Here is a 57,671-nt window from a genome sequence, read left to right on the forward strand (position 1 = left end):
ACAATATTCTAGCAATCGATAGATATTATCATAAATTGGAGACTAGATGAGCATCAAAATCAGAGTTTATGCTATTACAATACTATTATTGCTACAAGCTCCAGTATCACTGGCTTGGAATATCGAAAACGTATTTCAAGGAATGAGTGTTAATGTCACCAGATCTGGATCATATCAAGATCAAGCGGCTGGATATTATGCAGCTGGTGGATTGTCTGCTCGAACAAGCCAAACATCCTTTCAGCCATTTGCTATAACTCCACCATCTTTAAACATGAGCTGTAGCGGTATTGACGCCTATCTTGGTAGCTTCTCTGTTATTTCTGGAGAAGAATTAGTTCAACTAATGAAAAACATTGGTTCTCAAGCTAAAGTTTATGCATTTTCATTAGGATTAAAAACATTTGCTCCACAGATTGAGAACGCTCTCAAGGACTTGCGTAATCTAGCAATGGAGATGAATCAATTTGCCAAAGGAGATTGTGAATTAACAAAAGCATTATTTGCTACAGCTTTACCAAGAAACTGGGCTATGAGAGAAGCTGTTTGCCGTGATATACAGTCACAAAGTGGATTTGATTATTTTGCTGCTAGTAAAAAATGTCGTAATGATTTAGCTCAAAAACAAGCTCTGCGACAAGCACAAAATAAGGATTCAGAGCTAATGCTAGAATGATTATAACATCTTCACTAAAGCAGCAGCAAAGGTTGGAATACCATCAGATATGCATGATTCAATCATGTCTATGACTGGCACTATCGTGGTTACAAACAATAATGTACACTTTTATGACTCATTAGCTCAGGATGAAAAAAGTTGGATTAGTCATTTAAAAGGCGGAGAATCAGCCTCGATTTACAGTTGTGATAATGTCAGTTGCTTGCATCCAAGCTTGCAATGAAATATCACAATATTGCCAGAGAAATCTTATGCAGGTAAAGCTAAACAACAATTGACTAATCTAAAAATTAAGTTTGATAAGAATTCTGAATTCATTGACTCTGAAATAGCCTTTTTATCTTCGATTGGAGATATATTTCCGATTTATGATTATATTACATTAGAAGCTATTTCTGGAGTCACAATTTTAGATAGCTCATCAGAATTAATAGCTAGCTATACATTAGTTCAGCATTTGAAGGAAGTAATCACCGAAATACGTAGAGCCGTTACTTCACTAGGTGCTAAGCAAGTTTCGAATGAACATTTAGAAAGATATTTGAAGGAATTGAATCGAGTTCAACTGTTTGCAAATGAGAAATGGACTAGCCTACAAACAGATGCAAATCGAATAGATAAAAGGGCTAGATTAATAGAGCAGCATTTAATAGCGAAGGAGAAAAGTTAATGGATTACGTAATATACACATTTGGTGGTGGAGACTTATTGTGGCATGTGTTTAACGGCATAGGTAGAGTCTTTGCTTCAAATAGCGAATACTTTACTCCAGTAGGACACTTAGCCTTGACTATTGGTGGCATATGGGCTGCTACTAGGGCTATTTTTAGAGGAAATATCGGCATCTTTGCTATGGAATGGTTTTTTCCATCGATATTTATTTTTACGCTATTATTTGCTCCCAAATCTACTGTTTGGCTGAAGGATGAGGTATCAATGAGTGCGCCAGTAAAAGTTGATAATATTCCGATAGGTATTGCAATGTTTGCTTCTCTTTCATCGCAAACGAGTTACTTTGTGTCCAAAATGTTGGAAAATCATCTTTTACCGGCTTATGAAGGACTATCAAGCAGAAAAACTGGTATTATGTTTGGAGCAAAGGCTGTAGCTAAGATTCGAGATGTGCAAATACATGATCCAGTAACTTTAACTAATACTAAGGAATTTCTTAGACAATGCTTTATGAAGCCTTACATCATAGGTAATATCTTAGGCAAAAAAGCTGCTGCTCAACAAACTAATGATATCATAGGATTTATCGAGCAGAATATACCTAATAATTTCGGTATTTATTATCGCGAACCGAGTAATTTAGCCATTAGTTTCAAGAGCTGTAGACAAGCTACTCCATTGATTAAAGCAGCAATTCATAAAGAATTAAATGAAGGGCTTTTAACAAACTTTGCAGCTGCGATTGGAGTTCAATCTGATCAATCACACATGTTAAGTCAAAGACTAAAAGTTATGACTGGAGATACACTAAAATATCTACAAAGAGAGCAACAAGACATTCATGAATGGATGAAGCAAGCTATGCTTCTCAATGCTAATCGTGAGTCATATGATGACTGGCGTGAGAAGTTTTCATTATCACGAATTTATCCTAATCTGGTGAGTATGCATGCAATCAGAGGGCTCTTTCAAAAATCATTTTCGTATCTAGTCGCTGGGGAAATGGCTGCTCACATGATGCCTATTTTACAATCTGTTTTTTTTGCATTAGTAGTTTCAATGATCTTTATTGTATTTCCAATGGGCTTACTGCCTGGTGGTTACAACATACTCAAAACATGGATTCTATTAATAATATGGGTCAGCAGCTGGCCAGTATTTTTTACAATAATCCATTGTCTAGGAATGATCAGCTTATCCAGTAAATCTGGAGCTTTCGGTAGTGATTATGGTCTGAATATGCTATCGCAAGGAAGCTTTGCAGAGATGATTTTATATAGCTATGCGACGTTTCAAATGCTTGCATCATCAATACCAATGCTTTCTTGGTCAGTGATAAAAGCTTGCGCTCATGCTACAGCTAACTTAGCCAGCCAGTTCTCTCCTATACAAGTTGCTAGCAGCTTAGGAAGTAATATAGTCGACAATAACTTGAGTATGGATAATTACAGCATAGGCAATAGAACTATTTCTCAACAAAACCTAGCTCCTTCATTACATATGGCTGCTATTATCAATGATGGTAGTATAAAAGTCACTACAACGGATGATAGTCGACAAATTATAAATAAAAACGTAGATTTATTATTAGATAACTACCGCTCTTCTGCACTGCTACAATCTGGATATCAAAACCAGTTTGTGCGTTCACAGAGCAATCTTGATTCACTGACAAAAAAAGAGTCCAATCTTATTTCAACAGGAAACTCCATGGCCATAGACATAGGCAGAATGTTAACTCATGATGAAGCTCTGTCTATAGGCCTAACTGAGAGTGAATACCAAGCTCTGCAGGAGGTTGGTTCTAGTAGCATTGCTACTACTGATCATACAGGTACTAGCCACAGTAAAAGTAGTAGTATTCATGTAGAAGCAGGAGCTGGTATGCTAATAGTCAAGGGTGGGGTTTCTGGAAAAAACGACAAAAGTCATGAACAAGGCAACTCAGCAAGCCATCAACAATCATATAATGAAGCATTATCAAAAATTCATAGTGCAGTTAAAGAAGGAAGATTTAGTACTACAAATAGTGAGTTACAGTCATTAAGTAAGAATCTTAGTACTAATCTATCTGAGCAACAATCTGTTGGGCAAGAAATAGCTAAAACTAAACAAGAAATGGAGCAACTTAGTTATAGCATGAATTATGTATCTCAAAACTCTATCACTATTGATCGTAACATCAATGAACTTGTATTAAATGAAATTATTGCTCAAAATCCTGAAATAAGAAGCAAGGAGCAAGCAGCTAGATGGATAATAAACCACTCGGCTGAAGCAGAAAAAATTGCTTTTGAAGTTGCTCAAATCAACAATGAAGTACCTAAAGATTTGAATAATCATATTAATGATAGTAACTTTTCGACTAAAGAAGATCTACAAAATACTTTTGAGAAAAATGTTGAACAATTACAAGCTGAGGCTAGTAACATTCATAATAACAGCAATGTAGTGCATGTACAAAATATAGAACAAACTTTTGCTGATAATGAAAAAGTAGAGAATCTTGATCAAGTTTCTGATAGTATTAAGAATAAGACTAAAGAAATACAGAAGAAATTTGATAATACGTCTAATTAAGCAGTTATTTTGACAGGTAAGGACGCAATAAAAGCAGGTCAAGATGTATTAGAAGCAGTAAAAAATTTAAAAGGTAATAAATAATTAGTAATTAATATGAAAAACGTGTGTAAAAGATTAACCATTATTTTATCATTAATATTGTTAAATACAGTTGTTACAGCAGAACAAAACAATCAACTTACACAACAGGATTTAATTCATGATAAAGCTATTCTAGCAGAAGAATATTTTAATATCGGAAGTTCTTTTTTAATGCTAAAAAAATATCATGAAGCGATAGAAAATTTTGATATTGCTATTAAGTATGATCCAAGTTATGCGTCAGCATATAATAGCAAAGGAATGGCTTTAGATGATCTGGGAAAGCTATCAGAAGCTATAGAAAATTTCGATTTAGCTATTAAATACAATCCTAGTTTTGCAGGAGCCTATAATAACAAGGCTGTATCCTATGGAAAGTTAGGAAAAGATAAAGAAGCTATAATATTTTATGATCTAGCAATTAAATATAAACCTAATTTTGCAAAAGCCTATAATAATAAAGGAGGTTCTTTGAATGACTTAGGGCAGTATGAAGAAGCAATTGAAAACTTTGATATTGCTATTAAGTATAATTCTAGTTATCCAGAAGCTTATTATAACAAAGGCATAGCTTTAATGAATTTAGGCCAATTTCCAGAAGCTATCGAAAACTATAATCTTGCTATAAAGTACAGGCTAGATTATGCAGAAGCATACCTTAATAAAGGAATACCGCAAATATTTTTAGGACAATTTCCAGAAGCAATAGAAAGTTTCGATTTGGCAATTAAGTATGATCATAATAATGTAAATGCATACTATAATAAAGGATATGTGTTAGGTTTATTAGATAAAGATGCAGAAGCAATAGAAAATTGTAACATAGCAATTAAATATGATAAAAACTGTGTAGAAGCATATCGTGTAAAAGGAACGATTTTTGCCAAATTAGGCAAACATCAAGAAGCAATTAAAAACTATGATATAGCTATAAAATCTAAACCTAATTTTGCTGAAGGATATTTAGAAAAAGGAATTTCATTAGTAAAATTAGAAGAGTATGCAAAGGCTAAAGAGAATTTTAATTTAGCTATTAAATATATGCCTAATCTTATATCTGGTGGAGAAGCAATACTTAAAACAGCAAAAAAATTAGAAAATTTCGCTTTAGCAAATGAACTCGAGCAAAAACTACAGATATTGAAAAAATACTCTTGAGATAGATGAATTTTCAGAATCAAGGAAATTTCACCAGGGGCTCGCAGTTATTTGCCCATAAGTTAAGAATGTTTGGGCAAGGTAGTACCAACGTTTTTATAATTGGATTAGGATTATCGATATTCTGGATTATATGTCGATTATATCAAAAAGTTTTTCTGAGCAGCTTGTATTATTTTGCAATTGAAAGATATGTGCAGCTTAAGCTAGCAATTGGTGAGCATTTTTATGATATCGATCAAATAGGCATTAAGTTTTATAGTTTAAGGTTTAAAAAATGGATGCACCTCAATGCTCAAGACTTTTTGCATGAGTTTTATACAAGCCAACATGGATTTAAAATACAGCAATTATTGGAATTCTTAATTAATTCAGCATTGTTAGAAGGATTAATTGTTTTTGCTATTGGTGTGATAATCTCAATTGTTTTCTTTACAGCTCAAGGTAAAAAAACGATTATTAAGGCCAAAATTAGAGGTGCTGATTTTGTAGGATACAAATGCTTAGCCAAAATGCTAAAAAGAGCTAAAAAGGCCTCTAAAATCCGTTTTGGAGGCTTACCATTAGTAAAGAATAGTGAAAGATTACACATTCTGATTACTGGAACAACAGGTACCGGTAAAACTAATATGCTTAACGAACTGCTACCACAAATTCGATTACATAAGGATCGAGCAATAATTGTAGACACAACTGGAACTTTTATTGATAGATTTTTTGACTCTAAATGTGATAAACTGCTTAATCCTTTTGAAAAAAATAGTGAACAATGGTTGCCTTGGAATGATTGTTTTGAAGCAGCTGATTTTCATGATATAGCGAGTAGTTTTAGTAATTATACTCCTAAACTTGATGACTTTTTTGCTAAAAATGCTGAATTAGTCTTGTCTGAAGCATTGAAGCTATATAAGGATGATAAAGATATCATAAAACTAATTCATACAATCATTTACTCTGATAATAGACAATTTGCAAAAGCTTTTAGAAACACAGCTGTATCAGGTATTATAAGCGAAAGCGCGCTCGAAACTTCTGCAGGAATTCAATCTACTCTTGGAAAGAATATTACTTCGCTACAATATTTAAAGCCTGGAGGTAGTTTTAGCATCAAGGAATGGTTTAGTAGTAACTCAAATGAAACTGGCTGGCTATTTATCACAGCTAACCCAAATCAAAGAGCTACTTTATGCCCACTTATTTCAGCTTGGATAAGCATAGCTATCAAGGCTTTGATGTGTAGAAATCCTAATCATGATAACAAAAACATGTGGTTTATACTTGATGAACTTCCAGCTCTACAAAAAGTTTCGTCTTTACCAGTTGCTTTGGCTGAAAGTAGAAAGTATGGAGGCTGCTTTGTTGCTGGATTGCAGAACATTCATCAATTAGAAGCAATATATGGGGCTGCTGAATGTGATTCTATGCTGGATTTGTTTAATAGTAAATTTATTTTTCGAGTTAGCGATCAGGTTACAGCTTATAAGTCAGCATTAACACTAGGTGAACAAGAAATTATTGAAACTCAAGAGAACTTGTCATATGGATCAAATACTATGCGAGATGGAGTAAATATGAATAATGTTGAGCGTAAAAAGATTTTAGTTATTCCATCTGAAATTATGAACCTACCAGACCTTACATGTTATGTAAAGCTTGCCGGTAACTTTCCCATCACAAAACTAACTATGCAGCTACAAAACTTAAATACAGCTTTTGTTTGTGAATATAAATTGCTCAAAAAACTTAAGTTAGTAGAGTATTAATTCGAAAAATTAATACTCTATGTTATTTTTTAAATTAACCACTTCTTCTTTTGACAATCCGGTATTTTCAGAAATAAATTCAACTGAAAAGCCAGCTTTTAATAAGTTCATTGCAAGCTCTTGTGCGGCTTCAGCTCTGCCTTCAGCTCTGCCTTCAGCTCTGCCTTTAGCTATGCCTTTAGCTATGCCTTCATCAATATATTGCGCAGCAATTGTTCCCATAATCCTTTTTCTATCCTCAATTGATAAATTTTCATCCAGTAATTGTTTTAACCTAGGTTGCTCATTTTTACTAACCTTACTTATAGTATAATGCAATAACGCTTTTATGTAAAGAAAGCCATTTTCTTTATCTTTTTGTGCTATTTCTTGTAGTGTATCAAAAAATTTTGCCCATAACTCTATTATATCTGGTTGATTATGAATATACTTCATAAAATGAACTAGTGCAGCAGTTGCTTTTCTTTTTATTTCACTATCTGGCATTGCTTGCCAATCGATTAATAAGTATTCAGAGCCCATCAATTTTTTAGCTAATTTAGGATCATCAAACAGTTCCCATAAAGTTCTTGGAGCATTAAATCTTTCAGATCCGTGATATACTACAATTGGTACAACAATTGGTAATTTACCACGTTCTTTTGTACGCTTTTTTAGTCCTTTTTTATGCCTTTTTAATATTGATAATGTGTATTGCCATAATTTGAACGCGATCCAATAATCAGATCTTAATTCTGCTTCAATAAGTACATATATAAATGCATCATTATTATTTTTTGTTTTAACTGAAAATAGCACGTCACACATACTACGGCGTAAATTAGCTTCAACAAACGATTCTTGTTCAACTTTTATAGTACTTAAATCTAGTATGTTTTTAACTTCATTTGGTAAAAAATCATTTGTAAAATCCAGAGCTGCTTTTGGATCATTCATTAAATCTTTAAATAGCCCATCGTGTTTTAAATTTTCAGACATAATCCTGGTTGTATATTAGTTTGTATTGATTCAATTTTTTCATTAAGTTTTCTTATTTCAGGGCTGATAATATTTCTAACAGCATATAATCCTTGAGTTTTTAATACATTATTGAAGTCATTTTTGACTGTACAGACTACTGCTTCCTTATCCTCCAGAACTTTTTCAGCTTTTTCAGTATTTACGTCATTTTTAACTGCTAGAATGATCTTTTCTTTTGGGCCAGGATTATAGTTTTGCAAATTTTCGGCTTCAATTGCACATAAGATTTTTCCTTCGACTCCAGCTTGCCTAATGGTTAACGCTGTTTCAATATCCTTTGTAATGATTGTTACAGGTGAGTATTTTGAATTCTGTTGAGCAATTTCAGCAAATGACCCACTAATTGTACCAACAGATTTTTCAGCTACATCAGCTTTATTACATGTTTTTGAATTCAGAGCTAATATCTTAGCTCCAGTAATTTCATCTTTGTCATTTTTAACAAAAATAGTGAGTGCAGGCCAGGATTTTTGAGTCTCTTCATCAAAAACCATATTTGCCCTTAAATTATGAATTATTAAAGATTTTTGAACTATAAATTCCTGTATGGTTTTCTGAATATTTATTAACTACTATTGCTTCCACCTTAGCTTCCTCTTCTTGTTTAAAGTAGTATAGAGATGACGATTTATTATACAATTCTTTAACATTCGTAATATCATTTTGTTTTGCTATACTATTATTTTCTGTTTGAGTAAGTTTGGTTGTTTCAACTGCCTTAGTCAGTTTAGTAATTTCAGGTTCTATAATGTCTCTAATTGACTGGTCTCCACAACTTTGCAACAGATTATTAAAATCACCATTTTCTGGTGGTTTAACTATACAAGTTATTGCTTCCTTCATTTCTAATATTTTTGCAGCTTTAATTACAGTATTATTAGTTAGAGAATTTTTGCTATCATTATCTGCTGCAATGATGATTTTTTCACCAGGAAATGGTGAATAATTTCTCAAATTCGCAATTCCTGCACTAGCAATGATATTACCTTTAATGCCTGATTGCTGCAAGCTCAATGCTGTTTCAGCGCCTTCTGCTATAATTGTTATATTAGGGTCATTCGCATTTCGCTTTGCGATTGTTATGAACGATCCTCTGATTTTACCGAAAGATCTTCTGTTAATTGAAATATTCGCCTTATCTCCTGCCGAATTTAGATATACGGCCTGTACTCCGGTAATTTCTCCTTTTGAATTTCTTGCAAATGCTGTAAATGCTGGATAATTTTTTCTCGTTTGAGTATCAAACAGTATACTTCCTTTTAAGTCTGAACTTGCGGTGCTTTTGTCAAAAGTAATACCACGATTTTCAAGATACTTTTTTACTATTTCAACTTCTGCGCTTGGGCTCGTATCTATCTCATAACCATGTATTCTGTTTGATCGTTCATAAAAGTTTTGAACTTTTGCGATTTTAACACTTTCAGATTCTTGAGTGTATTGTTGAGAATCGTTGTTAGTCGTAGCATATCTGGGATACTGTTGTCTAACGTTAGACATTCCAACCATACTTTTCAAATATTCCTTTGCCTCAAAAAAGCCGTATCCTCTTTCTCTTCGAGCCAGGGATAATAAATCACCCTTTTGTCCTGTACTAAAGTCATACCATTGTCCAGCGTACTTGCCCTCGGTGGTTACTTGTATTTTGCCAGTGTCTCCCCAACGTAATCTTCCGTGTCTAGATAGGCGCTTATTTGGCTCTCCAAGAATATCACGAGCTATAGTGTCAGCTCTATAAGCTATTGCATCCCTCAATTTTTGTAGTTCTTCCTCGCTATTTGAATAATAATCGTTTTTTCTATAGTTTTGAGCAGATTGATATTGCCTTACTTCATTTGCTTGAACATCATTATTCTCCTCTTTTGAATTGATAGAGTCTGTCTTAGCTGTGCTAAGCTGCTCTATTAGGTTAGCAACATTTTTTGTAGCTTGCACATTGTAGTACAGCCGTACTTGCTCTGCATTCCCTATCATGCTTATGTTAGAACTTTCTATTCCTACACCATTATTATGAAGAACATATACATCTTTTTTGACAGCTGTTTGTGGGTTACAAACTGTTGTAGCATATCCATGTTTAAAGCTTATTTTATTCAAATCAAAGCTTACCTCGTTTCCTGTATCTGTCTTAGCTACAAACTTATTTTCATCAATTGATACTAGAGTTGCAAATTCACTGTTTTGTATTTGTAAATCCTTATCGTTTGTTTGAAATACAATTCGGTCTCCAGCCATGTAGTTAGCATATTTTTTTGATTCGGCTCCTGAAATTAAAATGCTGTATTCTGGACCTTTCAGAGCACCATTTTCCTTCATGTAGTTTCTGATGTTTTGATTAATATTTTCAGCTTCTTTATGGTCAGCAATTATCAAACGATCCTGCAGCTCAAATTTACTATTCTTCCAATCATTGATTAATTGGTTTATTGATTCTTTTAGAGTATTATCAGCCCTCAAGCTATTATTATCACTAAGTAGCACTATACCATCAGCAATATCACCATTTATCAACTTTACAGCCACATTGTGGTTCCAGCTGTTAGCTTTAGAATTTTCTATATCTGTTTTTAAATTATGAATGTTATTGAAATTATTTGAATCATTGATTTTGTCAGTCATATAAAACCTCACCTTCGCATCACTAAATTGTTTTGCGGTATAAATATTTGATATTTTTACCGTTTGAATTATAATTTTATTGCTAAGTGATTATTGAGATAGTTTTCTAACAGATGCAGATCTTCAAAATTCCAGCGCTTCCAATATTCTCTTAGCAAGGCATAATGCGAATTACAAAAATCGCTTTCGGTTATCATTTTTTATCTCATTTTGTAATTCGCCCTGTGAATGAATAGCTTACATTCAATTTCAAATCTTCAGCACTACCGTCTAACTCCAATTTTTGGAGCTATGTTAGTTTTCACCACTTGTTCAGACTCTGTTTTTACGTTCTGAGTATTAATTAACTTCATGATTTCAGGTATCATAAGCTCCTTAACAGCTGTGGCTCCTTTATTTTTTAGCATTTCGTTAAAATCTTCACCTTCTGAAGGAACTACGATGCTAGTGATTGCTCCTTTGCTTGTCAGTACTTTTGCAGCCTCGTTTATAGTGCTTACATATTCTTTATTCTGTTTATAATTATTTGCAGCTATAAGAATCTTTTCTCCTTGAAATGGTTGATAGTACTTCAAATTATTTACATTTGAGCTATATACCATTCTGCTATCAATGCCAGCCTTCTGAAAACTTGATATCGCTTTTCCTTCTGCAGACAGAATGGTTACATCATAATCATATTGTCTTTGTTCTTTGATCTGCATAAATAATGGAGTAGAAATATCTTTGAGCTGGACTTTTTCTACTTTAGCTTCTTGATCTGGTTTAGCGGTAAAATGATAATATTCTTCATTCACATGAGATCTATCATTGATATCATTGATTATAGACTTAAACCAGTTTTCAACTTTACTAAAAACTTTACTAAAAACAGTTGTCTTTGTCCGTTCTTTCTCCAAATCATGAGCAGTTTTCAGAGTTATGCTAGCTGATTTATCATTTGGTCTGCTGAGCTGATTTATTAAACTGTTAATGCTTACAGTAGCTTTCTTATTGCAATATAGCTGCAAGCTCTCTATATGCCTTGTCATAGCTACATATGAGCTGCTTATATTACTTACTCCATTATGCAAAACGTATACATCTTTTATAGAAGCTCCCTGAGCCTTATAAATAGTACTTGCATAGCCATGTTTAAATTGTATTTTACTAGGATCAAAACTCACCTCTTTTCCTGCATCTGTCTTAGCTACAAATTCATTTTTATTAACAGAAGTTAAAGTTGCAAATTCACTGTTTTGTATTTGTAAATCCTTATCGCTTTTTTGAAATACGATTCTATCTCCTGCCATATAGGACTCTTTCCTTCCAGCTATTGAACGCCTATATTCTGTGCCTTGTAGCGTACCATTTGCTTTTAACAAAGACCTAATACTTGAATTAAGAATGTCGACATCTTTATTACGTACTGTAATTACCAATTTTTCATGTAGCTTAAACTTGCTTAGACTCCAGTTGTATATTAACTTACTCATTGAGTCCTGTAATGTATTATCAAACTTAACACATTTATTTTGTCTCAGTAAGGTTATACCGCTTAAAATATTACTCTCAGCAAACTTCATTGCTGCTTCTCTGCTCCAGTTTTCACTTTGTCTGCGAATATCTATTAAAACATGCGAACCGAAATTATTACTCAGCATCTCAAACATTCCGCCTCTTTCTATTGAAGCTAACTGCTTTTCATCTCCAGCAAGTATCAGTTGACAATTATTGTTTCTAACTACTCTAAACAGCTCTGCATAAGCTTTAGTACCTACCATTCCAGCTTCATCTACTACTATTAAGCTGTCTTGCATAAAAATTTTTTTTCGATTATACAAAAATCCTTTTACTGTATAGACATCAGTATAACCTTTGCTCTTCAGCTCTGATACTGCCTTATGAGTGGGGGCAAGACCAATAACTTTTTGTCCACGATTTGTTGCGAGCTTATGCGCTTTTATTAAAACATAAGATTTTCCTGTACCAGCTCTTCCTCTCAAGACTCTAACTCCACTAGTGCTAAGCAAAATATGCCTTAGCGCTTGTTTCTGTTCCTCACTAACATTTGTTAGACCTTCGATATCACTTTTAAGATTGTAAATGTCGTTGTAATAAACCTGATTATTGATTTTATTAGCTATTCTGATTATTCTGGTCTCCTCATTTCGAACCTCAATTGTCGTAAAATATTTGCTACTTTCACCATCATCATGATATAATTCTAGTATTCTATTTGAACTAAGCACTTGCTGAACTAACAGTTCCCTTTCTGCTTTCGCTGAATATAGTATATCTTGAACAGCTTTTTCAACATCCTGCTTAGTAAAAATAGATTTGTAATGTGTTATAGAATCTGTTATTACGTCAGCATCATTAATAATCTTCAAATGAGCCTCTTTACGTAACTCATTTTCATTTACTACTTCATTAATTAAATTCCTAATTCTACGAGGTCCAATATGCTTTCCAGGTACTTCGCTTGTCTCGTCAACTCTATATGGTAAGCCTAATTCAGCGAAATATGCATTAGTTTCTTCTTTTGCTATTTCATGAATCATCTTGGAATCTTTAATAATACGCCACTGACCTTTTACTGTTATAAATTCAGCCTCTAAGTCAACAGCTTTATCACCCAATTCTTCACCATTCTCTTTAAATCTTCTTGTAGTAACCAATATATGTGCATGCCAGTTTTTATCTCCTGTTTGAGGCTTATGAATGTCTATCTGTACTCCAAGACCATTTTGCACCCATTCCATTGCATCAACTATTCGATGAGTTAGTTCTATTCTATGCTCTAAATTTAGCTCCTTCTCGTCTGGCAATGCTATTACTATATCCTTCAACAACTTACTATTTTCTCTTGTTTCTGTTCGTTCTACCTCATTCATTAATGTTTGAATATTCTTGAAGTCTTGATTTACATAATCCGGTATCAGCACTGTATGATATACATTATCTTTCTTACGAGAGAAGTTATACTTTATACCTGTCTTCTCGTTTTCAACAATAGTTCTTGCATTATACGCTGCCTTACGACAACTATCACCTCCTGTACTTCTACTTAAAAATTCAATCCTTGTAAACTGTATCGCCATCTCAATACCAATTCTCACCTGAGTTTTAAGTTAGCATGGTTTTTTTGATTTTGCTAGCACAAACTTCTTTTTTTTTAACATTCAATCGGTTAATGAGTACTCATTTTTTAACAGTAAACTTTCAAGTTTACGTATTGCGTAGTAAGCTTATTTTTCAATGAAGCTTCTAACCTTGAATTCACGTTTTTTTGACTATAATTATTTGATGTTGGTTTGGTAGGCGCGGTTTTTTTTCTTTACTGGAATTTTATTTTGATATATTCTTGCCTGATTTTTTTATCTTTCTGAATTACTAACATGGCAAATCTTATGCAGCAAAAAATTACTCTTCAACAAAAAAAGGCTAGGCTAATCATGGATGAGGTTAACCTTAAAATTAAAGAACGTAAAATGCGTACTCGACGTCTTATCGAAATGGGTGGATTAGTTGCTAAAGCTAAGCTTGATCACTTATCAGCAAATACTTTATTTGGTGCAATTGTTTCACTAAAAGAAACTTTAACACAACATCCAAATGTTCAGGATCATTGGACTACAATAGGTAAAGATATTTTTGATAAAGAACAGCAAAATAAAGCGGCTGTGATTTTAAAATTCACCTCTGAACCAGATGAAAACACTAAGCGCCACATTCGCCTTCATGGCTTAAAATGGAACAGTTTTCGTCAAGAATGGTGCGGCCATGTTAAGGATATTGAGGCCTTAAAGAATGGCCTTCTCAATGTTCAGTATAAACTTGAGCTTGTATCTTAGATAATAGTTCAAACTATATGCATAGCTAGCAATATCACTACTGATAGAAAATATAGAGTAAGAATTTCAGAGTAACATAACTGATGGTAATAATAAAAAAAAATAAAGAATTTTGATGAAATCTCTGATAGTATTAAAAATAAGGCTGTAAAAAAGAAAATTTGTAACAGCACATTTGATTTAGCAATTATCACAGCTAATCAAAAATTTAAAGGGTAATTTTTATAAATCATATGAAATATATGACAGTATTATTAATACAGTTACATCTGTTGCATCAAAATAATCTGCTCATATAACAGTATTTAATTTTAGGGTAAAGATATGCTAGCAAACAAATATTTTAGTAAAGGGAATTCATTTTTTCAGTTAAGAAAATATCAAGAAGCAATTAAAAATTATGATGTAGCTATTAAGTGTAATCCAGATTTTATAGAAGCTTATATGAATAAAGGAATTGCTTTAAGGGAATTAGGACAATATCAAAAGGCAATAGAAATTTTTGATACAGCTATTAGATATGAACCAGATTTGGCAAAAGCTTATTATGCTAAAGGACTTTCTTTATACGAACTAGGACAATATCAAGAGGCAATAAAGAATTTTGATATAGCTATTAAGTATAAACCAGATTTTGCAGAAGCTTATGTTAATAAAGGAATGGCTTTAAAGGCATTAGCACAACATCAAAAGGCAATAGAAATTTTTGATACAGCTATTAGATATGAACCAGATTTGGCAGAAGCTTATTATTCTAAAGGACTTTCTTTATACGAACTAGGACAACATCAAGAGGCAATAAAGAATTTTGATATAGCTATTAAGTATAAACAAGATTTTGCAGAAGCTTATGTTAGTAAAGGAATGTCTTTAAGGGCATTAGCACAATATCAAGAAGCAATAGAGAACTTTGATTTAGCTATTAAGTACAAACCAGATTTTACACTAGCTTATTATTCTAAAGGATTTTCTTTATCCGAACTAGGACAACATCAAGAGGCAATAAAGAATTTTGATACTGCTATTCAATACAACCCAAATGATGCAGAAGCTTATTATTCTAAAGGACTTTCTTTATACGAACTAGGACAACATCAGGAAGCAATAAAGAATTTTGATACTGCTATTCGATACAATCCAAATGATGCAGAAGCTTATTATCATAAAGGAATATCTTTAGACGACAAATTAGGCCAATATCAAGAAGCAATTAAAAATTATGATCAAGCTATTCAATATGATTCAACTAATCTAGGTATTTATATTAATAGAGGAGTTTCTTTATGCGAACTTGGACACCATCAAGAGGCAATTAAAAATTATGATGTAGCTATTAAGTATAAACCAGATTTTGCACTAGCTTATGTTAATAAAGGAAATGCTTTGAAAAAGCTTGATAAGCTACTAGAAGCAATTGAAAATTATGATCAAGCTATTAAGTATAAACCAGATTTACCAAATGCTTACAATAATAAAGGAACTGCTTTATGTACACTAGAACAATATCAAGATGCAATAGAGAATTTTGATTTAGCTATTAAGTATAAACCAGATTTTGCACTAGCTTATGTTAATAAAGGAGCTGCTTTGAAGGAATTAGGGCGACATCAAGAAGCAATGGAAAGTTGTGAACTGGCTGTTAAATATGATTATGATGATGAGTACGCATACCAGTTAGCAAATGAACTTGCAAAAAAATTAAAAAAAAGCAATCTCCACATCATAACTGATTAATTTTTAGAATCAAGGTACAGAGTCACATGTTCATAAGTTAAGAATGTTTTATTATTCTAGATTATAGACTATATATCAAAAAATATTCCTAAATATTAAGAGATATAGTCTTAAATCTTAGAGTTCAAAAAATAATGCTACTTTTTTTTGAACCAGCTATCTTTACATCCAAATGTTCAGGATCATTGGACTACAATAGGTAAAGATATTTTTGATAAAGAACAGCAAAATAAAGCTGCTGTGATTTTAAAATTTTCCTCTGAACCAGACGAAAACACTAAGCGCCACATTCGCCTTCATGGCTTAAAATGGAATAGTTTTCGTCAAGAATGGTGCGGTCATGTTAAGGACATTGAGGCCTTAAAGAATGGCCTTCTCAATGTTCAGTATAGTATAGAACTTGTAGTGTGATATAAAGCATCTAATAGAAGTAGCATACAACACATCAAAAGTAAGATTTTGTGTTGTATATTCATTATTATTTTACACTATTTTTTAAATTTAATACTTCTTGTATTGATAAATCCGTATATTCAGCAATTGTCTCAACTGATAATTCAGATTTCAATAATTTTATTGCAAAATCTTTTTTTGCTTCAGCTTTACCTTCAGCTTTACCTTCAGCTTTACCTTCAGCTTTACCTTTAGCTTCACCGAGCTTTATGCCTTCAGCTTTACCTTCAGCTTTACCTTCAGCTTTACCTTCAGCTTTACCTTCAGCTTTACCTTTAATCTCACCGAGCTTTATGCCTTCAGCTTTACCTTCAGCTTTAGCGCGTTCGAGTTTATAATCTTCTACTGCTTTATTATCCCATATACGCTTTAACTCTTGTTCATAGGTTATTAGTTCATCTTCGCTCCAATTAAACTGATCTAATGCCTCATACGCTTTTTTTATTATTAAATCTTCACCTATTATTTTACTATATCCATCTAATGTTGTTTCTTTTGCATGTTTAAAAAAATAGCACCACTTCTCTGTTATATTATTCAACTCTTCCACTCTCTTTTTTTTAAATTTTGGTAATTCTATAAAGGTAAATGAAAAGTCCTTTAGATCATGCTCATATGTCTTTTTATCCAATATTACATGCCTTGATATATAGTCTTCTTTATTTGGAAACAATTTATAATCTGCTATAGCTATAAATATAACTTCCTTTAGGTCTGAGTATTTTCCTTCCTTTCCTCTATTTGGTTGCCTACCATATGCTTTTGCGGCATAATACTGGGCTCTTTTTTCAAATCCTTGTGTAGGATCTACTTGCATTTCTATTATATATTGTGTTCCGTTTTTATCTTTACACAAAACATCTACTATTGATTCTTTTTTGGATGCTATGTCTGCATCTAATATCGTTCCTAAAAACTTTACTTCTGTTATTTTTTTATTCCCTTCAAACAATAATATATCGTTCAGAAAATGTATTAGTATGTCCTTGTTTTTTTCTGATCCAAATATCTTTTTAAATGCTATATCATTCTTTGGGTCTAAAAATCTTGATACATCCATATGTTTTTCATATTATTTTGTGCTCTTTTTAAATTATACAACAAAATAACTTACATGAACATTATCTTATTAAATTTTAATTTCTGCAATTCACTACATTAACCACCTATTAAACGTTAGTTTATTAGGTAGCATAACGCTCACAGTATTTATTTAGCTCTATAGCAATTTCTGGTAATTTAAGATATTCAGCAAGAGGTATAAATTCTTGCTGCGTTTCTAGTATGATTTCTTGTCTTCTTTTGGCTGGCTTTATGAATATAGTTTTAATATTATCCAATCGGTCCAATAGTTTGATTAGTAATAGCTCTACTTTATCTTGATTCACTAATGTTTGAATCATTTTCATGGAACTGGTTTTCTTACCACCTCTGTTTCTTGTAAGAGCTAGAACTTGCTCGGCAATGTTATCATTAAATTCCATTGCTATCTTTTCTTTAGTTAGTTTTGTGTCTTCGATGGTATCATGTAGTATTGCTGTAATAATCGTATCTGTTTCAAAGCTGTAGTCTGATATCATATAAGCTACTTCTAATGGATGTGTGTAGTATAGTTCTCCTGTATCTCTCTTTTGCTGACCATGATATTTTTGGGCATAAAATATTGCTTTTTCAACTTTATCAAGATCAATGTGTTTATCAAGATCAATGCGTTTATTAAAACTATGATTAATCAAGTCCAGCTTATCAAGTAGTTTATTGATATGTTCACAATTTAAAAATGCCAACATTATTTCCTCCATCCCCATTAATAATTCTAATTTTCAGTTTCTCAGCGAACTTCGATAGGTATACTACACGTGAAAGCTGTATACTTGTCTTGCTGACTTTTTAGTTTAATTTTTCCAGTTATATCATGTATAAAACGTTTAACGAGTTGTAATTCAGATTCTAGTACTGCATAGCTTTTGATATGTAAGTTTCTGAGCTCATTATTTATCTTTTTTACTTTTTCAGCTGAAATTCCAATTCCGTTATCAAAAACAATTAATTGTAATATTCTATAATTTGTCTTTTGATTTGCAGAAGGCAGCAAATCAACTTCAACGCTAATTTCTCTGCATTGACTATTAGTAGCATTGCCAATTAATAGTATTAGTACTGCCTGTATTTGAAAACTATTTACAATGATTAAATCTTTTATATCATTTTTGAAGTTGCAGCTAAGATTTATTCCTTTATTTTCTGTGAATGGCTTCAGTGCTCTAATAGTATTATTTACTTTTGCTTGAATACCAAAATCTCCAGATTTTATAGTATGACTCATAAAATGCTTCCATATCTTTTAATTAAGTTGTACTGGTATATCGCAAGTAATAGCTGTGCACTTATTTGCCTCGCTCTTTATCTCTAATTTTCCACTTAGTTTGTTAACAATGTAATTTGTAAATCCTAGACTCGAGTCTAATATTTCTGGATCTCTAATTGAATGCAAATCAGTAAATTTTGCATTTATTTCTTGTAGTTTTTCTTGTGAAATACCTTTTCCGTTATCACGTACTATGAATCTTAATATTCTGTCTTTTTCATTTACCTTTCGATACGGCGAAGTAAATAACCTAACTATAACATCAACCTGACAGCTTTTATTAACTCTAATAGCTCCACTTATTAATTGACTAAGTATAGTTTGCAATAGACAACTATCTCCAATAACAATGTCATTTATGTTGTCCTGAACATTGTAACTGAGCGATATTTCTCTATCTTCAGCAATTTCTTTCAGCGAACTAATTGTATCCTTCAATAGTTTTTGTATGCTAAATTTTTTTAAATGTACGTTTTGAAGCTCAATTTGGTCTCTAAGTGAGTAAACCATACTGTTACAGCAGTCTTGTAGGTTAGCAACACAATTAAGTATTCTTGTTAAGCTAGTAGTTTTATATTCATCTTCTTTGAAATCATTTTGCCCACATAGTAGATCATCTGCTAGATGTCTGATTTTAGCAGTAGCAAGATCAAACATATATTTAATTTTTTGAATCAAATCTATACAATATTGCTTCATTGATTCAGCTTCCTCTAGATAATCTTCCGCTTGTTGTAGCTTTATTTTCATTCCAATATATTTATCTGCATTCATATTTTCGGTACGAAGATAAATATTTCTTTCCTTAGCTGTAGATACTAATTTGGCTGAAATAGGTGGTAGATGAATTGTCCAGACATCTTGAGAAATGTCTTTTGTTTTATTGATATTCTTTTTTTTATTTTTCATAATATTCTCCATTTGACTAATGTTGTGAATTTAAATTACTAATTTGTATTGGAATGCTAACTAAAAACTTTGTATAATGCCCTTCTTTACTGTCTATCTTAATGCTTCCTTTCATTTCATATGTAAGATGTTTGATAAGTTCTAACCCTGAATCTAATGCTTGATGCTTAATTAAGTGTGGTTTTTTTAATTCAGAGTTCATCTCTTGTAATTTGTTTTTTGAAATGCCAGCTCCTATGCTATGCACTACAAATTGCAATATTCTATCTTTTGAATTCGATTGTTCATTTTTAGGAGGCAAAAAATCAATGCTAACTCTAACTTTGCTATTTGTACTATGCATAATAGCACTACCAACTAACTGAGTGAGTACAGCTCTTATTCGAAACCTATCTCCAGTAATAATATCGTATATGTCATTTCCTATTTTTCCCTTAGCTCTATATTTTCATCTTCAGCAATTAATCTGATTGCTGCAATAGTACCATTTAGCATTTTTCGTAGGCTAAATTTTGCTAGTTCTACATTCGTTGATTTTATGGTTTTTCTAAATACACAAATTTTATCATTTAGATCATTATTGTTATTTTCCACATTATTCTCCTATGGTGAAGTTTATTAACTTTGTTTTTTTAGAAATTTAAAATAGCAAGCTTAGCTAACAATTAGCTAAGCTGACTGGTATATCACATATGGCTTCCGTTTGCATAGTTGCATCCTAATTTAGGTATATAATTGAATTGGCACTTCAAACGAAGAAGATATGTAGTTACTTCCTTGATCTATTTTGAGATTTCCTTTCATTTGATGTGTAAGCTGTTTTATAAACACCAACCCTTGTCCTAGCTCTTGATGTTTTGTTAAATTCGAATTGCTTAGTTCAGAATTCATCTTTTGCAATTTTTCTTTCTGAATGCTAGGGCCTGTGCTTTGTACTAAAAATTGTAATATTTTATCTTTTGAATCTGTTTTTCCATCTTTAGAAGGTAATAAATGAACACAAATATTAATCGTTGTACATTTAGTGCCATGTATAATAGCACTTTCAGCTAACTGGCTTAGTACAGCTCTTATTCGTAAACTATCTCCAATAATACTGTCTTTTATATTAGCCTGAAAATTGCTTTTTAGATCTATTCTATCATCTTCAGCAATTGCTTTTAGTCTAGCAACAGCATCCGTTACAAAGGTTTGTAGGCTAAAATTTTCTAGTTCTACATTCTTTGATTCTATGTTTTTTCTAAATACACAAATTTTATCATTTAGATGATTTATTAGTTCATCAAGTGAGCCTAACGTATCTGTTATTTTTGCTATTGCATCTTGCTTATATCCTACTAGTTCTACTATATTCTGCTTTGTTTTATTGCAGTTATTTACTATATGCCTAATATATTGAATCAAATATATATTGTTATTTTCCATATTATTCTCCTATGGTTAAGTTTATTAACTTTGTTTTTTTAGAAATTTAAAATAGCAAGCTTAGCTAACTGTTAGCTAAGCTGATTGGTATATGACATATGGCTTCCCTTAATGTTGATTTTTTATTTTCTATTATTTCGGACTGAAGTGTTCTAACATCTTCTGACTCACTTTTGAGCTGTTTGAATACATCTATTATATTTAAGTTTAGTGTTTTAATTTGATGTGTAAGTTTTAAAAGCTCTTTATCACCAGCTGCTAGATGTCTTAGTAACAGTTTTGACTGTATATTTTTATTAAATATACTTTTATTTTTCTGTTGACCTTCGTTTCCAAGAGACATAGAATTCCCCTACTGTTTTTGTTTGAAAAATGGTTTCTGAAGATTAATAGTAAAAGCTCAACTCTTTATTGCATTTAATCTTCAACCTATTATCATTAAAGTTTTGAAACCTAGATAATATAAGGTATAGAGCAGTATTGTAATTTTTATTAGTCTATTAAAATCTTTTAATTTTTAGGTTAAATTTTTGCATAATAATCTAATGTTGATGCGAAATTATCACATTCCTTGCTTATGGTTATAATAAATCTTATTCAAAAAGGATACATAAAAAGCCTTGTAAGCGTTATTATTACTAGCACTACAAGCTGTTTTCTGGTATAATCTCAATAGAGATTCAACTAACAGAGATTAATTAAACTTCAGGTGTCAGTAGCTGTTGCTAATAAGTCTAAGCCTTTTCTTCATTGGATTGGTAGTAAACGAAGAATTGTTAATAAATTAATAGAACATCTTCCTCAAGGTCCACACTATAATTACTATGAACCATTCCTTGGTGGAGGTGCTTTATTTTTTCAAGTTAGGCATCTTTTTAAACAATGTTTTTTGTCTGACATCAATCTTGATTTAATTACTAGCTATAATGCTGTTAAAAATAATCCTAATGAGGTCAATAGATTACTGAGTTTATATCACAAACATCATTCAAAGGATTATTATTATAAAGTTAAAAACAAATATAGTAATAATCCGAATGAAATTACCGCAAAATTTATATATCTTAATAAATATTCTTTTAGAGGAATTTATAGAGTCTACAAAAACGGACAATCTGCTCAAACATTTTCTGGTGAATGCTACATTAAACTCCACATTGCATCTAGAATAAACCAATGCAGCAACCTTTTACATGGTGTATCAATTTATGCTACAGATTTTTCATTTATAGAGCCTCAACAAAATGACTTTGTTTATTTCGATCCTCCTTACCATAAATCTGGAGAACAGTTCTATAATAGTCTTCCAAGTGTTATATGCTTTCAAATAATAGCACTACCTTCATTAGAGACATATACAAAGACTTCTTCATCACTCATATTGAGTCACATACTCTATCAATGAACAACGAAATCTCGTTAATTAGCTAATCATTACTAACTATTAAACCTGTAATGATAATACTACAAAGGTAGGCTTAAGTGCTTTCATTATTCTTTAAAAATTTTAATATTCTAAATTGTTGACCTTTTTATCAAAAGATGTCAATTTAGACCTTTTACATTATATATTTCATCTTTTTTTTTATTCTAAACTGAAATTAAAAGTGATTTTTAATTTTTTGCTTAAGTTCTGATTTTGAAGAAGGACTTAACTACAGATTGATTCTAAAAGAATGGCATGATATATATTATTCGATTAATGTATATTATACTCTTTAGTCAAAAGATATATTTAGTATTACACAGTCAACCTATATAAGGAGCTTAGAATATGCATCGTAGGAGCAATAGAGAATTTAATATCCAAGCAATGGGCAGCATCCAATTATGCCAGACCCTTAGAGATAGAGATGTATTGTCAGGAACTATTATAACAGAGATTTATAATAGAGCTTTGTTTTTACTGCAAACTGAAGATACAAGATACAATAGATTGCAGTTTGATGCTAGAGGTTTAGCAACAATTTTATATCAATTTGCAAAATTAAACTATGTTATAGGTCATGAGTTTATTGATGCCTGGGCAAATAAAGCTATAAATCTAATGGATGAATTTAACTCTCAAAATTTAGCTAATTCACTATTGGCATTAGGCTGGTTAGGAATTCAGCCACAAGATACATTCATTCAGGCTTGGATACATCACGCTACTAAAAGTATTGAGAAATTTAATACTCAAGATTTAGCTAATTCCATATGGGCATTAGGACGGTTAGGAATTCAGCCACAAGATACATTCATTCAGGCTTGGATACATTACGCTACTAATTGTTTCTCAATTAGAGATGTTAGAGGAGATATTCTATGATGCACAAGAGAGTACACCAGAGCAATCAACAAGCGAAATTGCACATCATTCTGAATTACAACCAGATGATGTATTTTACGATGCATACGAATATATTCCATCAGATCCACTAACACATGAATCTTCATCTTATGACATCAAGCATTAGATAACATATGTTCTTCTGATTTTGAGGCACATAGTTTGTAGTCCTTAGAATCTGGATTCGGTTCTGATCTAGACAAGTAATATTCGTCACGATATATAAGCATTACAATATCGGCGTCCTGTTCAATTGAGCCTGATTCTCTTAGATCTGAAAGAATAGGCTTTTTATCTGACCTTTGTTCTACAGCTCTAGATAATTGAGATAACGCAATTATTGAAATATTGAGCTCTTTAGCAAGAGCTTTTAAGCTCTGAGTAATTTCAGAAATCTCCTGCACTCGATTATACTGACTCACTCTGTTATCAATTTTTATTAGCTGTAAATAATCAACAAATAATATTGCTAAATTATGAGTACGTTTAAGTCTACGAGCTCGAGATCTAATTGCAGATATCGAGATTGCAGGAGCATCATCTATAAAAAAATTCCACTTTTGTATTTCATTTTGTACAGTCTTTAACTTATCAATATCTTGTTCACCTATTTTACCGTTAAATAATGCAGAGCTATTAATTTCGGATTCTATAGAAAGAATTCGAGTTGAGATTTGCTGAGATGACATTTCTAAAGAAAAGAATCCAACTGATGGCACTACATTATCTTTAGTATTTTTTTGAGTAAGAAAATATTTACAAGCATTTATTGCTAAGTTAACTCCTAAAGCAGTTTTACCCATTGATGGCCTGCCAGCTAATATTATTAGGTCAGAATTTTTAAATCCTCCAAGCTTTGAATCAAGGTCAAGTAGTCCACTACTAATACCGTTAATAGAGTTTTTATTTTTAATAGCAGATGAAATTGATGTCCATGATTCTTCAATTGAAGTTTGTAATTTTGTAAATCCTTTACTTAAAGTTCCTCTTGCACCTAGATCATATAATTGAGATTCAGCAGTTTCGATCTGAGTTATAGCTAAATCTGCTAAAGTAGAAGAATATGCATTTGTTACTATTTTTTCTCCAATTTCAATTAAATAACGCCGCAGCGCAAGGTCATATACTATTTTGCCGTACTCATTAACATTAACTATACTTAATGCTAACGTTGTAAGTTTAGCTAGATAATCCACTCCACCTATTTCCTCAAATGCGAGTTCATTGCCTAGCATATTTTTGAGCGAAATTACAGTAGCGCTAATTCCTTTACTAATAATGAGATTAATTGACTTGTATATTTTACCATGTAATGGTTCATAAAAATGTTCCGGCAGTAAAAATTCGTTAATGTTATATAGCGCACGATTGTTAATCAGAATTGCACCAAGTATCATTTGCTCTGCCTGAATATTACTTGGAGCAATCTTTGCAAGATCTTTTTCCATATCACCCTTTAAATTTTATTAAAATTACTAAACTTAACTAACTCAAAAGAAAATCCTTGAGCTTTAAAAGCGGGCTCAAGATCTTTCAGATAGTTCTCTCTGATGTAACTGTCTTCAAATTCTGTTTTTGCTTTAATGAATATTTTTTTATTAACATTATCTTCATTTATAACTTCTAATTTGCTAAACCATGATTTATCGATAGCTTGACCGTAACTTTTAATCAAAGATTCTCGTACTTTGTACCAAACTGAGTTGGAGCCTAGCTCTTTACTAAGTTCTGAAAGGTGATCTTCATCACTTATTTGTTGCTGTAAAACTGTTGTTTTTTGATACTCAGTTATGCTATTGGTAACTTGTTTTGATTCGTCAAATGGTATAACTTGTAACTGCTCAATATCGTTGCCATACACAGCTTGTACCTCCTGTAGTATCTTGAATTTAATATGATCTGACAGTGTAATATTCTTAATCAACTTGATGTAATATTTGTTTTTAACCGCTGCTCCAAAATCACAAGATGTCAAAATTTGATAAGCCATATCTGCTTCAAAGACTCCAGCTATTTTACGCTTCAACTGAGCCTTCATACTACGATCTGTACTAGATTCAATATTTGCTAGATACTGTTCTTTAAATCTTCCTACATCATTAAATCTAAAATTTCCACTATTAGCCTGATCAGTAGTTAGTAATTCATTTGCTAACGCTTTTGCCATATAGCTTAGCACTGCTATCTTATTTGCAAAATGACGGAATGAATATTTATTTGATAACTTCAACAGTAATTGATTTATGAAGTATATGTTGAAGCTTCTACTAGACATACGTTGTAGTATAACTGCATCTTCTGGTGTTAGTGGATAATAATCTGCTAGTCTTTTTCTTTTGGGGTAGCATTCATTCTTTTCAACCTCTGAATCCTTAGTAATAGCTGAAGTTGCTAACTCACTATTTTGCTCATAATCCTTGTTTGATGGCTTGTCATTACTAACATCACTAAGCTCATAGAAATTCAAATTCTGTTGTTGCTGTTGATTTTCTTTTTCATTTTCTACTAACTCAATTTCTATAAAATCATCATATTCCGTATATTTAAACTTCAAATTTTGCTGTTGATCTTCATTTTTATTTTGATCATTCTCTACTAACTTATCTTCAGTAGATCTAGATCTATTATTATTTTTTTTATTATTATTATATCTATATATGTACCTGAAACTTTTTTCAGGTTCACCTGAAATTTCTTTCAGGTTGGAGCGAAAAATTTTTTGGGTTAGATCAATAATTTTTTCTCCTTTTGTTTCTTTTTCAGTGAAACGCTGAAAATTTTTTAGAAGTTTTATACATGGAACATTATGCAACTTAAAGTTGTCTTTAATTATTGTCCTATTTTCGACTTCAATAAAACCTGCATCTCTTAATTCTACTAAGCATTGCCTAACTCTTCTTTGACCAACATTCAGCTTATCTTCATAAAGCTGATAACTTTCCTGTAATTCATCTATATCTTTGTTGTAATAGATATGTAGTCTATATACTATAAAGGATAAAAGCTGTTTAGATGTTTTACTTAATGCTTTTCCATTATCTCCAGTTAGCTTTCTCCATTCTGGTGGAATGATACTTCCAATAAAGTTATAAAATATTGTGTCATTATTGTTACTATTATTTTTAACAAAATTACAACCATTGGTTAAAATATCGAATACTACAGGTCGCATTTTTCATCTCCAAAAATACAGCTATAGTAGGTGTTTTAGAAAATAATTTTTTTACAAAATTACAGTCAAATTTTTATGCAAAAGGTAGAAAATAGGTAGAAAAAAATTATTATGCCAAACATATATAAATCTTCATACTGATATTATCTGCCTTAGAAGACCAATTTTGCTTATAGGCAGTGTTAATGTTAATTCTTTGTTCATATAATTGCTTCTCTTGCTAGTTATTCTATCTCTAAACTTAATCTCCATCTTATCTCTTCTTCTTCTCATGACTCCTTATCCTAAACTGACATTTATAATACTTGTATATTACATATTTCTAATTGTTTCTTATCCTAAATTTGCATTTACAGACATATGAGCAATAAATAAACTGTTATTAATTGAAACTATATTTAAAGATATTACATAATATCTCTTGTAAACCTTTTGTATTATACCTTTCATACTTTTTTTGATCCTAAACTAACGTTAGAAATAATAATTTTATAAAAACTTACATCTTTTCTTGATTTTTAACACATTGTCTTGTATGTAAGACTCAAAAATACTTTTATTGCAATTGCTTTCAAATAAAAAAATGAGCAATAACTTTACCATTTCAAAGACCAGCTATCATACTTCTTTTCATGTGTAATAATAAGCTTTTTTACCATAGCACATGTGACCTATTGAGCTCAATTCATAGTTACAGCATGCATTATCTTCTGTTTCTTTTATTAATTTCATTATTTCATTTCTTTTCTGATGTAACTTACTTTTTGATTTATGCTATATCATAATGTAAGTTTGAAAAATAACATACAGATATAAACTTAGTGCAAAATATTAGATTTTATGATAAAAGCTTAAATTATCTATAGCAACAATTTAAAATATTGAATAATATGTCACAAGCTAATAACATCAATACTGATAATACAAACAATAATATAACAGTAGTAGATCAAACACTCGATGATACTAAGACAGCTATTCACTGGGAATGGATTAATATAATACCATTAGTTTTAGTTTTTACAGTAGTATATTTCTTGTTAATTAGACCTCAAGAAAAAAAGCGGAAAGAACATGAACAACTTATTCGCACTATAAAAAAAGGAGAACAAGTTATTACAACTAGTGGAATATATGCTTCAATTGTTAGTATTGATGAAAGTACTGATATTATAACACTTGAAATTGCTCCTGGTACTAAAATCAAAATTTTGAGAGCAGCTATTGCTGATGTTATTAGTAGAAAACCAGCGTCAAAAGGCAGTAAATGAAGCAATTCTTATTTAATAAAATATTTATTACAGTACTAATTACAGCTACAGCACTTTGCTTCGTAGTTCCGAATTTTTTTGATACTACAAAATATCAATGGTTACCTCAAAAAACTATTAACTTAGGATTAGATTTAAAAGGAGGGTCGTATGTTCTGCTCCAGTTAGATTTTGATACCTATGTTACAGAGCAATTAAATATTATTGTTGGAAATCTTAGAAAAGAATTACGAAATAATAAAATTGGTTACAAAGAGTTAAAAATTCAAAAGCAATATATTCATTTAGAGTTACGAGATAGCGAAGCTCGTTTTAAAGTAGAAAATTTATTGCGCAACTTAGAGACAAGTATACTAATTAAGTTTAGTCAAAATAATAAGCTACACATTAGCTTCACAGATCATAAATTATCAGAGTTAAGAGAATCTTTGATAGAAAATAGTATGGAAATAATAAGAATGAGAATTGATAGTAGTGGAACAACCGAAGCAAATATTCAAAAACATGGAGATAACAACATAATATTAGAAGTGCCAGGAATTGAAGATCCTAAACATTTAAAAAATTTAGTTACCAAAATAGCAAAGCTTACTTTTAACATTGTTGATAGTGGAACTGTTGCTCAAGATCAGCACATATCTAAAGATTTGATGCTAGTTAAGGAACAGAATAATCCAGAAAATAAATTATTAGTAAGAAGACAGCCAACAATAGGCGGAGATTTGCTTACTAATGCAAACGTAAGTTTTAATAAGTATTCTCAGCCTGTAGTTTCATTCACATTTAATAGCTTAGGAACTAAATTGTTTGCTGATATTACAAAAGAATACCAAGGTAGACGGTTAGCTATTATTTTAGATGGCAAACTGTTAAGTGCTCCTGTTATTTCTGAACCAATATTAGGAGGAGCAGGTATGATTTCTGGCAATTTTTCTATCGAATCAGCAAAAGAACTTAGCCTATTACTTAAATCTGGAGCACTGCCAGCTGCATTAAGCGTTATAGAAGAAAAAACAATAGGCCCAACTCTTGGAAGTGACTCAATTCAGGCAGGTAAATTGGCTGGTTACATTGGATTCGTTTTGGTATGTATTTTTATGTTATGTATATATGGCATTTTAGGATTATTTGCTAATATAGCATTATTTTTTAGTTTGATATATATATTGGCAATATTATCAATGTTACAAGCAACATTAACGTTGCCAGGAATTGCTGGTATAATATTAACTATCGGTATGGCTGTTGATGCTAATATATTAATTTATGAACGAATACGTGAAGAGTTACAAAATGGAAGCTCGATTTTATATTCAGTTAGAGAGGGATTTAAATTGTCTTTTGCCACTATTATTGACTCCAATATTACTACTTTATTAGCTGCAATTCTGCTTTATATATTTGGTACTGGAGCAGTCAAAGGTTTTGCGATAACACTAGCAATTGGTATACTATCTTCTATGTATTCAGCAACAATTATAACTAGGCTGTTAATAGATTCATGGGTAAAGTATAAACTTCCGATAAAGTTAAGTACTACAACAATTTGTAAGAGGTAACTAATATATGCACAAAGAGATTTAATATATAACATTTATTAAGGCGATATACTTAGCTAAAAAGAGTATTAGAAGTTGCAAGAGGAAGATTAGGCTACTATAGCAAAACTACTATAAAGCAATTATAATAATAAGATGTTAAGATGTATGTAATATTTAATCTCTTTAATGCTTTTTGTATACTAGACTTACTTGCTCCTAGCCATTCAGCTCTTTCATATTGATATGCGTCACTATATTGATTCACATCTTCTTTTAGTTTATTGATAGAGATTTTTGTTGGATCTCTGTTTCTGTTTTTTTAACTGCAATATTTTTTTTTACTTCATACAAATACTTTATTCTTTTCTATCCTAAAACGTTTTGGTTCTGATTCAAAACTTATTTTCTCTCTTTCCCTTATATACAGTATGTTTAAAACTTTTTTCCTAAAATCTATAGAATATGTCATCTTAATTACTTTTTCATTATATCTTATTATTATAATTGTTTTATAGTATTATTTAGAACAAAAATTTAGACAAAATGAGTGAAAAAATAGTGCCATATCCAGATTTATAGTTATTTACAATGAGTTTTAAGCAAGAAATAAGAGATAAAAATTAATAGAATCTGTTGGTTATAAAGTTATTTTTTTGCTACCTTATTCTTCAGATTTAAATTGGATAGATATGAATCTATCGTAGCTTCTTTCTATGCTCAAACCTCATTGTAAATGACTATATCTGTTAGAGAAGCTAGAAAAAAGCAAAAGAATTTAAAGACATTAATGGCGAAAGAAGTAGTATATTAGACCTCTTTCGAAACTGATTAAGGTAGTTCAAAATTATAAATGCCAGAGATCAAATTAAATCTAAGACCGAATCTTTTACGTCTATTTCGATATTTATCAGCAATAGTTTTGAACTGTTTTAGCATAGCAATAACGTTTATTTGAGTTTTTAGTGTATGCCTTTTCTTCTTTCATGAATAATAGAATTTTTGTTTTTTTTTAGGCCTTTCTATAGAACCCTCAGTAGCATCAATCAAGACTACTTCATAATTCATATCACTCTTCATTAAATTTCTTTCAAAACTAGAGAATGATGTAGAATAGTGTTATAAATATGTGATTTGAAGTAATAATGAAATTCGATCAGATTAAAGAGTTAAAAGATGAAAAATTTCGTCGATTAACAAGGAGTAAGTAAGGGAACATTTTCAAAGATGGTGAATATTTTGAAGAAAGCTGATGGTATTAAGAAATTAAATGGTGGGCGTAAAAATAAGCTCAATTTGGAGGAACAGTTGCTGATGGTGTTAGAATACCTTAGAGAATACGGTACTTATTTCCATATAGGTCAGAACTATGGGATTAGTGAAAGTTCAGCATATAAAGCTGTAAAATGGGTATAAGACACCCTAGTTAAACACCAAAATTTTGCTCTTCCAGGTCGTAAAGCTATAATGAAGAGTGATATGAATTATGAAGTAGTCTTGATTGATGCTACTGAGAGTTCTATAGAAAGGCCTAAAAAAAACAAAAATTCTATTATTCATGAAAGAAGAAAAGGCATACACTAAAAACTCAAATAGTGCTAGACAAGAAAACGCGCCAAGTAATATGTAATGATAAAAAAAATAATCCTAGGTTAGCAGGAGAAAGGGTTGTGAATGAAAACGTTATTGCTATGCTAAAACGGTTCAAAATTATTGCCGATAAATATCGAAATAGACGTAAAAGATTCAGTGTTAGATTTAATTTGATCTCTGGCATTTATAATTTTGAACTACCTTAACCAGTTTCAAAATATGTCTATTCTCTAAGGTATTCTAACACCATCAGCAACTGTTCCTCCAAATTGAGCTTATTTGTACGCCCGCCTTTTGATAAAGACCATCAGCTTTACTTAAAATATCCCACCATCTTTGAAAATGTTTCCTTCCTTACTCCTGTTAATCGACGAAATTTTTCATCTTTTAACTCTTTAATCTGATCGAATTTCATTATTACCTCAAATCAGATCTTTATAACACTATTCTACATCATTCTCTAGTTTCAAAAGAAGTCTAATATCTTTATCAGTTAAATTTGAAAAGGGGGAGGAAAAGTATAAGTATAGCTTCTTGTTATAGTTACCAATGAATTTTTGAAAATTACCAGAATAATAGTAGTTAATTTTATCTGCATAATAATCTGTAAAACCTTCTGTAAACTACTTTAGCCCATTCAACATATTACATCATGTTATTCGTGATTATTGACGTTGCTATCCTGATAATGAGATATATTTGTAGGCATATAGTTCTTGGAATACTTCACAATATCAAGTTAAGATTTTGTAGATTCTGTTTTGTCTACTTATGTAAATTATATGACAAACTTACTATATCAACTGCTCGCAAGCTTTTTTGATTTGCAGACATGCAATATTTAGTTCTGTTGTATCTACTGCATAAGATAATCTAAAGTATCCATTTATACCAAAAGCTTCGCCAGGTACTACTGATACTTCTGCCTCTTCAAGCAAGTAGCAAGCAAAGTCATTACTTGTGTTTATTTTTTGACCAGTAGAGGTAACTTTATGTAAAAGTTCTTGACAAGAAACAAAAAGATAAAATGTTCCTGTTGGTTTATGGCACTTAAGCCCAATGGTATTATTGAGAATATTAAAGGCTAAATCTCGGTTTTTTTGTAAAATTGTAATATTATCTTGAATATGACTCTGACTACCTGTTAATGCTTCAATTGCTGCAACTTGACTAATAGAACAAGGATTAGAAGTACTATGGGACTGAATTTTAATCATTGCTTTAATAATTTCGCTATTGCCAGCTCCATAACCAATGCGCCACCCAGTCATTGCATATGCTTTTGAAACTCCATTAACAATAAATATTCTTTCCTTTAAACTTGGAGCTATAGCTGCTAAAGTATAAAATTTATTGTTATCAAATATAATATGCTCATAAATATCATCACACATTATGTGTATATTTTTATGTATGCTAAGTATTTCTGCTAATAATTTTAACTCTTCAATTGTATAAATGGCACCGGTAGGATTATTAGGTGAATTTAGTAATAGCCATTTAGTTTTATCAGTAATAGCATTACTAAGTTGTGCTGGAGTAATTTTAAAATTAGAGCTTTCATGACAATAAATAAATTTACTAGTAGCGCCAGTTAGAGATACAATATCAGGATATGACACCCAGTATGGTGTTGGAATAATAACTTCATCTCCTATATCCAAAGTAGCTAATAGAGCATTAAAAATAACTTGCTTAGCTCCAGAGCTAACTATTAGCTCATCTAGTTGATAATCAAGATTATTTTCAGTCTTGAATTTGTTTTTTACTGCTTGTTTTAATTCTGGCATGCCATCAACATTAGTGTATTTTGTCATACCGTGATTTATAGCTTTAATAGCTTGAGCTTTAATGTTATCAGGAGTATCAAAATTTAACTCGCCTACACTTAAGGAAATTATATTTTTACCTTGTTGCCGAAGTTCAGATGCCTTTTTTGCAACTGCTAATGTTGGAGAACTTTTTATACGATTGATTCTATGAGTAATAAGTGACATAAATTAACTACATAATTGTAATATTTAAAGCTATAAATTATTAAATTACATATGCTGCCAAATAATAATTATTATATTAAGTATACATTATTTAAATCAAAAAACATATGTCGATTATTAAAACAGTAAGAAATATCTTTATAAATAATGCTAACAAACTTAAAGAAGTTTATTTGTTCATTACTTTGTTGCCATCTTATATAGCTCAAAAAGTAGCTTTAGCTAAACAACATATTCTGGAAGTAAAAAGCAAATTTAAAAATCTGGGAGCTACTAATGTTGACCTAGGTATATACCATCTTCAAAATGGCAATTACAATGAAGCTATTATAAGGTTCAAGATAGTATTGATGTTATTAAAAAAATGTTCAGATCAAGCAAACTATTGGTTGTCATTTGCATATTTAATCAAGGGAAATTATAACAAATCATTGCAACATGCAAAATTGGTAAATCAACAAGATATAACTGAATTACGAAATATTTTAGAAAACCATTACACATTACATTCAGTACCAAGACAAATCTGGAGCATATATAAAAATATTACTTTTGAATATTATAATTCAAGATTTATTGGAAAAGATATCAATGTTGCAAAAGAATTTGTTTATACCTTACTGGAAGTAGTAGAGGAGTTACCGCAAGACTGCAAAATACTAGATTATGGTTGTGGAAATGGCATTATTGGACATACTATCTGTGAAATGATTGTTAAAGAGTTTACGCTTATAGGAGTAGATTGCTATGATAGGCTAAATGAAATTGTTAATGCAAATCATCAGATCTATGATCAAGTTATGTCATTATGGCCACAAGATTTTATTGAGCAAAATTCTACAAAAGAGCAATTTAATATTGTTATTGCTTTTGCTAGTATTACCTATAGCATTGATATTAATTCAATAATAACAACACTATACCAAGTATTATTACCAGGAGGATATCTTGGTATAGTATTACCTGCTAACAGAAGTAATACAGTTTTTGATTTACAATATTTATGGTTTTCTTATAATGTATGCGATGTGGAAAAAAATTTGCAGAATTTTAATGAGCAAGGCCAATTCAATTTAGTAAGGGCAAGGGAGATAAAAATACCAGATCAAAATTTATCGTATAGCATTCTAATACTTAGAAAATAGATATCTAAAGTACTTTGCTATTTGTTATCAATTAATGTAGTCAATAATAAAAATTAATAATGCGTATTATAGTTGCTATAATCATTACATGTACTACTGCTTTAATGATAAAAGCTGATACTTTATCTATTAAAAATAGTGATAACTATAAGTATACAGAAAACATCAAAGAGGTCCAAGATAGCCATTACTCAGATATATTAGATATAAATGAAGAGATTTGTTTACAAGCTTTTGATCCTTTAGAAAGGATTAATAGAAAAATCTTTTATTTGAACTTGTTTCTTGATTACCTTCTTTTAAGGCCAATAGCTAACTGTTACTATAAAGTAACAAACAATAATGTAAAAGAGGCTGTAGAAAATCTTATTAACAACACTGCTGTGCCAGTTACAGTTATAAATAGTGTATTACAATTTAAATTTAAGAATTCTATAGTTAGTGTATGGCAATTTATAGTAAATACAATTTTAGGTATTGGAGGTTTACATAATATTGCAGCAGACTTTGGCTTGCAGTCTCAACCACTAAATTTTAGCAGTACATTAGCTAGATATGGTGTTAAGTCTGGTCCGTATATTATTTTACCAATTTTTGGTGGTATGAATTTTAGAGATATCAGTAATATAGCATTTTCTCAGTTAAGCCCGTTACAGTACATTATTGATAAAACTCATGCTGACAAATTAATTAATACAGACATTCTATTTAATAAGAAATTTGCTAAAGGAGTTAAAATCATTGACATGGTACATAAAAGAGCTAAATTGTTCGGTAATGCTGAATTTGTCATGAAAAACTCAATAGATCCTTATTCTGTATATAGAAATATTTCATACCAAACATCAGATTATTTTCAAAAATGTCGAACTAATAAAATTTCTAAGAAATGATTATGATACAGCTAAAACGTAATATTATTATTTTCTTGTTTTTTTTATGTAGCGCTATTCCTGCTTATGCTACACAAGATGTGAAAGAATATGTCGATAGTGTAATGCAAGAAACAGTCTCTATAATAAAAGGTCAATTTTCACAACAAGAAAATAAACGTATACAGTTAAGATCATTATTAGAGAAAAAATTTGATCTTAACTCAATGGCAAGCTCAATGTTAGGCAGAAACAAAGTTAAACTGTCTAATGATCAAATAGATGAGTTTAATAAAATATGTAAGAATTATATATTAACATACTGTAGTAGAATGCTTGCAAGTTATAATATTGGTAATATTAATATTAGAATGGTATCTCCTAATGGACCTCTTTGCTATATTGTAAGAACTGATATCATACAGCAGAATAATCAAGTATTAAAGGTTGATTTTTTAGTTAAGAAATTAGATCAGGAATATAAAATCGCAAATATAATAATTGAAGGAATAAGTTTTATTACCACTCATTCTGTTGAAATAACAAATGTTATTAGAGATAAAGGTTTTGATTATTTAATTAATAGTTTAAGGGATAAAAGTATATAAATTAAGATTTAAAAATTAAGTAAAATTTTGGTTTTTCCTGGTAATTTAGCTGATGAAAGTATATCTGTTTATATTCATTGGCCTTTTTGTTTGTCAAAATGTCCTTATTGTGATTTTAACTCTCATGTTGCTACTAAAGTTAATTTCAATGATTGGCAGCTAGCATTTCGTAAATCAATTAAGTATTTTGAACCTTTGCTAACAGGTAAGATAATTAAGTCTATATTTTTTGGCGGAGGAACTCCTTCGTTAATGGATCCAGAATTAGTAGCAAGTATTCTTAATTTGCTTTCTAGTTTAGCAAAATTTAGTGACACAGTTGAAATTACTCTTGAAGCTAATCCAACATCCGTAGAAGCTAAAAAGTTTCAACAATTTAGGTTGGCTGGTATAAATAGAGTATCCATTGGTGTGCAGTCTTTGCGGCTTAATAACTTGAAATTTTTAGGTCGTACTCATGATGTAGAATCAGCAAAACATGCTGTTACTTTAGCTAAAACAATATTTCCAAAATTTTCATTTGATTTAATCTATGCTATAGCAGAGCAAGAAGTTGAAGAATGGAAACAAGAATTACAAGAAGCAATGCTAATTGCTGGTAGCCATGTTTCCATTTATCAGTTGACAATTGAGAAAGGAACTAAATTTTTTGGCGATTATCGTAAAGGCAAGTTTACACTGCCTAGTGATGAAACAGCTGCTAAACTTTATAACTATACTAACCACTATTTGAAAGATCTTGGTTATCGTCGTTATGAAATTTCAAATTATAGTAAAATTGGAGCTGAATGTTATCATAACTTAAATTATTGGAATTATGGAAGCTATTTAGGAATAGGACCAGGAGCACATAGCCGCATTGTATGTTATAATAATGGAGTTAATGGTGATAGCAAGTCGGTTAAAGCAATAACTATGCAATATAATCCTCAAAAATGGCTGAATGATATTCTACTAGCTAGTGGTGATGGCATTCAAGACTTACATACTTTAACTGATGATGACGTTATTAAAGAAGTCATAATAATGGGTCTACGTCTATCAACAGGAATATCGCACGATAGACTATTAGAATTAACTGGATGTAATTTTCAGCAAGCATTAAGCATGAAATATGTACATCAATTACAAGATACTGGATATATTGTTATGTCTAATAATAATATTAGACTAACAGATAAGGCAATGTTAGTTTATAACTATATAGTTAATAAAATAGTTATTGATAGGTATTTAGTTGCAGAGTAGAAAATAAAATAAAAAGATATAATGAACATTTTTGTCTTACATCAAGACCCCAATATTGCAGCCCAAATGCTTTGTGATAAGCATATAGTAAAGATGCCACTAGAAACTGCTCAGCTATTGTGTAGTGTATTTTTAGTAGCATTAAATAATTCTGATTCTATAGTTAGGACTAAAAGCTATACCATTACAGTCCCATATAAGCTTACTCACTGCAATCACCCATGCTCTATATGGGCTAGAATATCACAAGGAAATTTTGATTGGTTAATAAAGCATGGACAGGCTTTATGCAAAGAATATACTTACCGGTATAAAAAAGAGCATAAGTCAGAAAATGTAATAAATTGGTGCGACAATAATAAAGATATACTGCTTTTTCAAACAGATTGTATACAAAATTTTGCACAAGCATTGCCAGAACAATATAAATGCAGTGATGCTATTAAAGCTTATAGAGAATATTATTTACATGAGAAGTTAAGGTTTGCAAGATGGGAGAAGGGTAGAAAAGCACCAAATTGGGTAAAAATATAATTTTATAATTTTTTTATTAAACTTGATTTCTATAAGTTGATTATTTACTAATTTTTTTTATGAATTTTAGAGACAAAGCAATAATTCTAAAAAAAAGAAATATCAAAGAAAATTTAGCAATTGTAACAGTATTAACTCAATCATATGGAATTTATTCTGGAATTATAAAAGATTTACATAGTAAAAAAAATACAATCATATACCAAATAGGTAATATAGTAGATTTTTGCTGGAGTGCGCGCTTAGATGAGCATTTAGGTACTATAAACTGTGAGCTAGTAAAATCTTACTCCTATTTGATTATGTCTAATAAACGTAATCTACTTTATACTCACAGCTTAATTGAATTAACTTTAATGTCGTTTAAAGAAAGAGAGTTACACGCTAATTTATTTGAAAAATGGGTGGAAAATCTTGAATTAATCAATGTTGGTAATATTAACGTTAAAAATTATATTAATTTTGAGCTTTTAATTTTAAAAGAGGCAGGATATCGACTCAACTTAGATAGGTGCGGTGTTACTAACTGTACGCAAAATTTAATTTATGTTTCACCTAAGTCAGGGCAAGCTATATCTGCAGCTGTTGGAGAGCCATATAAGCACAAATTGTTATTATTACCTAAATTTTTAGTTCAGAATAATTGCGAACCAGAGGATATTTATGAAATTCAAGCCGCATTTAACTTAACAGCGTATTTTTTTAATAAGTATATACTAATAAAAAAAAAATTACCAATTACTAGAGAGCTATTATTAAAAAGTATACTTGCATATAGTTTTTAAACATAGATTTTTTATGACAACTTCATTAATTAATGGTTAAATATTCTTGAATTTTTGACTGTATGATATACGTTATCTTTCTTATGAGATAAGTTTTATACCTTATATTTTGTCTGCATATTTGTCTGCTCATTTTTAACAATAGTCCTTGCATTAGACCTCTTTCTAAACTGGTTAAGGTAGTTCAAAATTATAAATGCTAGAGATCAAATTAAATCTAAGACCGAATCTTTTACGTCTATTTCGATATTTGTCAGCAATAATTTTGAACTACCTTAACCAGTTTAGAAAGAGGTCTAATATAGATAATAATTTTTACAATCCTTCTTGTATGGAGATAAATAAAAATATATCGCTATTGTTAAAATAACTTAGCTAAGGACAACTTCCCATCTCTGTTCCTTTGATTATACTACTTGGTATTAATCTCTTTCTCTCACACTCTTGATATATCTTACAAAAATTGTCTATTAAATAGTATACTGTTATAATACATTTTTTCATGTTGGGTTATTCCTTGTTTATTTAAAATTTTTTTATAACTCGACATTCTCTCTTTGTATACCTCTTATTCTCTACATTTCATATTTCCACTTATCCTAATCTGGCGTTATAAAGCTGTTAAATGGGTAGAAGATATTCTAGTTAAACACCTAAACTTTGCTCTTCCAGGTCGCAAAGCTCTAATGAAGAGTGATATGAATTATGAAGTAGTCTTAATTGATTCTACCGAGAGTCATATAGAAAGACCCAAAAAAACAAAAATTCTACTATTCAGGAAAGAAGAAAAGGCATACACTAAAAACTCAAATAGTGGTAGACAACCAAACATACAAGTAATATGTACAGATTTTTCTAACGGTAAAAAACATAACTTTAGATTATTTAAGGAATCCAAAATTCTTATTCATCGTAAGGTTAACGCGATTACTGTTTCAATTACAGGGTATCAAGGTATACAAAAAATTCACAATAATTCTGAATTACCAAAGAAAAAAAGCAAGAAAAATCCTTTAACTAAAAATGATAAAAAAAATAATCGTAGGTTAGCAGGAGAAAGAGTTGTCAATGAAAACGTTATTGGTATGCTAAAACGCTTCAAAATTATTGCTGATAAATATCGAAATAGATGTAAAAGATTCGGTCTTAGATTTAATTTGATCTCTGGCATTTATAATTTTGAACTACCTTAACTAGTTTAGAAAGAGGTATAATATAGCAAAACTTCATAGTAATGAGATGTAATAAAAAAGTAATTAGTATAGCTAAACTAGTATAAAACAGTTATGTTATATTTAAAAAATTGCTTTAAGCTAAATTAAGAAGAATAAAATATCACTATATAAACACGCTTTTCGGAAAAAATATAATATAACTGTTTTATACTAGTTTAGCTATATTATCAGGTCAAAATTTTTAAATCCTCCAAGCTTTGAATCAAGATCAAACAATCCGCTACTGATGCCATGAATAGAGTTTTTATTCTGAATAGAAGCTGAAATTGATGTCCATGATTCTTCAATTGAAATTTGTAATTTTATAAATCCTTGACTTAAAGTTTATCTTGAACATAAATCATAACGTAACTTAAAATTATCTTTAATTATTGTCCTATTTTTAACTTCAATAAAACCTGCATCTCTTAGTTCTATTGAGCGTCGCCTAACTCTTCGTTGACCAACATTCAGCTTATCCTCAAAAAGCTAATAACTTTCCTGTAAGTCATCTGCTTGCATTTTATGCTTATCTATCACCAGAGTAGGATTGTTTTCTATTAATCTCCATTTTTTTGCCTTATTAAATATAGTTCCTAAGTTTACTAGAAATAGATTTGCTGTCGCATATTTCTGCTCTTTACTTATATCATTAAATATTTGTTCAATATCATTCATTTGAATCTTGCTTATCTTTTTTGCATATAATGCTTATGCATAATTCTATATTCTTGCAGTACTCCACTTCCAGTTTATAGTATATACTTTGCTATACTCTTCAATATACTTATACTTGTTATGCAGCTCTTCTAATGTAATTTCTTTAGCTTTTCTTTCTCTTTCTTTTATACGCTTCTAATTTTCTTCCATATATTGTTGACGTTTTACTTCCCTTGGATCTATTCCGTTCACAATTAGTGTCTTTAATTCTCTTGCTTTTTTTTCTAACTTCTTTAATAGATAAATCTGGATATGGCCATATCTTTAGTTTTAGCCCTTCTTTTCTAAATTTTTTTTTCAAAAAACCATGTTTTTCTTCTTGTTCATGATATTTTTAGTTTAAGTGACAGTTCACATGTATCATTAGACCTCTTTCGAAACTGGTTAAGGTAGTTCAAAATTATTGCTGACAAATATCCAAATAGACGTAAAAGATTCTGTCTTAGATTTAATTTGATCTCTGGCATTTATAATTTTGAACTACCTTAACCAGTTTCGAAAGAGGTCTAATGATGATTGATGTTCCTTCATTTGGAATTTTTATTTTTCTTAGTAACATATTTGTTAACTTTAATGATATTGAAGGCATAATTACCACATAATATTAATGTTTATTATTGTAGGTTCTATAAAGTGTAGAAGTTAATAGAAATTAACTTTTCTTCATCTTGTTCTAATTGCTGTAATTTCCAACTTTTCATATAAAATATTCTTCTTTTAAGTTGAATCTAGTAGTATATTGAGTTACCATATTATGTAACTTCCAATATACGTTATATGTTTTTAATAGGTGGCTTACTTCGCTAATTTTAAGTACAGTGTTTTCTCCTTTATTATGGCTAGCATAGCTTGTATTTTAAACTTCATACTTAAAAAAACCAAATTGATCAAAAAATACGTGCCTGCCTAATAGATTGTTCAGTTCAATATGATTACCATTAACTAACGCTATCTTTCCTGGTCTAGATTCTCTTGCCCAACCTCTGATCTTTCTATTATATCAAACTTGGGTTTTATACTTAATTTTTAGTATTTAGAGTGGGCTTTAAGTTAATTATAACCTTCTTTATAGATTTATAGCCCAAATAAATAGCAATTTTCTCAGTAATTATTTCTCTCTGAAAATTAAGTTCAAGATTTGTAACTGAGTCATAAACATTAACATATAGTGTGCAATTATTAGAGTTTTTTGGATAAATAACTTTGTATGGATAGGATTGTCCTTGAAGTTTTGGGCCAACGATTTTATCCCAGTGCAATACTATATCAGCATATTCTTTTCCGTATTTGCTTGAAAGTATGTTTCGTATAATTTGAAAAGTAGTTTTGCTGATTAATTGCATGGTGATAATTATTTTAACATTTAGTAGTGCTCTACAACTTATAAAAGTAAGTTTGATTTAAAACTAAAAAAATTGTTACTACAGATAATAACATGATCATGTACAATAATGCTAAAAGTTTTACAAGCTTCAACAATCTTTGTAGTAATTTCAATATCTATTGCTGATGGTTTAGGAGTGCCGCTAGGATGGTTATGTACAAGTATTATAGCACTTGCTTCATGAAATAATGCTCTTTTAACTATTTCTCTTGGATATACTGGAGTTTGATCAACTGTGCCAACACCATGTAGTTCATCTGCAATAATAATATTTTTTTTATTAAGAAATAATACGCGAAATTGTTCAGTTTTAGCTTTCCCCATAGTAATTTTTAAGTATTCTAATAAAGCTGACCAAGAGCTTAGCACATGTTGATTGATTACTTTTTGTGCTAGAATTCTACGAATAAACTCTTTGACTAAAAATATTGGTACACAGACTGAATTACTTACCATAGGTAAAGACATAAGCTTATCTTTTTCAGCATATACTACATTGGATAGGGTAGTAAATTGCTTAAGCAATTCTTTTGCTATTGGTTTTACATCTTGTCTTGGAATTGAGTGAAACAGTAGTAATTCTAGCAGCTCATAGTCAGGCAAACTATCACTAGGAATAGATCGTAAAAAGCGTTCTTTTAATCTTTTTCTATGACCAATGTAATATTGTGAATTCATAAAATTAATGTTAATGTTAAAAAAGTAAACATAACTCCATTGTATGGGAATTTACATAGTGATCAATAACTTAGTGATCACTTATGTAAATAAAATTCTTTAAAGTTACTTGATTTTTTCAATATAATTGGATATGTTTCTTTCCTAAGTAGTTATTTATACTTATCATGAATCCTTTAAGTTAGTAATACTTTTTGAATTTAATTTTAAATTATATATAAATTATATCTGGAGAGCTAAGATTAATGCCAACAAATAATCAACTAGTGCGTTGTGGCCGTAAATCTAAAATTAGAGCTTCTAAATCGCCAGCTCTAAACGGGAATCCTTTTGCTAAAGGAGTATGCGTTTTAGTTAAAACTATTACACCTAGAAAGCCTAATTCTGCTTTACGAAAAATGGCACGTGTGCGTTTCAGAAATGGGACTTGTGTTAATGCTTATATTCCTGGAGAGGGGCATAATCTACAGGAACACTCTACAGTATTAGTAAGGGGTGGGAGAGTTCCAGATTTGCCTGGTGTGCGTTATCATATTGTACGTGGTGTTTATGATACTCAGGGAGTTAAAAATCGTAAACAAGGTCGTTCAAGGTATGGTACTAAGCGTCCAAAGTAATATCTTAAATTTAGGAAATATAGTATGTCACGTCGTTGTACGGAAGTAAAAAGAAAGTCATTACCAAGCAATAAATATCAAAGCATATCTTCTGCTACACCTAATCAAATAATGTTAGCTAGTAAGTTGATTAATAAACTTACACATCATGGTAACAAAGAGATTGTGGAAAAAATGCTTGATAAAATAATTCAGCATATAAAGCATAAATATAAAGCTGATGGTTTTGAGATTTTGGAGTCTGCATGTAATAATGTTAAGCCATCTCTTCAAGTTGAATCGTTAAGAATAGGTGGGGCTACTTACCAAGTTCCTTCTCCTGTTAATGAATTAAGGAGTTACACTTTAGCTATTAAATGGATTATTAATTCAGCTGCTAATCGTACTTTTGAAAAGTCTATGTGGCAGAAAATAGCAGAAGAATTATATGAAGCTTCAAATGGCAGAGGTGGAGCAGTTAAGAAAAAGGATGATAATCATAAAATGGCAGAGGCTAACCAAGCATTTTCTCATTTAATCACTAAGAGGAGGTCCAGAGGTAATTAATTTATGTCAGAAAATCATAAGTTATCTTACGTAAGAAATATTGGAATTGGCGCACACATCGATGCTGGAAAAACAACAACTACTGAACGAATTTTATATTATACTGGGGTTTCATATAGCATAGGAGAAGTTCATGATGGTACTACTGTCATGGACTATATGAAGCAAGAAAGGGATAGAGGAATTACTATACAATCTGCTGCAACAACTTGTCATTGGATAAAAAAAGATGACTGTGCAGAACAAGCAAGTCAAAAAGAGCAAGAATATAAAATTAATATTATTGATACTCCTGGACACGTAGATTTTACTATTGAAGTAGGGCGTGCGTTGCGTGTGCTAGATGGCATGATTGCTGTGTTTGATGGTGTGGCAGGAGTAGAGCCTCAATCTGAGACTGTATGGCGTCAAGCAGATAAATATGCTGTTCCTAGAATCTGCTTTGTAAACAAGATGGATAGAATGGGAGCAGATTTTTTTCGATGTGTTCAGATGATGAAGGATCGTCTAGGTACTAAGCCATTAGTGATACAGTTACCTATTGGAATTGAAGACACTTTTAAGGGTGTAATTGATTTAGTAAAAATGAAAGCTATAGTTTGGAGTAATGAGGATCTAGGAGCAAAATATGAGTACCATAGTATTCCTAATGATATGCAAGCTATGGTGGACGATTATAGGCATCAATTGTTAGAAACAGTAGTGGAAGTTGATGAAGAAATATTTAATTCCTACGTTTCAAATGAAGATTTGTCTGAAGAAGATATTAGAAAATGCATTAGAAAGGGTGCAATATCTGGACTATTTGTTCCTGTACTTTGTGGTAGCGCATTTAAGAATAAGGGTGTTCAGACTTTACTAGATGCAGTAGTAGATTATCTACCTTCTCCTAACGATGTGAATAGTATTAAAGCTGTTGATGTTAAAACAGAACAAGAAATTAGTAGAAAAGTAAGTGTCGATGAACAATTTTCTGCATTAGCTTTTAAGGTCATTAATGATCCTTTTGTAGGATCATTAACGTTTATTCGAATATATTCAGGAAAGTTGCAAACAGGAAGCACTGTTATTAATACTACTAAAAATCAGAAAGAGCGTATCAGCCGTATGCTATTGATGCATGCCAATAATCGCAAAGATATTAAGGAAGCTGTAGCAGGAGATATAGTTGCACTAACTGGTCTAAAAAGCACAACAACTGGAGATACTATTTGTTCTTTAGATAGTCAAATTATTTTAGAAAAAATAGAATTTCCTAAGCCTGTTATTGAGCTTGCTGTTGAACCAAAAACTCCAGCAGATCAAGAAAAAATATCAGCCGCTTTAGTAAAATTAGCAGCTGAAGATCCTTCATTAGTTTTTACTGTAGATTCTGAAACGAATCAAATGGTAATTAAAGGTATGGGGGAGCTACATCTTGAGATTATTATTGATCGTATGAAGGAGGAGTTTAAAGTTGAGGCTAATGTTGGAGCACCAAGAGTAGCATATAGAGAAACTATTACTCAATCTTATACAGTGGATTACACACATAAAAAGCAAACTGGAGGCGCTGGCCAATTTGCACGTGTCAAGATTATTTTTGAGCCTTTAGAGGCTGGGGCAGGATTTCAATTTGAAAGTAAGATTGTTGGAGGAGCTATTCCTAAGGAATTTATTCCTGGTGTAGAAAAAGGATTAGAAGAAATCAAAGAATCTGGTGTTGTAGCTGGTTATCCTACAATAGATTTTAAGGCTACATTAATTGATGGTAGTTTTCATGAGGTTGATTCTAGTGTATTAGCATTTGAAATTGCTGCTAAAAATGCATTTAAGGAAGGAATAACAAAAGCTGGCCCTAAGTTACTTGGCCCTATTATGAAAGTAGAAGTGATTTCTCCAAATGAATATATGGGAGACATTATTGGTGATCTTAATAGTAGATCAGGCGTAATTCAAAGCATGGAGCCTAGAGGTAATACTCAAATTATTAATGCTTATGTACCGCTTGGACAAATGTTTGGATATGTTAGTACTTTGAGATCTTTATCTCAAGGAAGAGCTCAATATAGCATGGTATTTTCTCACTATGAGCAAGTGTCTCGAAGTATAGCAGAAAAAATTCAGGCTAAAGATAAAAAATAAGATTGCTGAATAGCTTAATAGCTTAATTTTTTGAATTTTTTTAATTGGATGTAATAATTAACATGAAATTGCAATTATTCTATAAATGTCTTAGTGTTTATAGTGTTTAGTAGATATAGTGTAAAATAATTTTAATCTATACACAATAAATAATGAATTATTAGGTGCCATAATAATAGTTTATAATATATATTTAATCTAAGATTGTGAATTTAGGCACAGGTAACAATCTAATTATTTTGAAAATTAATATAATGACACAAGTAAATCTAAAACAAAGATTCATTCCTACTATTTCTAGTAAATCTATAGTTCAAGATAATTTTGATGAACTATTTAATAAAATAACTAATGAGCAAGTAAAAGTTGGTACTGTTGTTAAGGGCAAGGTGGTAGAGATAGATGATGAAGTTGTTATAGTAGATATTAAATTAAAAAATGAAGGTAGAATTCCTCTATCAGAATTTAAGCTTGCTAGCGATGTTCCTCTGCCTCAGATAGGAGATCTAGTTGATGTATATGTTGAAAAAATCGAAGGTCGTAATGGTTGCACAGTTTTAAGCCGTGAAAAAGCTTTAAGAGAAGAAGCTTGGTCTGTACTTGAGGAAGCGCAAAAAAATGGCTCACTAGTAGATGGTGTTATCTTTGGTAAGGTAAAAGGCGGTTTTACTGTAGATCTTTCTGGCGTTGTTGCATTTTTGCCTGGAAGTCAAGTTGACGTGCGGCGTCCTATTAAGAATATTACTCCATTAATGAATATAGTACAGCCGTTTCAAATTTTAAAAATGGATAAGAAGCTAGGTAATATTGTAGTATCAAGACGAGCTGTTTTAGAGGAGGCTAGGGCTGGAATACGACAAGAGGTATTATCTAAAATACATGTTGGCATGATACTAAATGGAGTTGTAAAGAGTATCGTTTATTATGGAGCGTTTATTGAGCTTACTGGATCTGATGAGTTAACATTTGATGTAAAAGTAGATGGATTATTGCACTCTATAAATATTTTATGGCGTAAGATTAATCATCCTGGTGAAGAGTTACAGATTGGCCAGCAAGTAAGAGTTGTAGTTATTGGTATTGATATATCAACTGGTCAAATTTCACTTGGCATGAAGCAATTAAGTGCTAATCCGTGGGATGACATTGAAAATAGCCTGCAAATAGGAGATATTAAAGTTGGCAAGGTAAAAAGTATTGCAGAATATGGTGCATTTATTGAGGTAACCAAAGATCTAGAGGGATTATGTCATTCAGGACATCTTGGTTGGGAAAAAATCAATCAAAATCCTAAAAAATCATTAACTATTGGTCAAGAAGTTGTATTTAAAATCTTGGATATTGATAAAGAAAGACATAGAATTTCATTAAGCTTAAAGTTATGTAAGCCTAATCCATGGGAGGTTTTAGCTGAAAAATATCAAGTTGGAACTGTGATTAGAGCTCCGTTACGTAATATAACTAATTTTGGAATGTTTGTAGCGTTGTCTGTTACTACTAATGCAGTAAAATATGAAATTGATGGTAAGGAATATGAAATTGGTGAAATGACCTATCAAATAGATGGAATGATACATGAATCTGATATTCTTAAACATGGAGATACAAATAGCAATTCACTAAAAAATTATACTAAGGGTGATGAAATAGAGTGTATGGTTCTTGCAGTTGATGTAGAAAAGGAAAGAATTAATTTAGGCATTAAACAACTAGCGGATTATAAAAGATAAGTAATTGTAAAAAACTATATAAGTGTATATTAAATAGAATCAGTAAACTAAAGAGCATTGTTATCTTAGTATTTATGAGCTAATAATCATATGTTAAATTTTGGAAGATAGTTAGTTGCAACATTGTAAAACGAGAAATACCGCATCAAAAAAATCATAAATAAGTAAGCTACTTTATATATTTCAATTTTTAACTTTAAGCCAATAATGCTACGTTAGATTCAAATATGGAGAATAAGTTGGTGATATAATAACTTGTACCATACAGATAAAACGTAACCATAACTGTCTTAGAAAATTTATATTATCTAAAATACTTTTCAATAACTTTGCTATAACTTTGCTATTACAAAAATCAGTTATTATACTTACTCTTCGTGTATACTAATAAGCTTTTTTAAGCCATTAGGTAAGTTATTCTATGATTATGTACTTGTCATTTTTTTGATATCATAATTTTGCTTTCATATTTCCTGTTTCTTTTTGTAATTTTTTCCAATCGTATATTATACTTTTCCTACTTATATTAAATACTTTGCTTGTGCGCTTTCGCTATTGTTTTTTCTCTTTTATTTTATTAATTTCATTACCCTATACCCTATTTCTTATATAGCTAATAATAGCTAAGCCACTACAAAACAGTTATATATATATTTTGAAAAGCGTGTCTAAGTTACAGTGGTATTTTATTCTACTTGATTTATCTTAAAACTATTTTTTCTCAATAAGATTTAAATCATGAGAATAAGTAGATACATACTCTAATTATATTATCCATCTTTTTCTATCACAGTGTTTAAATGCAAATTTTTATGAAAATTTGGATTATCCATTACAACTACAGAATTATTAGGTAATTTCGGAATTAAATCCTGTTCTATTCAACAGTTTAAAATAAGAGATTCTATCTACTAATGTTACTATAACATTAGACTTCTTTCGAAACTAGACAATGATGTAAAATGGTGTTATAAAAATCTGGTTTGAAGTAATAATTAAATTAGATCAGATTAAAGAGTTAGGTGATGAAAAATTTCGTTGATTAACAGGAGTAAGGAAGGGAACATTTGCAAAGATGGTGGATATTTTGAGGAAAGCTGATGGTCTTAAGAAATCAAAAAATTGGCGTTAAAATAAGCTTAATTTGAAGGAACAGTTGCTGATGGCCTTAGAATACCTTAGAGAATACCGTACTTATATTTTCATAAATGGGTAGAAGACACCAACTTAAACACCCAAACTTTGCTCTTCCAGGTCTCGTGTAAAGCTCTAATGAAGAGCGATATGAATTATGAAGTAGTCTTGATTGATGCTACTGAGACTTCTATAGAAAGACCTAAAAAAACAAAAATTCTATTATTCAGGAAAGAAGAAAAGGCATATACTAAAAACTCAAATAGTGATAGACAAGAAAACGCACCAAGTAATATGTACAGATTTTTCTAACGGTAAAAAACATGACTTTAGATTATTTAAGGAATCTAAAATTCTTATTCATCCTAAGGTTAAAGCAATTACTGATACATGATATCAAGGTATACAAAAAATTCACAATAATTCTGAATTACCAAAGAAAAAAAGCAAGAAAAATCCTTTAACTAGAAATGATAAAAAGAATAATCATAGGTTAGCAGGAGCAAGATTTGTGAATGAAAACGTTATTGGTATGCTAAAACGCTTCAAAATTATTGCTGACAAATATCGAAATAGACGTAAAAGATTCTGTCTTAGATTTAATTTGATCTCTGGCATTTATAATTTTGAACTACCTTAACCAGTTTCGAAAGAGGTCTATTTTAATGAGATAGATATGAGCTGAAACATCATTCCGCATAGAAAGTAATCAAATTTCTGTTATGGTCTTATTACAAGAGAATTTGATGAAACTTTGAAATGAGATAAGTAAATGATGGTTGCAAATACAGCTAGTGCATCTACTGATAACAAAATACAGCATAGTCAACAAGTAAGTACGAATGATAAAGATATCTATAGAATTACAAGGCCTATAAAATGGAGCTCAAAATGATATGAAGTTATCTGGAAAGCATAATACTGGAAATGCGCGCGTTATGTTTGATGTTGTTAGTGATGGAAAAACGTGGATAACTAAAATACCATAACTTTACTAGATCCTACCTTATTAATAAAAAAAATATAGCTCCTCTAATCCTTCGCAGCATTTGTGATACTGAATTATTCAACGAATTATATAGAAAGATTTTTTTAATTTAAGAAATTAAAAACTGAACAAGTCGTAATATTAATAACAACACTACCAACAAGTCTAAAAAACTAAAGCTTTGATAGAATTTGATGGTGTATACAAAAGCAAAAGCAATTTTTCTACTCTTCTTACTTGTTTTAACCTTGGTATATACTTTAACTACTATGCCTTGAGCCAAACTCTAATAAACAGATCTTTAAACAAAGTCTTTAATATAGTTAAGACAATTAAACTACCTTGTAATCAACTGCTTTAACTATATAGCATATTAATTTATCTATCTTGATTATTAGTTATAACACATACAACTTTATAACATGCAGAAACAACGTTTATAAACTACATAAATAAATATCTAAAATGATGATAACTTTTAGTCTAGCACTAAATTTGTAGCATAAATTCTACCTTTTTGAGATCCTATCTGAAAACTTACTCTTTGCCCTTCCTTGAGATCAGCTACTCCAGCTGCTACTACTGCAGTAGCATGCACAAAAACATCTTCCATTTTTCCGCCATCTTTAACCTTTTCTGAAGGCTGAATGAATCCATACCCCTTGACAGAATTATACCACTTTACTATACCTGTTGCCATAAAAAACCTTTAATTAATTTAGTATTTGCGAGCTACTAGAGATATTTAGTGATTAATGTAACTAGAGACTTAAAATACTAAATTACTATACATTCTATGACTTAACACTTCTAGGCGTCACGAGAGGATTATATATCATATTGTACTTTAACGCAACATTTATTATTATATTTTTTGTTATAGTGAAAGTTTAAGCATTATGAAAACGGTGAAATGTGAGGAGAGGATATGTATAATCTTATAATGAAGTTTTAGCATAGAAAGAAGCAATAATAGATTCATAAGATTTAGCAAATTGAGTAATTTGATTTCTAACGCTAATTTAGGATAAGTGATTAGAAGAGAAAGAAGAAGAGATAAGATAGGGATTAAGTTTGGAGATGGAATAACTAGCAAGAGAAGCAATTATATGAACAAAGAAGTTAATATGAGAGCGATGTCGAGTATGCTCTAAATGCATGTGTTTTTTTAGTACATTAAAGACAGACTCAATTAAGGAACGTTTATTTAATAAAAGCTTATCATCTATGTCCAATAAATATGTTTTCATATCTTTACGAAGATTAGTAAATAAACGTAGACCATTGGAGAAGAGTTGATGAAATAACTCTTTAGATATGTAAGCTTTATCACCAAACAATTTACCAGATAAGCCTTTAGAAATAACTGAAGCTACAGATAGATCGCTTTTATTGCCTTTAGTAATTTTAACTGACATTATTTCACCTTTATTATTAATTATGAGATGCAGCTTAAAACCTAAGAACCAGCCATAGCTACTCTTACCAATTTTAGAAAATCTGTTAAAAACTCTATTGCTGGAAATACGTTTGTTATGACAAATTGCTAACTTTGTAGAATCGATGTAATATATACCAGTCTCTTCTCCTTTCAGATAATGCATTAATACGGCTAATGGTAGCAACATTCTAGGTAATAGTTGTATTATCGTACTATAGCTTGGTAAACAAAAGTATTCTTTATACTTATAACGCAAGTAATATAGATAATAATTTTTAAAATCCTTGCATGGAGATAAATAAAAATATATCGTTATTGTTAATAACTCAGCTAAGGACAACTTTCCATCTCTGTTCCTTTGATTACTACTTGGTATTAATCTCTTTCTTTCCCAGTCTTGATATATCTTGCAAAAATTATCTATTAAATAGTATACTGTTATAATACATTTTTTCATGTTGGGTTATTTTATTTTTATTTAAATTTTCTTTTTAACTCAACATTCTCTCTTTGTATACCTTTTGTATTATGCCTTCCCTGCTTCCTCTTATCCTAAACTAGCGTGTACAATATGCTTAGGATTTAATTTATTCAGCAACTCATTATTCTTACTGACAGCTAGCAACTGAAATGCATATTTATTAGCAAAGTTCTGAACAATAGGAGTAAAGGCTTTACAGAGCAAGCAATCTTGTTTAACTTGCAGAATCAATCCCTAGTTTTTAGCAATGTTTTTGAGTTTTAAGTCGTTTTCTTGCTCTGATTTTTCTTGATACAGCTTTCTATGTAAGCTATTAGATGGCTCATGAGCATTAATCAGTTGATAATCAAGTAGAGTAGCTAGTTGCCACATAGTAGCAAACTTATGCGACTTCTCCATGATTTGTTTCTGTAGCCTTTGAGCTGCAATCACATTTTCGAGCGTTGGATTATCAAGCGCTATACGCTGAGCTCGATTAAATTGCTCCTTCAATTCCTCGATTCTATGATCATGAGTTCAGTGTATCGGCCTAGAATTAGTAGCAGAGTCATCAAGCTCATGATTAAGCTTTTTCATAGTTAGGATCATATTTAATAGCTAAATCAAAATTTTCTAGTGCTTCTTGGTGTTGTCCTAATTCATCTAAACAAACTCCTTTTATATAATAAGCTTTTGCATGATTAGGATTATACTTAATAGCTAAATCGAAATTTTTAATTGCTTCTTGGTGTTGTCTTAATTCAGCTAAACAAAGTCCTTTATTATGATAAGCTTCTGCGTGATTAGGTTTATATTTAATAGCTAAATCGAAATTTTTAATTGCTTTTTGCTGTTGTCCTAATTCATATAAAGAAACTCCTTTATTATAATAAGCTTCTGCATAATCAGGCTTATATTTAATAGCTAAATCGAAATTTTTAATTGCTTCTTGGTATTGTCCTAATTCAGCTAAAGAAACTCCTTTATTATGATAAGCATCTGCCTGATTAGGTTTGTACTTAATAGCTAAATCAAAATTTTTCATTGCTTCTTGATATTTGTTTAACTCAAGAAATGAAATTCCAACATTAAAATGTTTTTCTGCTAACATAGCTTTATCCCGAATTAATTTCTGTTGTATAGGTTGATTATTGTTTCGTTTTGCTGCAATGGTTGTATTTAACAGTGTTAATAATAAAACAGCTGTTATATATTTTACAAATTTCATATGATTATTAATTACCCTTTAAATTTTTGATTAGCTACTGAACACCAAATAATTACTAAATTATAGGTGTTACAATTAATCCTTCTTTTATATTTTTTTCAGTCTCATCAATAATACTATCAGAAATTCTATTAATATTCTTTATTTTTTTATTATTACAACATGTTATAACAAATTATATTGCATTAAATATGTGTGATTTTTATAGGTAAAGGCATTGATATAAAGTCAATAGGAACTAGCTATAGTATTTAATGACGACTTTGTTGCATACGATGAACTTTATCTTTGATGCCTGCAATAATATCTTTGTTCATGCTGTTTTGAGCCTTAGTGAGTATATCACCAAATAGTTCATCCATATTGATTTTAGTGAAATCAACTTTTTGTAATTCCTTAACAGTAAGGCCTCTACACTTTGGACATTCAGGTGTTCCAAAGTCTATTTTTAGCTGTTTTCTTGCTTCTTCCTGAAAAATTCTAGCAAGTTTCGACTGAAAGCAGCAATAAGTAGACTTTCTAGCTAAGCAAATACCCAATATCGGAATTCTTGAAGAACAGTAGGTACCGATATAGTAGCAGTAACCTTTTTTTCTATATAGAGCTAATTCTTGTTCCTTAGATTTGCATTGTGATAAGCCTATATCACGTCCACAGCCAGTCATTGAAGAGCAGCAATTCAAAAAACTAAATACATCTTTTTTGCATTTTCGATGTTTACCTGAAAATACAGAAAAAGGATTTGTTTTAATATCTTTGCTCATCTGATTTAGCATCCCTAGATGAGCTACTTTAGCTATATCCCTGTTTGGTATAATAGTCGGAGTGTTGCAATTGCCTCCCAAACAGAAGATCGAGTTATTACGCAACGATGAGTGTAGCATTGTTTGCTTCTCAGTTGAACAGCTATAATCGTGCTGCCATAGTAAACAAATAGTTGATATTGTGTTGAGTTAAGGCATTGTTTTTACTGTTTTCAGCTTGAAATAACATTGTTCCACTTTCTGTACCAAGCTGATTACAGCCATGATAGGTTAAATCCTCATCATTATTAGGATAATTAACATTACTACCTTGATGAAATAATTCTTGTGTATTTGAAGAATTTCCAAGATTTACATTATGGTTTTTAGCTTCATTATAACTGCTTTGCATTGAAGCTAAACAACAGCTAATATTGAGCGTTATTAAAGTTAATATAGATAATAATCTCATTAAGTATTCTCATTCATAATTTCTATTGCTATTGCTAAAGGAATATGGCCAGTTAATTTCTTGGTTAATCCTCTTTTTTTATCATCTATTACTATCACTGGTACAACATCAATTTTATATTGTTCAAACAAGCTAGGATCTATATCGAAGCTAATATCAAGCTCCATAGTTTTATTCTTTGTTTGTGTAAATGAGTTATTAATTAACCCACGCATAATCAATTGAGCTCCAGCCTTTTGAGACTCAGCGAAATAGCTTTTTAAAGCCTCATCACTCATTGAAAATGAGACAAAAATAAAAGTTTTTTGCTTGTCCAAAAAAAAAGCATTAGCATTATTAACAAATAATAAAACCATCAACATCATTACTCGTATAACCATATTCCTCTCCAAGCTTTATAAATCAAAGCAAACAGCAATCTCTTTTTCGCCAAATCAAGTAACCGAAATCTTCACCATTAACTGGAAATTCTCTACCAGCTTGCCATATAGCTTCTGTTTGACCTATGCTCTTGCAGGATTTTGTTTCTGGAATTGGATAAGTCATTTGTAGTCGATACTGACTTTTCTTGATAATAGGCATTGGATACTTACCACATAGGCCTTTATAACCATAATATCCCCATAACATCAGTTGCCTATGCATCTTAGCCATAAATTTACTTACCATTAATACAGATGTTCCAACTCCACCATTATGCGCTGCAGCTGTTCCAGTAAAAGGGTAAAGCATTCCTTGACATCCAGCACACCAAAAAGCATAATCACTTGCTAATAAACCAGCGCTACAACTCATGCAATCAGCTATACATGCTTGATAAGCAGCTACATTTTGAAACAACAACGTTTCTGGATTTAAAATCGCAGATTTAGCATCATCACTCCATAATGGATCAAACTCTGTTAAATATGCTATATCGACTGCAGCCATTTCCAGACAAATAAAATCAAGCAAAATTTCCAGCCAGTAAATCACGGGATAGACATACCAATGAATGTGGTAAAAAGCACTTCCTTCAGCCTAATCTTTCATGCCTTTTTGAGTAGCAGTTCCAAATGACAAACCTCCAAGACTTACCATACACATTGGTGATTTTGTAACATCTACAAGGCGTACTGGCTCCCAAAATCCAACAGGAATACCAGGTACAGGTATTGGAATCCATGCCTTAGGACAAAGACATACAGCTAAGCTACTATAAAACAGTTATACTAGATACTTTTTTTGATTCAGAAAGCATCTAGTATAACTGTTTTATAGTGGTTTTGCTATATTAAACCTCTTTCAAAACTGGTTGACGTAGTTCAAAATTATAAATGCCAGAGATCAAATTAAATCTAAGACCTAATCTTTTACGTCTATTTTGATATTTATCAGCTTTCGAAAGAGGTCTATTATTCTACTGGAAGCATTAGTATCATGCATTGAACTGTTTGCAAAGTACAGAGATATAGTAATTTAACCTATATTATCACATAAATCAATTTTAAGTTGCAATATCGCTCATTTTATGAATAATATCTTTGCGTTTTATGAATAATATCTTTGAAAGTATAATATAATTTTAAGGAAAGAACTATGAATAATTATTTACGGCTTCGCGCTCACCTACTATATGTTACTACAAGAAGTAGTTTTAGTCCTGTAAATAATCATCCTTTACTTTATGCTGCTAAACACAACTACCTAGATGTAGTAAAGCATCTGATAGAACATGGTGTAGATATCAATACACAAAATCTACGTGGAAGCACTGCATTACATATTGCTGCTTATAACGGCAACATACAAATGGCAATGTTTTTGTTAGCTAATCATGCTGAGGTAGATACACAAAATGCATATAGCAGTACTGCTATATATTATGCTGCTGAACAAAGTAACGTTGAGATGGTAAGGCTTTTATTAAGTTATGGAGCTAATCCTAATTTGCAATGCTACTTTAATCAAACTCCTTTTGAAAGAGCTTGGCTCAAATATATTGATAATCCGGAGCTACATTTCGAAATGATGAAATTATTAGTTACTAACATTGTTAAGACAGAATATTGTAACACTGTAGATACTAATTTATCAGGTTTTATACACAATAAAGGGCTTATTAATGAATCAGAACAGCTAAAGGAACTTGAACAGCAATGTCATAACGAAATAAAACAAATGTGCTCTATCTCTGTTGGCAGCAGTTGTCTATCTTTTTTTGATATATTTGTACTGCAAAAAGATATAAATACGCTAGCAAGATGTGCTAATAATCCTGATATTGTAAAGTGTCAGAATAGATTTCTCATGTACTCTTCCTGTATTGAAAAATCTATTGAGAAAGGGAAAGCAAGAGCTAAGCTACTACAAGAAGCATCTGAATCAATGGATGAGATATTTGAATCCAATCAGGATGCTTCTCAAAAAAGTCAGACATCTTGGTCTCATTTGCCACCAGAAGTAAGGCTTATGATATTAGAGAATTTAGGTAATGACGATTTAACAAAACTTCAACACAATGAGGAAGCAGCAGCTGAGGCTGAAGCTCAAGTTGAAGGAGCATATGCTATATATGAGGGAGAGTAGCGCAAGTGTCAAAGCTCTCTGTAGCATTGGTTGTTGCAAATCGCTTGTTCCATACTGTGGAGCAGCCATAGTTGCTAAAATGGATGAAAAGTTAGATAAAAAGTCGGATCTAGCCTCTATAGACTTTGCGCTGTCATCCTCTGGTACTTCGGAAAATGGATTAATTGATACAGGATTTTTCATGTCAAATTCTATGTAGCTACCGCCTAGAATCAAGCATGTACGCTTAAATGATCTTCCATAATCAAGAACAAAAACCTTACCACCAACTCCTAGAACCGATAGCATTAATTCTTGCATAAAAACAGATTTTCCAGACCCTGGAACTCCAGCTATACAAAGTTTAAAGTTCTCATTTGGAGCTACTGCATTCTTATTTAATGCAGGTAATAAAGCTCCACCAAAAGGTAACCAATACATTATTTGTCCTCGTCTACCAGCTAGTAACATACCTGGAGAGCTTAAATCACCTTTCCATTCACCGATTATTGGTAATAATACTTTACTCTCTACAGAAACAGTTTTTATACCTCTACCTAAGCTAGAAAGCGCTACTCCAACTCCTGATGTTTTATTTTGACCAAATACACCTTTTGGGCCTTGTTCAACTAATTGCATTGGTAGTGCAGCTAGTAACACGGCCACATGATCATATTTGCATGGAACAAAATACCATCCACTGCGTCTTAACATCGAGCAAAACGCTGATGCAGATTGCTTAGCTTTCATGGACCTAAACGTATCTTTTAAAGCATCTCGTCTGCGAATCATATCATCGATATTTACATTTACATTAGGTATAGTCACTGAAATCAACAATACTACATCCTTTACAGAGCCTGACTTTTGAGCTTGATCACGCAAAAACTCTGTTCTTTTATTAGCTAACTCAATAAATACCTCTCTTTTACGATATGACTGCCAGTTGCTTAAAAAATTCTCTATGCCGAAACACTAGCTTCAACCAATGTCCATGCAAGCAATACAAAACCTATTGAACCACGATTAAGGAATAGCTGAGTCTCATCATCATATGATTCATAGACAAAATGTTTAGAAAATCTTTCTCGATTTATTGATCATATTTCTACAAGTATTAGTTCATAATACTATACTTAATAACTTGAACATTGACAATTGTAATACTCGTATATTACCTCTTTCTAACTGTTTCTGATTCTAAATTTGCATTTGCAAACATGCGAACAATAAATAAATAGCTATTAATTAAA

The 57,671-nt window shown here is 30.9% G+C and carries 47 protein-coding genes and 18 pseudogenes (1 of these 65 running past the window's edge); 30 read left to right on the forward strand and 35 right to left on the reverse strand.

Features of this window, described 5'->3' with window-relative positions; translation table 11 throughout:
• From DK405_RS00890 to DK405_RS00910, 5 genes and pseudogenes are all read left to right on the forward strand, one after another.
• Positions 1–50, forward strand: partial view of a conjugal transfer protein TraF gene (locus DK405_RS00890; RefSeq protein ID WP_410522048.1) — the end only. The gene continues 649 nt to the left of window position 1, outside the view; the window shows 50 of its 699 coding nt (coding positions 650–699); its start codon lies off the left edge, out of view; its stop codon occupies positions 48–50.
• Positions 47–1,349 (forward strand): annotated as a pseudogene (locus DK405_RS00895) (conjugal transfer protein TraH). Before DK405_RS00890 ends, DK405_RS00895 begins: the two are co-directional and overlap by 4 nt.
• Positions 1,349–3,931, forward strand: a complete 2,583-nt coding sequence (locus DK405_RS00900) for a conjugal transfer protein TraG N-terminal domain-containing protein (protein WP_109510550.1) — start codon at positions 1,349–1,351, stop codon at positions 3,929–3,931. The pseudogene DK405_RS00895 and the gene DK405_RS00900 overlap by 1 nt, the downstream one beginning before the upstream one ends.
• Before the next feature lie 96 nt (positions 3,932–4,027).
• The gene (locus tag DK405_RS00905) at positions 4,028–5,173 is read left to right on the forward strand and encodes a tetratricopeptide repeat protein (protein WP_045912977.1); all 1,146 of its coding nucleotides are present in this window, start codon (positions 4,028–4,030) and stop codon (positions 5,171–5,173) included.
• Positions 5,174–5,178: 5 nt separating this feature from the next.
• Positions 5,179–6,936 (forward strand): type IV secretion system DNA-binding domain-containing protein, encoded by a 1,758-nt coding sequence (locus DK405_RS00910; RefSeq protein ID WP_064613408.1) that lies wholly within the window; start codon positions 5,179–5,181, stop codon positions 6,934–6,936.
• Between the two features lie 9 nt (positions 6,937–6,945).
• On the opposite strand, the gene DK405_RS00915 is transcribed toward DK405_RS00910, so the two are convergent.
• The 5 genes and pseudogenes from DK405_RS00915 to DK405_RS16000 all read right to left on the reverse strand — a co-directional run.
• Positions 6,946–7,914 (reverse strand): Rpn family recombination-promoting nuclease/putative transposase, encoded by a 969-nt coding sequence (locus DK405_RS00915; protein ID WP_064613406.1) that lies wholly within the window; start codon positions 7,912–7,914, stop codon positions 6,946–6,948.
• Entirely contained in the window at positions 7,899–8,450 is a 552-nt protein-coding gene (locus DK405_RS15565; RefSeq protein ID WP_064613404.1) for a hypothetical protein, read from the reverse strand. Before DK405_RS15565 ends, DK405_RS00915 begins: the two co-directional genes overlap by 16 nt.
• 13 nt (positions 8,451–8,463) lie before the next feature.
• Complete coding sequence (locus tag DK405_RS15570; protein ID WP_064613402.1) at positions 8,464–10,572, reverse strand: toprim domain-containing protein; 2,109 nt, start codon at positions 10,570–10,572, stop codon at positions 8,464–8,466.
• Positions 10,573–10,835: 263 nt separating this feature from the next.
• Positions 10,836–11,645, reverse strand: a complete 810-nt coding sequence (locus DK405_RS15995; RefSeq protein WP_458692996.1) for a conjugal transfer protein TraA — start codon at positions 11,643–11,645, stop codon at positions 10,836–10,838.
• A 477-nt stretch (positions 11,646–12,122) separates the two neighbouring features.
• A pseudogene (locus tag DK405_RS16000) lies at positions 12,123–13,655 on the reverse strand (AAA family ATPase); the annotation flags it as partial.
• Between the two features lie 297 nt (positions 13,656–13,952).
• Here DK405_RS16000 and DK405_RS00935 point away from each other — a divergent pair.
• The 3 genes and pseudogenes from DK405_RS00935 to DK405_RS00945 form a co-directional block, all read left to right on the forward strand.
• Positions 13,953–14,408, forward strand: coding sequence for a conjugal transfer protein TraD (locus tag DK405_RS00935; protein WP_045915087.1), 456 nt, complete (start codon positions 13,953–13,955; stop codon positions 14,406–14,408).
• Positions 14,409–14,732: 324 nt separating this feature from the next.
• Entirely contained in the window at positions 14,733–16,142 is a 1,410-nt protein-coding gene (locus DK405_RS00940; protein ID WP_109510552.1) for a tetratricopeptide repeat protein, read from the forward strand.
• A gap of 156 nt (positions 16,143–16,298) precedes the next feature.
• Positions 16,299–16,553: pseudogene (locus DK405_RS00945) on the forward strand (conjugal transfer protein TraD); the annotation flags it as partial.
• Between the two features lie 67 nt (positions 16,554–16,620).
• On the opposite strand, the gene DK405_RS00950 reads toward DK405_RS00945, so the two are convergent.
• The 8 genes from DK405_RS00950 to DK405_RS00985 all read right to left on the reverse strand — a co-directional run bounded on the left by DK405_RS00950 (position 16,621) and on the right by DK405_RS00985 (position 21,640).
• A complete protein-coding gene (locus tag DK405_RS00950; RefSeq protein WP_109510554.1) occupies positions 16,621–17,655 on the reverse strand; it encodes an Rpn family recombination-promoting nuclease/putative transposase in 1,035 nt (344 codons plus the stop codon).
• Positions 17,656–17,779: 124 nt separating this feature from the next.
• Entirely contained in the window at positions 17,780–18,385 is a 606-nt protein-coding gene (locus DK405_RS00955; RefSeq protein ID WP_109510555.1) for an HD domain-containing protein, read from the reverse strand.
• A 41-nt stretch (positions 18,386–18,426) separates the two neighbouring features.
• Positions 18,427–18,921, reverse strand: a complete 495-nt coding sequence (locus DK405_RS00960; RefSeq protein WP_109510556.1) for an ATP-binding protein — start codon at positions 18,919–18,921, stop codon at positions 18,427–18,429.
• Positions 18,922–18,939: 18 nt separating this feature from the next.
• Positions 18,940–19,872 carry a sensor histidine kinase gene (locus tag DK405_RS13545; protein WP_231967541.1) on the reverse strand — a complete coding sequence of 311 codons (933 nt, stop codon included), beginning with the start codon at positions 19,870–19,872 and terminating at the stop codon, positions 18,940–18,942.
• Positions 19,873–19,888: 16 nt separating this feature from the next.
• Positions 19,889–20,215 carry an ATP-binding protein gene (locus DK405_RS00975; protein ID WP_231967543.1) on the reverse strand — a complete coding sequence of 109 codons (327 nt, stop codon included), beginning with the start codon at positions 20,213–20,215 and terminating at the stop codon, positions 19,889–19,891.
• Positions 20,216–20,295: 80 nt separating this feature from the next.
• Positions 20,296–20,466, reverse strand: a complete 171-nt coding sequence (locus DK405_RS13550) for a hypothetical protein (protein ID WP_231967545.1) — start codon at positions 20,464–20,466, stop codon at positions 20,296–20,298.
• 129 nt (positions 20,467–20,595) lie between these two features.
• On the reverse strand, positions 20,596–21,297 hold the full coding sequence (locus DK405_RS00980; protein WP_064613070.1) for a sensor histidine kinase: 702 nt from the start codon (positions 21,295–21,297) through the stop codon (positions 20,596–20,598).
• A gap of 64 nt (positions 21,298–21,361) precedes the next feature.
• Positions 21,362–21,640 (reverse strand): hypothetical protein, encoded by a 279-nt coding sequence (locus DK405_RS00985; RefSeq protein ID WP_045915527.1) that lies wholly within the window; start codon positions 21,638–21,640, stop codon positions 21,362–21,364.
• A gap of 366 nt (positions 21,641–22,006) precedes the next feature.
• On the opposite strand from DK405_RS00985, the gene DK405_RS00990 reads away from it, so the two are divergent.
• From DK405_RS00990 to DK405_RS01000, 3 genes are all read left to right on the forward strand, one after another.
• Positions 22,007–22,702, forward strand: a complete 696-nt coding sequence (locus DK405_RS00990) for a DNA adenine methylase (RefSeq protein ID WP_410522026.1) — start codon at positions 22,007–22,009, stop codon at positions 22,700–22,702.
• Positions 22,703–23,155: 453 nt separating this feature from the next.
• Positions 23,156–23,608, forward strand: coding sequence for a hypothetical protein (locus DK405_RS00995; RefSeq protein ID WP_231967546.1), 453 nt, complete (start codon positions 23,156–23,158; stop codon positions 23,606–23,608).
• Positions 23,586–23,756, forward strand: a complete 171-nt coding sequence (locus DK405_RS01000) for a hypothetical protein (RefSeq protein WP_231967548.1) — start codon at positions 23,586–23,588, stop codon at positions 23,754–23,756. Before DK405_RS00995 ends, DK405_RS01000 begins: the two co-directional genes overlap by 23 nt.
• On the opposite strand, the gene DK405_RS01005 is transcribed toward DK405_RS01000, so the two are convergent.
• Positions 23,746–25,077 (reverse strand): replicative DNA helicase, encoded by a 1,332-nt coding sequence (locus DK405_RS01005; protein WP_109510557.1) that lies wholly within the window; start codon positions 25,075–25,077, stop codon positions 23,746–23,748. The genes DK405_RS01000 and DK405_RS01005 overlap by 11 nt on opposite strands.
• Before the next feature lie 8 nt (positions 25,078–25,085).
• A complete protein-coding gene (locus tag DK405_RS01010; protein WP_109510558.1) occupies positions 25,086–26,801 on the reverse strand; it encodes a DnaA N-terminal domain-containing protein in 1,716 nt (571 codons plus the stop codon).
• Positions 26,802–26,993: 192 nt separating this feature from the next.
• Between DK405_RS01010 and DK405_RS16005 the strand changes: the two are divergent.
• The 3 genes and pseudogenes from DK405_RS16005 to secD all read left to right on the forward strand — a co-directional run.
• Positions 26,994–27,089: pseudogene (locus DK405_RS16005) on the forward strand (IS982 family transposase); the annotation flags it as partial.
• A gap of 602 nt (positions 27,090–27,691) precedes the next feature.
• The gene (gene yajC / locus DK405_RS01020) at positions 27,692–28,072 is read left to right on the forward strand and encodes a preprotein translocase subunit YajC (RefSeq protein WP_045912949.1); all 381 of its coding nucleotides are present in this window, start codon (positions 27,692–27,694) and stop codon (positions 28,070–28,072) included.
• Complete coding sequence (gene secD / locus DK405_RS01025; protein ID WP_045912948.1) at positions 28,069–29,631, forward strand: protein translocase subunit SecD; 1,563 nt, start codon at positions 28,069–28,071, stop codon at positions 29,629–29,631. Before yajC ends, secD begins: the two co-directional genes overlap by 4 nt.
• Before the next feature lie 97 nt (positions 29,632–29,728).
• Here the strand turns inward: secD and DK405_RS15575 are convergent.
• Positions 29,729–29,917: pseudogene (locus DK405_RS15575) on the reverse strand (IS630 transposase-related protein); the annotation flags it as partial.
• A gap of 524 nt (positions 29,918–30,441) precedes the next feature.
• Positions 30,442–30,693 (reverse strand): annotated as a pseudogene (locus DK405_RS01035) (hypothetical protein); the annotation flags it as partial.
• 62 nt (positions 30,694–30,755) lie between these two features.
• Between DK405_RS01035 and DK405_RS01040 the strand changes: the two are divergent.
• Positions 30,756–31,409, forward strand: a pseudogene (locus DK405_RS01040) (transposase family protein).
• A 20-nt stretch (positions 31,410–31,429) separates the two neighbouring features.
• Here the strand turns inward: DK405_RS01040 and DK405_RS01045 are convergent.
• Positions 31,430–31,618, reverse strand: a pseudogene (locus DK405_RS01045) (IS5/IS1182 family transposase); the annotation flags it as partial.
• A 379-nt stretch (positions 31,619–31,997) separates the two neighbouring features.
• Positions 31,998–33,200, reverse strand: coding sequence for a pyridoxal phosphate-dependent aminotransferase (locus DK405_RS01050; RefSeq protein WP_045912813.1), 1,203 nt, complete (start codon positions 33,198–33,200; stop codon positions 31,998–32,000).
• 107 nt (positions 33,201–33,307) lie between these two features.
• Between DK405_RS01050 and DK405_RS01055 the strand changes: the two genes are divergently transcribed.
• From DK405_RS01055 to recO, 6 genes are read left to right on the forward strand one after another with little or no spacing between them, the layout of a single operon-like run.
• The gene (locus DK405_RS01055; protein WP_045912814.1) at positions 33,308–34,345 is read left to right on the forward strand and encodes a methyltransferase domain-containing protein; all 1,038 of its coding nucleotides are present in this window, start codon (positions 33,308–33,310) and stop codon (positions 34,343–34,345) included.
• Between the two features lie 59 nt (positions 34,346–34,404).
• Complete coding sequence (locus tag DK405_RS01060; RefSeq protein ID WP_045912815.1) at positions 34,405–35,238, forward strand: MlaA family lipoprotein; 834 nt, start codon at positions 34,405–34,407, stop codon at positions 35,236–35,238.
• 2 nt (positions 35,239–35,240) lie between these two features.
• The gene (locus tag DK405_RS01065; RefSeq protein ID WP_231967549.1) at positions 35,241–35,825 is read left to right on the forward strand and encodes an MlaC/ttg2D family ABC transporter substrate-binding protein; all 585 of its coding nucleotides are present in this window, start codon (positions 35,241–35,243) and stop codon (positions 35,823–35,825) included.
• Positions 35,826–35,852: 27 nt separating this feature from the next.
• A complete protein-coding gene (hemW, locus tag DK405_RS01070; RefSeq protein WP_045912817.1) occupies positions 35,853–37,073 on the forward strand; it encodes a radical SAM family heme chaperone HemW in 1,221 nt (406 codons plus the stop codon).
• 21 nt (positions 37,074–37,094) lie between these two features.
• Positions 37,095–37,607, forward strand: coding sequence for a pyrimidine dimer DNA glycosylase/endonuclease V (locus DK405_RS01075; protein ID WP_012461702.1), 513 nt, complete (start codon positions 37,095–37,097; stop codon positions 37,605–37,607).
• A gap of 59 nt (positions 37,608–37,666) precedes the next feature.
• Complete coding sequence (gene recO, locus DK405_RS01080) at positions 37,667–38,392, forward strand: DNA repair protein RecO (protein ID WP_045912818.1); 726 nt, start codon at positions 37,667–37,669, stop codon at positions 38,390–38,392.
• Between the two features lie 174 nt (positions 38,393–38,566).
• Here the strand turns inward: recO and DK405_RS01085 are convergent.
• A pseudogene (locus tag DK405_RS01085) lies at positions 38,567–38,662 on the reverse strand (IS5/IS1182 family transposase); the annotation flags it as partial.
• Positions 38,663–38,691: 29 nt separating this feature from the next.
• Positions 38,692–38,896, reverse strand: a pseudogene (locus DK405_RS16010) (IS982 family transposase); the annotation flags it as partial.
• 182 nt (positions 38,897–39,078) lie between these two features.
• On the opposite strand from DK405_RS16010, the gene DK405_RS01095 reads away from it, so the two are divergent.
• The gene (locus DK405_RS01095; protein WP_080946475.1) at positions 39,079–39,585 is read left to right on the forward strand and encodes a transposase family protein; all 507 of its coding nucleotides are present in this window, start codon (positions 39,079–39,081) and stop codon (positions 39,583–39,585) included.
• A gap of 204 nt (positions 39,586–39,789) precedes the next feature.
• On the opposite strand, the pseudogene DK405_RS15580 reads toward DK405_RS01095, so the two are convergent.
• The 3 genes and pseudogenes from DK405_RS15580 to DK405_RS12680 form a co-directional block, all read right to left on the reverse strand.
• A pseudogene (locus DK405_RS15580) lies at positions 39,790–40,119 on the reverse strand (hypothetical protein); the annotation flags it as partial.
• Positions 40,096–40,284, reverse strand: a complete 189-nt coding sequence (locus DK405_RS13260; RefSeq protein WP_045917946.1) for a hypothetical protein — start codon at positions 40,282–40,284, stop codon at positions 40,096–40,098. The gene DK405_RS13260 and the pseudogene DK405_RS15580, both read right to left, overlap by 24 nt.
• A 145-nt stretch (positions 40,285–40,429) precedes the next feature.
• The gene (locus DK405_RS12680) at positions 40,430–40,627 is read right to left on the reverse strand and encodes a hypothetical protein (RefSeq protein ID WP_052691714.1); all 198 of its coding nucleotides are present in this window, start codon (positions 40,625–40,627) and stop codon (positions 40,430–40,432) included.
• 92 nt (positions 40,628–40,719) lie between these two features.
• On the opposite strand from DK405_RS12680, the pseudogene DK405_RS01110 reads away from it, so the two are divergent.
• Positions 40,720–40,815 (forward strand): annotated as a pseudogene (locus DK405_RS01110) (IS5/IS1182 family transposase); the annotation flags it as partial.
• A gap of 530 nt (positions 40,816–41,345) precedes the next feature.
• On the opposite strand, the gene DK405_RS01120 reads toward DK405_RS01110, so the two are convergent.
• Together DK405_RS01120 and radC are read right to left on the reverse strand one after the other, a co-directional pair.
• Positions 41,346–41,669, reverse strand: a complete 324-nt coding sequence (locus DK405_RS01120) for a DUF721 domain-containing protein (RefSeq protein ID WP_012461709.1) — start codon at positions 41,667–41,669, stop codon at positions 41,346–41,348.
• A gap of 38 nt (positions 41,670–41,707) precedes the next feature.
• Positions 41,708–42,388 carry a RadC family protein gene (radC, locus tag DK405_RS01125; protein ID WP_045912714.1) on the reverse strand — a complete coding sequence of 227 codons (681 nt, stop codon included), beginning with the start codon at positions 42,386–42,388 and terminating at the stop codon, positions 41,708–41,710.
• A gap of 245 nt (positions 42,389–42,633) precedes the next feature.
• Between radC and rpsL the strand changes: the two genes are divergently transcribed.
• The 6 genes and pseudogenes from rpsL (at position 42,634) to DK405_RS14900 (ending at position 49,434) form a co-directional block, all read left to right on the forward strand.
• Positions 42,634–43,005 carry a 30S ribosomal protein S12 gene (gene rpsL, locus DK405_RS01130; RefSeq protein ID WP_011945043.1) on the forward strand — a complete coding sequence of 124 codons (372 nt, stop codon included), beginning with the start codon at positions 42,634–42,636 and terminating at the stop codon, positions 43,003–43,005.
• A 24-nt stretch (positions 43,006–43,029) separates the two neighbouring features.
• On the forward strand, positions 43,030–43,551 hold the full coding sequence (rpsG, locus tag DK405_RS01135) for a 30S ribosomal protein S7 (protein ID WP_045912715.1): 522 nt from the start codon (positions 43,030–43,032) through the stop codon (positions 43,549–43,551).
• A gap of 3 nt (positions 43,552–43,554) precedes the next feature.
• The gene (gene fusA / locus DK405_RS01140) at positions 43,555–45,675 is read left to right on the forward strand and encodes an elongation factor G (protein WP_045912716.1); all 2,121 of its coding nucleotides are present in this window, start codon (positions 43,555–43,557) and stop codon (positions 45,673–45,675) included.
• 254 nt (positions 45,676–45,929) lie between these two features.
• Positions 45,930–47,405, forward strand: a complete 1,476-nt coding sequence (locus DK405_RS01145) for a S1 RNA-binding domain-containing protein (RefSeq protein ID WP_045912717.1) — start codon at positions 45,930–45,932, stop codon at positions 47,403–47,405.
• Positions 47,406–48,399: 994 nt separating this feature from the next.
• Positions 48,400–49,179 (forward strand): annotated as a pseudogene (locus DK405_RS01155) (transposase family protein).
• A 132-nt stretch (positions 49,180–49,311) separates the two neighbouring features.
• Entirely contained in the window at positions 49,312–49,434 is a 123-nt protein-coding gene (locus DK405_RS14900; protein WP_269459333.1) for a hypothetical protein, read from the forward strand.
• Positions 49,435–50,005: 571 nt separating this feature from the next.
• Here DK405_RS14900 and DK405_RS01160 read toward each other — a convergent pair.
• The 8 genes and pseudogenes from DK405_RS01160 to DK405_RS15585 all read right to left on the reverse strand — a co-directional run.
• Positions 50,006–50,227, reverse strand: a complete 222-nt coding sequence (locus DK405_RS01160; protein WP_011945048.1) for a cold-shock protein — start codon at positions 50,225–50,227, stop codon at positions 50,006–50,008.
• A gap of 322 nt (positions 50,228–50,549) precedes the next feature.
• On the reverse strand, positions 50,550–51,425 hold the full coding sequence (locus DK405_RS01165) for an IS982 family transposase (RefSeq protein ID WP_064613057.1): 876 nt from the start codon (positions 51,423–51,425) through the stop codon (positions 50,550–50,552).
• Positions 51,426–51,533: 108 nt separating this feature from the next.
• Positions 51,534–51,962, reverse strand: a pseudogene (traF, locus tag DK405_RS01170) (conjugal transfer protein TraF); the annotation flags it as partial.
• Between the two features lie 49 nt (positions 51,963–52,011).
• Positions 52,012–52,656, reverse strand: coding sequence for a tetratricopeptide repeat protein (locus DK405_RS01175; protein ID WP_064613055.1), 645 nt, complete (start codon positions 52,654–52,656; stop codon positions 52,012–52,014).
• A 251-nt stretch (positions 52,657–52,907) separates the two neighbouring features.
• A pseudogene (gene traN / locus DK405_RS01180) lies at positions 52,908–53,871 on the reverse strand (conjugal transfer protein TraN).
• Positions 53,871–54,251, reverse strand: coding sequence for a type-F conjugative transfer system pilin assembly protein TrbC (gene trbC, locus DK405_RS01190; RefSeq protein WP_064613049.1), 381 nt, complete (start codon positions 54,249–54,251; stop codon positions 53,871–53,873). Before trbC ends, traN begins: the two are co-directional and overlap by 1 nt.
• A gap of 22 nt (positions 54,252–54,273) precedes the next feature.
• Positions 54,274–55,056, reverse strand: a pseudogene (locus DK405_RS01195) (TraU family protein); the annotation flags it as partial.
• An 88-nt stretch (positions 55,057–55,144) separates the two neighbouring features.
• Positions 55,145–55,249, reverse strand: a pseudogene (locus tag DK405_RS15585) (IS5/IS1182 family transposase); the annotation flags it as partial.
• A 200-nt stretch (positions 55,250–55,449) separates the two neighbouring features.
• On the opposite strand from DK405_RS15585, the gene DK405_RS01200 reads away from it, so the two are divergent.
• Positions 55,450–56,439, forward strand: coding sequence for an ankyrin repeat domain-containing protein (locus tag DK405_RS01200; protein ID WP_045913066.1), 990 nt, complete (start codon positions 55,450–55,452; stop codon positions 56,437–56,439).
• On the opposite strand, the pseudogene DK405_RS01205 reads toward DK405_RS01200, so the two are convergent.
• Positions 56,353–57,515: pseudogene (locus DK405_RS01205) on the reverse strand (TraG/VirB4 family ATPase). The gene DK405_RS01200 and the pseudogene DK405_RS01205 sit on opposite strands and share 87 nt — an antisense overlap.
• Between the last annotated feature and the right edge of the window lie 156 nt (positions 57,516–57,671).

The organism is Orientia tsutsugamushi (genome assembly GCF_900327275.1).
Lineage (GTDB): Bacteria > Pseudomonadota > Alphaproteobacteria > Rickettsiales > Rickettsiaceae > Orientia > Orientia tsutsugamushi.

Excerpts from the sequence above, each read along its gene's own strand:
- DK405_RS00900 (WP_109510550.1), top strand. The coding sequence starts at position 1,349 with ATGGATTACGTAATATACACATTTGGTGGTGGAGACTTATTGTGGCAT.
- DK405_RS00905 (WP_045912977.1), top strand. The coding sequence starts at position 4,028 with ATGAAAAACGTGTGTAAAAGATTAACCATTATTTTATCATTAATATTG.
- DK405_RS00910 (WP_064613408.1), top strand. The coding sequence starts at position 5,179 with ATGAATTTTCAGAATCAAGGAAATTTCACCAGGGGCTCGCAGTTATTT.
- DK405_RS00915 (WP_064613406.1), bottom strand. The coding sequence starts at position 7,914 with ATGTCTGAAAATTTAAAACACGATGGGCTATTTAAAGATTTAATGAAT.
- DK405_RS15565 (WP_064613404.1), bottom strand. The coding sequence starts at position 8,450 with ATGGTTTTTGATGAAGAGACTCAAAAATCCTGGCCTGCACTCACTATT.
- DK405_RS15570 (WP_064613402.1), bottom strand. The coding sequence starts at position 10,572 with ATGACTGACAAAATCAATGATTCAAATAATTTCAATAACATTCATAAT.
- DK405_RS00935 (WP_045915087.1), top strand. The coding sequence starts at position 13,953 with ATGGCAAATCTTATGCAGCAAAAAATTACTCTTCAACAAAAAAAGGCT.
- DK405_RS00940 (WP_109510552.1), top strand. The coding sequence starts at position 14,733 with ATGCTAGCAAACAAATATTTTAGTAAAGGGAATTCATTTTTTCAGTTA.
- DK405_RS00950 (WP_109510554.1), bottom strand. The coding sequence starts at position 17,655 with ATGGATGTATCAAGATTTTTAGACCCAAAGAATGATATAGCATTTAAA.
- DK405_RS00955 (WP_109510555.1), bottom strand. The coding sequence starts at position 18,385 with ATGTTGGCATTTTTAAATTGTGAACATATCAATAAACTACTTGATAAG.
- DK405_RS00960 (WP_109510556.1), bottom strand. The coding sequence starts at position 18,921 with ATGAGTCATACTATAAAATCTGGAGATTTTGGTATTCAAGCAAAAGTA.
- DK405_RS13545 (WP_231967541.1), bottom strand. The coding sequence starts at position 19,872 with ATGAAAAATAAAAAAAAGAATATCAATAAAACAAAAGACATTTCTCAA.
- DK405_RS00975 (WP_231967543.1), bottom strand. The coding sequence starts at position 20,215 with ATGCATAGTACAAATAGCAAAGTTAGAGTTAGCATTGATTTTTTGCCT.
- DK405_RS00980 (WP_064613070.1), bottom strand. The coding sequence starts at position 21,297 with ATGGAAAATAACAATATATATTTGATTCAATATATTAGGCATATAGTA.
- DK405_RS00985 (WP_045915527.1), bottom strand. The coding sequence starts at position 21,640 with ATGTCTCTTGGAAACGAAGGTCAACAGAAAAATAAAAGTATATTTAAT.
- DK405_RS01000 (WP_231967548.1), top strand. The coding sequence starts at position 23,586 with ATGTTAGAGGAGATATTCTATGATGCACAAGAGAGTACACCAGAGCAA.
- DK405_RS01005 (WP_109510557.1), bottom strand. The coding sequence starts at position 25,077 with ATGGAAAAAGATCTTGCAAAGATTGCTCCAAGTAATATTCAGGCAGAG.
- DK405_RS01010 (WP_109510558.1), bottom strand. The coding sequence starts at position 26,801 with ATGCGACCTGTAGTATTCGATATTTTAACCAATGGTTGTAATTTTGTT.
- yajC (WP_045912949.1), top strand. The coding sequence starts at position 27,692 with ATGTCACAAGCTAATAACATCAATACTGATAATACAAACAATAATATA.
- secD (WP_045912948.1), top strand. The coding sequence starts at position 28,069 with ATGAAGCAATTCTTATTTAATAAAATATTTATTACAGTACTAATTACA.
- DK405_RS01050 (WP_045912813.1), bottom strand. The coding sequence starts at position 33,200 with ATGTCACTTATTACTCATAGAATCAATCGTATAAAAAGTTCTCCAACA.
- DK405_RS01055 (WP_045912814.1), top strand. The coding sequence starts at position 33,308 with ATGTCGATTATTAAAACAGTAAGAAATATCTTTATAAATAATGCTAAC.
- DK405_RS01060 (WP_045912815.1), top strand. The coding sequence starts at position 34,405 with ATGCGTATTATAGTTGCTATAATCATTACATGTACTACTGCTTTAATG.
- DK405_RS01065 (WP_231967549.1), top strand. The coding sequence starts at position 35,241 with ATGATACAGCTAAAACGTAATATTATTATTTTCTTGTTTTTTTTATGT.
- DK405_RS01075 (WP_012461702.1), top strand. The coding sequence starts at position 37,095 with ATGAACATTTTTGTCTTACATCAAGACCCCAATATTGCAGCCCAAATG.
- recO (WP_045912818.1), top strand. The coding sequence starts at position 37,667 with ATGAATTTTAGAGACAAAGCAATAATTCTAAAAAAAAGAAATATCAAA.
- DK405_RS01095 (WP_080946475.1), top strand. The coding sequence starts at position 39,079 with ATGAAGAGTGATATGAATTATGAAGTAGTCTTAATTGATTCTACCGAG.
- DK405_RS13260 (WP_045917946.1), bottom strand. The coding sequence starts at position 40,284 with ATGAATGATATTGAACAAATATTTAATGATATAAGTAAAGAGCAGAAA.
- DK405_RS01120 (WP_012461709.1), bottom strand. The coding sequence starts at position 41,669 with ATGCAATTAATCAGCAAAACTACTTTTCAAATTATACGAAACATACTT.
- radC (WP_045912714.1), bottom strand. The coding sequence starts at position 42,388 with ATGAATTCACAATATTACATTGGTCATAGAAAAAGATTAAAAGAACGC.
- rpsL (WP_011945043.1), top strand. The coding sequence starts at position 42,634 with ATGCCAACAAATAATCAACTAGTGCGTTGTGGCCGTAAATCTAAAATT.
- rpsG (WP_045912715.1), top strand. The coding sequence starts at position 43,030 with ATGTCACGTCGTTGTACGGAAGTAAAAAGAAAGTCATTACCAAGCAAT.
- fusA (WP_045912716.1), top strand. The coding sequence starts at position 43,555 with ATGTCAGAAAATCATAAGTTATCTTACGTAAGAAATATTGGAATTGGC.
- DK405_RS01145 (WP_045912717.1), top strand. The coding sequence starts at position 45,930 with ATGACACAAGTAAATCTAAAACAAAGATTCATTCCTACTATTTCTAGT.
- DK405_RS14900 (WP_269459333.1), top strand. The coding sequence starts at position 49,312 with ATGATGGTTGCAAATACAGCTAGTGCATCTACTGATAACAAAATACAG.
- DK405_RS01160 (WP_011945048.1), bottom strand. The coding sequence starts at position 50,227 with ATGGCAACAGGTATAGTAAAGTGGTATAATTCTGTCAAGGGGTATGGA.
- DK405_RS01165 (WP_064613057.1), bottom strand. The coding sequence starts at position 51,425 with ATGAAAAAATGTATTATAACAGTATACTATTTAATAGATAATTTTTGC.
- DK405_RS01175 (WP_064613055.1), bottom strand. The coding sequence starts at position 52,656 with ATGAAATTTGTAAAATATATAACAGCTGTTTTATTATTAACACTGTTA.
- trbC (WP_064613049.1), bottom strand. The coding sequence starts at position 54,251 with ATGGTTATACGAGTAATGATGTTGATGGTTTTATTATTTGTTAATAAT.
- DK405_RS01200 (WP_045913066.1), top strand. The coding sequence starts at position 55,450 with ATGAATAATTATTTACGGCTTCGCGCTCACCTACTATATGTTACTACA.